This is a genomic window from Kribbella antiqua, assembly GCF_004345665.1.
Taxonomy (GTDB): Bacteria; Actinomycetota; Actinomycetes; order Propionibacteriales; family Kribbellaceae; genus Kribbella; species Kribbella antiqua.
Genome location: NZ_SLWR01000013.1, coordinates 165,873 through 221,551 on the forward strand (window position 1 = coordinate 165,873; position 55,679 = coordinate 221,551).

General features: G+C 67.3%; 36 protein-coding genes and 1 tRNA gene (1 of these 37 only partly in view). 23 read left to right on the forward strand and 14 right to left on the reverse strand.

Annotated elements, in window-relative coordinates:
* Positions 1-390 carry the 3' portion of a TetR/AcrR family transcriptional regulator gene (locus EV646_RS32565; RefSeq protein ID WP_132155468.1) on the forward strand. The gene continues 198 nt to the left of window position 1, outside the view, so only the last 390 of its 588 coding nucleotides appear in the window; the start codon falls outside the window, past its left edge; the stop codon is at positions 388-390.
* Here the strand turns inward: EV646_RS32565 and EV646_RS32570 are convergent.
* Both EV646_RS32570 and rox read right to left on the reverse strand, forming a co-directional pair.
* Positions 343-744, reverse strand: a complete 402-nt coding sequence (locus EV646_RS32570) for a hypothetical protein (protein WP_132155470.1) — start codon at positions 742-744, stop codon at positions 343-345. The two genes, EV646_RS32565 and EV646_RS32570, sit on opposite strands and share 48 nt — an antisense overlap.
* 47 nt (positions 745-791) lie before the next feature.
* A complete protein-coding gene (rox, locus tag EV646_RS32575; protein ID WP_132155472.1) occupies positions 792-2,219 on the reverse strand; it encodes a rifampin monooxygenase in 1,428 nt (475 codons plus the stop codon).
* A gap of 600 nt (positions 2,220-2,819) precedes the next feature.
* Between rox and EV646_RS32580 the strand changes: the two genes are divergently transcribed.
* Positions 2,820-3,161 (forward strand): hypothetical protein, encoded by a 342-nt coding sequence (locus tag EV646_RS32580; protein WP_132155474.1) that lies wholly within the window; start codon positions 2,820-2,822, stop codon positions 3,159-3,161.
* Here the strand turns inward: EV646_RS32580 and EV646_RS32585 are convergent.
* Together EV646_RS32585 and EV646_RS32590 are read right to left on the reverse strand one after the other, a co-directional pair.
* A complete protein-coding gene (locus EV646_RS32585; RefSeq protein WP_132155476.1) occupies positions 3,158-4,600 on the reverse strand; it encodes a S8 family peptidase in 1,443 nt (480 codons plus the stop codon). The two genes, EV646_RS32580 and EV646_RS32585, sit on opposite strands and share 4 nt — an antisense overlap.
* 24 nt (positions 4,601-4,624) lie before the next feature.
* Positions 4,625-6,097, reverse strand: coding sequence for an amidohydrolase family protein (locus EV646_RS32590; RefSeq protein ID WP_132155478.1), 1,473 nt, complete (start codon positions 6,095-6,097; stop codon positions 4,625-4,627).
* Positions 6,098-6,308: 211 nt separating this feature from the next.
* Here EV646_RS32590 and EV646_RS32595 point away from each other — a divergent pair, with 211 nt between their 5' ends.
* The 9 genes from EV646_RS32595 to EV646_RS32635 all read left to right on the forward strand — a co-directional run bounded on the left by EV646_RS32595 (position 6,309) and on the right by EV646_RS32635 (position 27,172).
* A complete protein-coding gene (locus tag EV646_RS32595; protein ID WP_132155480.1) occupies positions 6,309-7,694 on the forward strand; it encodes a hypothetical protein in 1,386 nt (461 codons plus the stop codon).
* On the forward strand, positions 7,691-9,070 hold the full coding sequence (locus tag EV646_RS32600) for a hypothetical protein (RefSeq protein WP_132155482.1): 1,380 nt from the start codon (positions 7,691-7,693) through the stop codon (positions 9,068-9,070). The genes EV646_RS32595 and EV646_RS32600 overlap by 4 nt, the downstream gene beginning before the upstream one ends.
* Before the next feature lie 6 nt (positions 9,071-9,076).
* On the forward strand, positions 9,077-12,475 hold the full coding sequence (locus tag EV646_RS32605; protein ID WP_132155484.1) for a DUF6603 domain-containing protein: 3,399 nt from the start codon (positions 9,077-9,079) through the stop codon (positions 12,473-12,475).
* Positions 12,472-15,780 carry a hypothetical protein gene (locus EV646_RS32610; protein WP_132155486.1) on the forward strand — a complete coding sequence of 1,103 codons (3,309 nt, stop codon included), beginning with the start codon at positions 12,472-12,474 and terminating at the stop codon, positions 15,778-15,780. Before EV646_RS32605 ends, EV646_RS32610 begins: the two co-directional genes overlap by 4 nt.
* On the forward strand, positions 15,777-21,290 hold the full coding sequence (locus tag EV646_RS32615) for a hypothetical protein (protein ID WP_132155488.1): 5,514 nt from the start codon (positions 15,777-15,779) through the stop codon (positions 21,288-21,290). Before EV646_RS32610 ends, EV646_RS32615 begins: the two co-directional genes overlap by 4 nt.
* Position 21,291: 1 nt before the next feature.
* Positions 21,292-23,160: a hypothetical protein gene (locus tag EV646_RS32620; RefSeq protein WP_132155490.1), complete on the forward strand. Its 1,869-nt coding sequence runs from the start codon at positions 21,292-21,294 to the stop codon at positions 23,158-23,160.
* An 81-nt stretch (positions 23,161-23,241) separates the two neighbouring features.
* Complete coding sequence (locus EV646_RS32625) at positions 23,242-24,696, forward strand: FAD-linked oxidase C-terminal domain-containing protein (RefSeq protein WP_241996468.1); 1,455 nt, start codon at positions 23,242-23,244, stop codon at positions 24,694-24,696.
* Positions 24,696-25,880 (forward strand): FAD-binding oxidoreductase, encoded by a 1,185-nt coding sequence (locus EV646_RS32630; RefSeq protein WP_132155492.1) that lies wholly within the window; start codon positions 24,696-24,698, stop codon positions 25,878-25,880. Before EV646_RS32625 ends, EV646_RS32630 begins: the two co-directional genes overlap by 1 nt.
* A complete protein-coding gene (locus EV646_RS32635; protein ID WP_132155494.1) occupies positions 25,880-27,172 on the forward strand; it encodes a (Fe-S)-binding protein in 1,293 nt (430 codons plus the stop codon). The genes EV646_RS32630 and EV646_RS32635 overlap by 1 nt, the downstream gene beginning before the upstream one ends.
* Positions 27,173-27,327: 155 nt before the next feature.
* Here EV646_RS32635 and EV646_RS32645 read toward each other — a convergent pair whose 3' ends face one another.
* Positions 27,328-28,881, reverse strand: a complete 1,554-nt coding sequence (locus tag EV646_RS32645; protein WP_132155570.1) for a phytoene desaturase family protein — start codon at positions 28,879-28,881, stop codon at positions 27,328-27,330.
* Positions 28,881-29,540, reverse strand: a complete 660-nt coding sequence (tenA, locus tag EV646_RS32650) for a thiaminase II (RefSeq protein WP_132155496.1) — start codon at positions 29,538-29,540, stop codon at positions 28,881-28,883. The genes EV646_RS32645 and tenA overlap by 1 nt, the downstream gene beginning before the upstream one ends.
* Positions 29,541-29,632: 92 nt before the next feature.
* On the opposite strand from tenA, the gene EV646_RS32655 reads away from it, so the two are divergent.
* Entirely contained in the window at positions 29,633-31,354 is a 1,722-nt protein-coding gene (locus tag EV646_RS32655; protein WP_241996469.1) for an aminotransferase class V-fold PLP-dependent enzyme, read from the forward strand.
* 9 nt (positions 31,355-31,363) lie between these two features.
* Here the strand turns inward: EV646_RS32655 and EV646_RS32660 are convergent, their stop codons facing one another.
* Genes EV646_RS32660 through EV646_RS32670 form a run of 3 tightly spaced genes read right to left on the reverse strand, consistent with a single transcriptional unit; the run spans position 31,364 to position 36,405 of the window.
* Positions 31,364-32,428: a type IV toxin-antitoxin system AbiEi family antitoxin domain-containing protein gene (locus tag EV646_RS32660; RefSeq protein ID WP_132155498.1), complete on the reverse strand. Its 1,065-nt coding sequence runs from the start codon at positions 32,426-32,428 to the stop codon at positions 31,364-31,366.
* Between the two features lie 60 nt (positions 32,429-32,488).
* Positions 32,489-34,321, reverse strand: coding sequence for a glycoside hydrolase family 127 protein (locus EV646_RS32665; RefSeq protein WP_132155500.1), 1,833 nt, complete (start codon positions 34,319-34,321; stop codon positions 32,489-32,491).
* Complete coding sequence (locus EV646_RS32670) at positions 34,318-36,405, reverse strand: golvesin C-terminal-like domain-containing protein (RefSeq protein ID WP_158291080.1); 2,088 nt, start codon at positions 36,403-36,405, stop codon at positions 34,318-34,320. Before EV646_RS32670 ends, EV646_RS32665 begins: the two co-directional genes overlap by 4 nt.
* 201 nt (positions 36,406-36,606) lie before the next feature.
* Between EV646_RS32670 and EV646_RS32675 the strand changes: the two genes are divergently transcribed.
* From EV646_RS32675 to EV646_RS32715, 9 genes are read left to right on the forward strand one after another with little or no spacing between them, the layout of a single operon-like run.
* Positions 36,607-37,617 carry a LacI family DNA-binding transcriptional regulator gene (locus EV646_RS32675; RefSeq protein WP_132155504.1) on the forward strand — a complete coding sequence of 337 codons (1,011 nt, stop codon included), beginning with the start codon at positions 36,607-36,609 and terminating at the stop codon, positions 37,615-37,617.
* On the forward strand, positions 37,575-38,543 hold the full coding sequence (locus EV646_RS32680) for an ABC transporter permease (RefSeq protein WP_132155506.1): 969 nt from the start codon (positions 37,575-37,577) through the stop codon (positions 38,541-38,543). Before EV646_RS32675 ends, EV646_RS32680 begins: the two co-directional genes overlap by 43 nt.
* Positions 38,540-39,346 (forward strand): ABC transporter permease, encoded by an 807-nt coding sequence (locus EV646_RS32685; RefSeq protein ID WP_132155508.1) that lies wholly within the window; start codon positions 38,540-38,542, stop codon positions 39,344-39,346. The genes EV646_RS32680 and EV646_RS32685 overlap by 4 nt, the downstream gene beginning before the upstream one ends.
* A 28-nt stretch (positions 39,347-39,374) precedes the next feature.
* The gene (locus EV646_RS32690; RefSeq protein ID WP_132155510.1) at positions 39,375-40,880 is read left to right on the forward strand and encodes an ABC transporter substrate-binding protein; all 1,506 of its coding nucleotides are present in this window, start codon (positions 39,375-39,377) and stop codon (positions 40,878-40,880) included.
* The gene (locus EV646_RS32695; RefSeq protein WP_132155512.1) at positions 40,877-41,839 is read left to right on the forward strand and encodes an ABC transporter ATP-binding protein; all 963 of its coding nucleotides are present in this window, start codon (positions 40,877-40,879) and stop codon (positions 41,837-41,839) included. The genes EV646_RS32690 and EV646_RS32695 overlap by 4 nt, the downstream gene beginning before the upstream one ends.
* Positions 41,839-42,594, forward strand: a complete 756-nt coding sequence (locus EV646_RS32700; RefSeq protein ID WP_132155514.1) for an ABC transporter ATP-binding protein — start codon at positions 41,839-41,841, stop codon at positions 42,592-42,594. Before EV646_RS32695 ends, EV646_RS32700 begins: the two co-directional genes overlap by 1 nt.
* Entirely contained in the window at positions 42,591-44,450 is a 1,860-nt protein-coding gene (locus tag EV646_RS32705) for an MGH1-like glycoside hydrolase domain-containing protein (protein ID WP_132155516.1), read from the forward strand. Before EV646_RS32700 ends, EV646_RS32705 begins: the two co-directional genes overlap by 4 nt.
* Positions 44,447-46,051, forward strand: coding sequence for an FAD-dependent oxidoreductase (locus EV646_RS32710; RefSeq protein ID WP_132155518.1), 1,605 nt, complete (start codon positions 44,447-44,449; stop codon positions 46,049-46,051). The genes EV646_RS32705 and EV646_RS32710 overlap by 4 nt, the downstream gene beginning before the upstream one ends.
* Complete coding sequence (locus EV646_RS32715) at positions 46,027-46,905, forward strand: dihydrodipicolinate synthase family protein (protein WP_132155520.1); 879 nt, start codon at positions 46,027-46,029, stop codon at positions 46,903-46,905. Before EV646_RS32710 ends, EV646_RS32715 begins: the two co-directional genes overlap by 25 nt.
* Positions 46,906-46,941: 36 nt before the next feature.
* Here the strand turns inward: EV646_RS32715 and EV646_RS32720 are convergent, their stop codons facing one another.
* The 5 genes from EV646_RS32720 to EV646_RS32740 all read right to left on the reverse strand — a co-directional run bounded on the left by EV646_RS32720 (position 46,942) and on the right by EV646_RS32740 (position 51,697).
* Positions 46,942-47,748: a hypothetical protein gene (locus EV646_RS32720; protein WP_132155522.1), complete on the reverse strand. Its 807-nt coding sequence runs from the start codon at positions 47,746-47,748 to the stop codon at positions 46,942-46,944.
* A 9-nt stretch (positions 47,749-47,757) separates the two neighbouring features.
* Positions 47,758-48,246 (reverse strand): SigE family RNA polymerase sigma factor, encoded by a 489-nt coding sequence (locus EV646_RS32725; protein ID WP_132155524.1) that lies wholly within the window; start codon positions 48,244-48,246, stop codon positions 47,758-47,760.
* A 1,637-nt stretch (positions 48,247-49,883) separates the two neighbouring features.
* Positions 49,884-49,956 (reverse strand) — tRNA-His (locus EV646_RS32730).
* Between the two features lie 31 nt (positions 49,957-49,987).
* Positions 49,988-50,635, reverse strand: coding sequence for an oligoribonuclease (gene orn / locus EV646_RS32735; protein WP_132155526.1), 648 nt, complete (start codon positions 50,633-50,635; stop codon positions 49,988-49,990).
* A gap of 171 nt (positions 50,636-50,806) precedes the next feature.
* Positions 50,807-51,697 (reverse strand): class I SAM-dependent methyltransferase, encoded by an 891-nt coding sequence (locus EV646_RS32740; RefSeq protein WP_132155528.1) that lies wholly within the window; start codon positions 51,695-51,697, stop codon positions 50,807-50,809.
* 237 nt (positions 51,698-51,934) lie between these two features.
* Here EV646_RS32740 and EV646_RS32745 point away from each other — a divergent pair, with 237 nt between their 5' ends.
* Positions 51,935-55,144: a tetratricopeptide repeat protein gene (locus EV646_RS32745; RefSeq protein ID WP_132155530.1), complete on the forward strand. Its 3,210-nt coding sequence runs from the start codon at positions 51,935-51,937 to the stop codon at positions 55,142-55,144.
* Positions 55,145-55,177: 33 nt separating this feature from the next.
* Positions 55,178-55,594 (forward strand): M23 family metallopeptidase, encoded by a 417-nt coding sequence (locus tag EV646_RS32750; RefSeq protein WP_132155532.1) that lies wholly within the window; start codon positions 55,178-55,180, stop codon positions 55,592-55,594.
* The last annotated feature ends 85 nt before the right edge of the window (positions 55,595-55,679 follow it).

Below are 55,679 nucleotides of genomic sequence, written 5' to 3' on the forward strand. Positions count from 1 at the left end.
CAGGCCATGGCGGCCGGCGGTGACCCGGCGGCGATCTGGGACGGCGTCATCGAGTCGGTGCGGTCCGACCGGGCGATGTGGACGGTCCAGTACGAGCTGGTCGGGCAGATCGACCGCGCGGAACAGCTCCGGACGTTTCTCACCGAATCCCAGCGGTACGCGCGCAGCGAACTGGGCGAGCTTTTCGGTTCCTCGGCCGAGGGGGAGGAGCAGCGGCTGCTGGCTGGGCTCTACCAGGCGATCCTTGGCGGGCTGGTGATGCAGTGGCTGATCGATCCCGAGAACGCGCCGAGTGGCGCTGACATCGTCGCCGCGCTCAGTCTTGCTGCCCGCCGCGGCGCGTCAGAAGTTGAAGGTGATGACCATGAAGGTGCCGACGGCCAGGGCTAGCGCGCAGAGGATTGCCCCGATTGCAGCCAAGGGCTTGGCGCCGCGGTGGCCGGTGAGGGCGGCGATTGCGAGGGCGATGCCGGGGAGGGCGAACGGGAAGGCGGCGTACTGGCGGAAGCCGTCCATGTTCATCGGGAGGAGCGGCGCCGCCAAGCCGGCCAGACCGAGGATCATGGCAGCGAGCCCCAGCAGCGCGCCGCCCTTCGGAGGAGCCGGAGGCCCTGCAGGCACGGGCTGTTGCGCATAGGGCGGCCAGAGGTGTTGCGGATAGTCGGGGCCTGGCTGTTGCGGATGCGGGTGCGGCTGAGGTGGTCCGGGGTGCGCGTTCTGTTCGGGCCGCGGGCCGTAATTCATGGGCACTCCAACTCGTGGCTTCTGCCCATGCTTACCAACTCGCGGGTTCAGCTGAAGGGTGCGCCGAACCACTTGGCTAGGTGCGTAAGCAGATCCTGCTGGTCCTCGCCGACCCACGCCACGTAGCCGTCGGGCCGTAGCAATGCCGCGGGGAAGTCCAGTTCGTCGCTGACATCGACGATGTGGTCGACCCGGTCCGCCCAGCCCACGACCGAGAGCTGGCCGGTCTGGTCGAGCAGTACGCCGCGGCCGTCGTACATCTGCTCGTAAAGGTGTCCCCGCTTCAGCTCCACGTCTCGCAGCCGCCGGCCGAGCAGTTCGTGGCCCTCGCCGAAGTCGTAGCGGATCCCGATCGCGGTGACCTTCTCGATGAGATACCGGTTGACGTTCTCGAAGTCCATGAGCTGCGTCAGCAGCCCGCGCACCGCCTGAGGCCCAGGCTCGATGGACATCAGCTCCATCTGCGCGCGAGTGTTCTCCAGTACGTCGGCTGCCACTGGATGCCGTTCGGTGTGATAGCTGTCGAGCAAGTCCTCAGGGGCCCAGCCGTTGATCTCGGCGGCCAGTTTCCAGCCGAGGTTGAACGCGTCCTGGACGCCGAGGTTGAGCCCCTGCCCGCCGACCGGCGGATGGATGTGCGCCGCGTCGCCGGCCAGCAGCACCCGGCCGGTCCGGTAGCGCTCGGCCAGGCGGGTGGCGTCGCCGAAACGCGAGAGCCAGCGCGCTGAGTGCACGCCGAAATCGGTCCCGGCGACCGCCAGCAGCTGCTGCTTGATTTCCTCGAGAGTCGGCGGCACGGCCCGGTCGTCGGCCACGCCCGCGGCAGGTACGCCGACGCGGTACACCCCGTCGCCAAGAGGTATGGCGCCAAACCGCAGCTGGGTTTTGCGTACCTCAGCCACGACGGCGGCGATCGTCTCTGGCGGAGCGTCCGCCTTCATCTCGCCCAGCAGCGTGTCGACCTTGCTTGGCTCACCGGGGAAGCCGACACCCAGCAGCTTGCGCACCGTACTGCGGCCGCCGTCGCAGCCGACGAGATAACGCGAACGCAGTTGCGTGCCGTCGGCCAGCTCAGTGGTCACCCCATCGTCGTCCTGGCGCAGCCCAACCAGCTCGCTGCCGCGCCTGATCTCGGCGCCGACCTCGGCGGCATGCTCGGCCAGCAGGCGGTCGGTGATGGTCTGTGGGATGCCGAGGATATAGCCGTGGGCGGTGTCCAGCCGCTCCGGCGAAGGCTTGCGAATACCGGCGAAGAAGCCGCCGAGCGGATACTGCGTGCCAAGCGGCAGGAACCGCTCCAGCAGACCGCGCTGCGCCATCACCTCGATGCTGCGCACGTGCAGTCCCATCGAGCGGACCACGGGCGTCGGCTCCGGCTCCTTCTCCACGACAAGCACCTGTGCGCCGTGCAGCCGCAACTCGCTCGCCAGCATCATCCCGGTCGGTCCGCCGCCGGCAACGATCACGTCAATCATGAAAACCCCGATTCGATAAGCCAATCCGGGATTCTCCAGCACGAAGCGGGGCTTGCGGCAAGTCCCCTACCGCGTTATATGTTGAAAGTGGCAGGGAGAGACGATTCTCCTTGCCTTTGTTTTTGCCGGCCGAAAGTCAGGCCCGGCCAAACACCAAGTCCAACCACCCACGCCACAACGTGAGCGACTCCCCGCGACTCTCATCTCGAGGTCTCCGTCAGGCGGCGTGCGGCGGTTGGGTCGTGGGCTGGGAGGATGACCAGGCCGGGGTTTTGGGCGGTGCCGCTCCTCAGGCGAACTCATTTAGACCCGGATCAGCCCATGGACGATCAGCATCGCCCGGGGCGCCGAACCTCCCGGTAGATCGTGCTCCCCGCCGGATAATCAGTACGCTCGCCGGCCGCCAGCAACCGACCGATCAGCCCAGCCGGCAACCCCACCAAGACAGCTCCCCGCCATCGCCGCCACGACGTCTTCATCGACCACCGCCCGGCATCTCCCACCCGAGCTCATTCCCGGCGACGGTACGACGACTTCCGCGCACTGCGGTCGGGACGGATCGAGCGGGTAGTGTCGGTGGGAGGAGACCGGAGGCAGTCGATGAGTGACGAGGCGGATCAGAAGGTCAGTCCGCGTTTGCGGGCGAAATTGGATGACGCCGGCTCGGAGCAGGACGTCGAGGTTGTGGTCGCGCTGGCGCCGCCCGAGCTGCCCACCGAGGGCAGCCGCGGACAGAAGATCGCTGTCGCCAAGCAGCGGTTCGAGCGTGACGTCGCATCGATGAGCGAACGGATCACCTCCTCCGGTGGCAAGATCATCGACACCGCGTGGATCAACTCGACCATTCACACCAGGCTCCGGGCCGAGCAGGTCGACGATCTGGCCACGGACGACCACGTTGTCGCTCTGGACCTCCCGGCGAAGCTGGAAGCCGAGGACTAAGCGAAGTGGGCTAGCCCCTTGCCCTTCGCCGACACCGTGCCGCGGGAGATCCGCTTGGCTTCGTTCACGAGCTTGTCGCGGAGCTGGCCTGGATCGAGGGTGGGATCCTTCTCCAACCAGAGAGCCAGCATGCCGGACACATGCGGAGCCGCGTAGCTGGTCCCGGCGCCTGCGTCTCCGAAGCCGCCCGCTATGAGACATGCCGCGATGTTGCCGCCGGCACCGCCGCCGGGAGCGACGACATCCGGTCCGGATCGCGGCCCAGCCGGTCCACGGCTGCTGTAGTCTTCGACCGCCTTGCCGTCGAGATCTGTCGCGCCGACGACGATGATGCCCTCGGCCTCGGCAGGGCGGGTCATCGTCGCGCGTCCTGGGCCTCGGTTGCCCGCACTCTTGACCACTACCATTCCCAGCGCCCAGGCAGCTTCCGCCGCGACGGCTTCCGGGCTCTTGGTGCTGGTGACTGGGCCGGCACCCCACGAGCAGTTCGCGATCGCTGCCCCATCCTCCAGTGCGTGCTGGATCGCGAGGCCGCCGCTGAAGCTGTCACCGTTGAGTAGGTGGCTTGTGGCGAGCACCTTGTAGTTGTAGATGGTCGCGCCGGGTGCGATGCCCCCGTTGTCGATGTCGTCCGCCGCGATGATCCCGGCGACCGCCGTACCGTGGCTGCTTGGGTTGCCCCACGGCTCAGCGGTGAAGTTCCGGCGTTGGACAACCCGGCCGCGGAGTGCGGGGTGCCTCAGCGCCACCTCCGTGTCGATGACCGCGACGGTGATGCCCTTGCCGGTGAGGTGCTCGGCGTCGAAGAACGCCGGGTAGCCGATCGCTGTGTGGTTGCGGGCAGTGGCGTCGGCTTCGAGTCGCCGGGGAACGTCGACCGAAGTGACGTTGTGGTCGGCGCAGACATCCGCCAGGACCTCGGGGCCCGCCCAGGTGCGCAAGGTGTGGTTCAGCCAGCAGATCTGGGTGACCAGGGTCGGGATCTGCGGGACTCCGACCATCTCGGGCGCCGGTCCCAGCGACGTACCGGAGAGCCTTTCGATCTCGTTGTAGACATCGCCAACCACCTGGTACGCCGATGTCCGGGCGGTGTGGACCAGTGCGCTGCGGAGCATCGTCGTGTTCGGGTAGGCGACCGTACTATCCGCGTGCGTCTCTGTGCCGATGGCCGACCAGTTCGACAGCTCCCGGGGAATCGGGACGCGCGGAGGCGTGGCCGGCGCGGCGAACTCGACCACGGTGGGAATGGCAGGCATACCAGTCGGCGCTGCGCGGGCGACGGCCTCCAGACCGAAGCCCGGCGCGACTGATCGGCGACTCAGACTGACGGTCAGGCAGAAGTCGTCAGTGGACTTCGCTTCAAGCTCGCTGCCATACAGGGAGCGGACCGTCGCGCGGGCGTCGGCGACGGCCGCGCGCCGCTCTTGTGCGGTTGCCATGTTTCCCCCAAAGTGTCGTGCACATCAAGCGAGCCAGTCGGGAATCCGATCCGGTGCGAGCAATTGGTACCGCTGCCGCAGGCGCATCGCGTTGCGGTTGCCGGGATCGTCGAAGCCCAGGAAACGTAGGGCATTGCGGCCGAGGAAGCGTTTCGTGGCGGCGACGCCGAAGGCCTTGCGGTACTGCGAGCGATAGCTGTCGAGGAACTGGTCGTGAGCCGGCAGGAGTGCCTGCATGAACCAATCCGAGCCGAACATCAACCGGTCGGTCATCGGTGCAGTTTTCGCGGTCGCGGCCATCATTTCGCCGAGCATCGCGAAGTAGGCGCGCGCGATGCCGGTGTCATCGATGCGATGGTTGCCGACATCGGCGTACACATGCTCGTTGGCCACTGCGAGCTTGGCCATCCGCCAGGGCCAGCCCGAGGCGGGCTCGTTCGCGCGGGCTCCGCCGAAGTGGCCGAGGTTGACGCGGAGGCCGGGAAACTCCCGCAGGGCCGCGGTCCAGCCGACCGGCCCGGCGAAGTCCTTGAAGGAGTCGTCCGCATAGTTCGACCGGTTCGCATGCGCGGTGATGGGCACCTGCTCGGTCTGGCACCAGTCGTAGAACTTCCGCAGTTCGGAGTCGACGAGCACGGCCTCGGTGGCGGTCATGTCGATGGTCGCTGTGTTGCCCAGTGGCAACCATCCCATCGGCGGATAGACCTTCACGCCGACGAACCCGTGCTCGAGGACCGCTGACTTGACCACGTCGAACGGCGTTTCGGCCAGCCCCGCGAGCACCGCGTTGACCTGGCGGCGCGGGTCGAAGCCGATGAAGGGATGCAGCCTCGCGTTGTCGACACCCGGCAGCCGGCCGAGCATGCTCAAGCTGCTGATGCCCTCGAACAGCTCGACCTGCTGACGAAGTGTCGTCTTTGCCCGATCACCCAGACCGGTGTCGAGATCGACGAGCAACGGGCAGAACAGGTCGACCTGGGCCGATGAGTTGCGCACAAGTTCGGCGGCGAGGTCGAGCCGCGACAGGCCGAACAGCTTGGCCCATCGAACGGCGCGGCGGGCATCGGCGAGGCGATCGGTCCACCCCTCGGCGGATGGCGCCCCAGCATCGGTACCGGTGCCAGTACGACGCAGTTCTGTCTCCAGCGAGCTACTGAGTCGCCGGACGAAGATGGGATCCTGTGCCAGCAGATCGTCGAAAGCAACATCTGTCTGACTCTCGAGTCCGCCGACGGACTCCAATCCGGCCGCGGCTCCGAAGGTCGCTGGACCGAGTACGTCGGCGACGGTCTCGCCACCTGTCGCGAGTAGACGCCGGATGCGCGCCATGTCTTCGGCATAGCCCGGCGCGGCGCCCTGCACGACCCGATCGATCAAGGTCGCCAGCAACGGACCCAGCGCGGGCGTGTGCAAGTGCAATCGCTGCACGAAGCCCCGCACCGGAAGGTCATCCGCATTGAACACGTGACAATGCACGTCCACCACGAAGTCTGCCATCGCACCCGCCCCTAGTGTCGAAGAATGGCACCGCCGCGAGGTGGAGTCCAGGCCACGGCGAGACCTATTCGGCGGACAAGTATTTGTTTTTCAACGATCGGGGGTTCTGTTGCGAGGGGTTGCTGAGATGTGCGGTGGTGCGCCACGATGAAAATCGCGTGTCCGCCGGGATCCCTCGGCGGAGTCGCATTCTCAAGGGGGAGGAGGATGCGTGGCCGGGGAGGAATGGGCGGCTGTTCAGGATCGCCTGATGGCCTCGTACGACGAGGTGCGCGACGAGCTGCTCGGAATCCCGGGCGTCGTCGAGGTCGGCGTCGGACTGCGCCGGCGCGCCGGCCGGATCGAGGACGAGGCCGTGTACGTCGTCTCGGTGCGAACGAAGCTGCCTGCAGCGGAAGTCCCCGCGGGTGAGCTGATCCCGGACTCGATCCGCGGTGTGCCGATCGACGTCGAGGAGTACACCGAGCCGATTCCCCTGCTGGGCTTCGGCGATGAGGACGACAAACGCAACTACGGCACGAAGGTCGGCGGAGTGTCGATCCGGGCCGAGGGCGCGGGCGGACATGGCACCCTCGGTTGCTTCTGCAAGCGGAACGACGACAACAGTGTGGTCCTGCTCAGCTGCCATCACGTGTTGTTCGACGGCAACGCCGAAGAAGATTCAGGTGTCGGTCAGCCCCGGTACGACGCGAGTTGCTGCTGCACCTGCAACGAGATGGGCAAGGTGCTCAAAGGCGACAAGAACGTCGATTGTGCAATCGCCTCGGTCAAGTCGGACGTCAAGTTCTTCCCGAAGATCCGGCGGATCAAGAGATCGGACGGAACGGTCGAGGAAGAAGGCCTGATTCTCGGCGTGGCTGCGCCCGTACTGGCGCAGATCGTCTGGAAGGTCGGCAAGACGACGGGCCTGACCCGGGGCAAGGTGACGAAATTCGCGCCCCGAATCGAGATCGAGGTCGAGCCGCCGTTCAGCACTTTCGCGAAACCCGGCGACTCGGGATCGGTCGTGGTCGAGAAGGCGACCGGCATGGTGGTCGGGCTGTTGCGCGCGATCACCACCAGCGACGGGAAGACCGGGATCATGCGGAGGATGGCCGACGTCCTGGCCGTGCTCAACATTTCACTCATTCCGAGCGATCCCAATGCGGTCTACACCGAGGCGTACGACGAGGACGGCGAAGAACTCTTCCCGTTGCCGGCGGCATCGCCGTTCGACAGCCTGGTGGGACGGTTGCGAGACGACGAGGCCGGCCGGACGCTCCTGAGAATTGCCGACCGGCATGTGCAGGAGTGCCTGGCGTTGGTCAATCGGCGGCGCGAGTTCACGGTGGCGTGGCATCGCAGCCGCGGTCCCGCCTGGCTCGCCAGCCTGGGCAGAAGTGCGCGGGATCCGATCTACCGGATCCCCGAGCAGATCGATGGGGTCGAGCGTGCAGAGGCGCTGCGGCGGATCGAGCTCGCACTTGCGGCTGAGGCGAGTGACGACCTTCGGGCCGACCTCGCCGAGTTCGGTCCGTCGTTGGCCGCCGCGTTCGGAGCCGGATCCAGCGTGGACGACATCCTCGGCCGTCTTCGGATCCCGGCGAGCGCGCGATGACGAGCTACGAGGAGAAGAAGGCAGAGACAGAGCGTCTGAAGGCGCTGCTTCCCGCGGTGCGCGAGGAGTTGATGCGGATTCCGGGCGTCTCCCGGGTGGCCGTTGGTGCACGGGAGCGCGCCGGCGAGATCGTCGAGGAGTTCGTCTTCCGCGTGCATGTGGACGAGAAACTGCCCGAGTCCGAACTGCCGCCCGACCAGCTCGTCCCGCGCGAGATCGCCGGAGTGCCGACCGACGTCGTGGTGAAGCGGCTGCCGGTCAACGAGATCGGGTTCAACGACGAGAACGACCACACCGACTACTCGCCCGAGGTCGGCGGGTCCCGGATCGGGGCGGAAGTGGCCGGAGGCACCGGAACCCTTGGCTGCTTCTGCCGCCGTACGGATGACGACAGAGTCGTCCTGCTCAGCAACTGGCATGTCCTGATCGACCCTGGCGGTGACATCGGGGACGGCGTCGGACAGCCGCGGTGGCGCGAGTCGTGCTGCTGTGCCTGCGGCAAGATCGGCGAAGTCCTCGACTACGACGAAGACCTGGACTGTGCGATCGCCGAACTCGACTCCGACATCGCCTATGCGCCCAAGATCCGGCGGATCCTGCGCGCCGACGGCGCCACCGAGCTCGAGGGCCGGATCGAGGGTTCGGCCGCGCCCGTCGTACTGGACGAGGTCTGGAAGGTTGGCGCGCGTACCGGGCTGACCAGAGGCATGATCACCGATGTCGACCCGGGCCGGGTGGAGATCTCTCCGCTGGATCCGTTCCCGCGGATGAGCAACAAAGGCGACTCGGGTTCGGTGTATGTCAGCCTCGCGACCGGCATGGTCTGCGTGCTGCACAACAAGGGCAACGGCAAGGAAGGCTTCGGCATCCCGTTCGACGAGGTGATGCTGCAGCTCCACATCGACGTGATCCCGACCGACCCCGACTCCGCCTACACCGTGCTGGACTGGATCGACTCCGACCGTCCGGTTCCGATCAGTACACCGTACGCCGACGTGGCCGAGCGACTCAGGCTGACGCCGGGTGGTCGCGAGCTGCTGAGGCTCGTGGCGCGGCAGCGGGACGAGTGCCTCGAACTCGTCGAGAACCACCGCCGCTTCACCATTGCCTGGCATCGGAGCGGCGGACCGGCGTACTTGGCCGCGCTGGCCCGCAGCGTGCGCGATCCAGACTTTCAGATCCCGCGGCGTTTGGCCGGCGTGGACCGAGCGGAGGCGGTACGACGCCTCACGTCAGCGCTGAGGGCGGTCGGCAGCCCAGAGCTCCTGGCCGATCTGGACCTCTTCGCGTCGTCTCTCGGGCAAGTGCTCGCTGAGGCCGACACAGCCGAACAGCTTCTGGAGAAGTGGGAGGAAGCCCGGCAGCTCGTCGGGTGACACGTCATGGCGGAGGACCCGGGAACACTTGCTGCGATCGCGGCCTCGCTTGCCCGGGTCGTCCAGCCGCTCGAGGACCGGCTTGCCGGTGGTGACCTGAGGCTGCTCCTGGCCGAACTCGGGCTCAACCTCCCGTCCAGCATCGACGCGGACGCGGCGCTCGGAGCGGCTGGGCAGTCGGCGATGCAACGACTCACCGATCTGCCGGCGATCATCACCGCGCTCGCAGAGGCCGTGTCGGACGAGGACACCGCCGCGATCGTCGGCAAAGCGCTGGAGCTGGCCAATGCTGTCGGCGGCGTGGTCAAAGACCTCACCTCACTGGCGAACACGATCAAGTCGCTGGCCGGGACCGACATCCCGGCGGCGGAACTCAATCAGTTCGCCGACCAACTCCCGGGCCGGCTGGTCGACTACCTCCTTGTCCGCAACCTCGAAGAGCTTCCTGGCGTCGCGGCCGCGCTCGATTTCGTCGGGTTCATCGAGCGGATCGACGCACCGGCTGCGGATGCTGCCCATCCCGCGTTTGTGCGGCGGGTCGTGCAGATAGGGCAGCTGACCGCGTTCCTCGCCGATCCGGCCGCGCAGCTCAAGGCCAAGTATCAGTGGGGCGATCCGGCTTTCACCGGCCTCCCGTTGCTGCAGAAGATCACGTCCCTGTTGACCGGTGCGGGCGTTCCGGCGGTGCTCGATCTCGCCGGGCCGACGCCCGTACTGGATGTGATGGTGCTGGAGGTCAGTCCGAAGCTGGATGCGCCAATGGGTCTGCGGGTGCGGATCGCCCATCCGCTCGTGATCGACCCGGCGCCATTCAGTCAGGACGACTGGGAGATCAGCATCAGCCTGAACACGCAGCTCGAGCCCGGGGTCGAGATCATCATCCAGCCCGATGACGGGGTCTCGCTCAAGCCGATCGGTACGACACCGGTTCAAGGCGACCTGACCGTGCGCTGGCAGGGCGGCAGCCCGACCGGGACGCCGTACGTCGTGATCGGCGAGCCCGGCGGGAGCCGGCTGGAGGTGCGGCAGTTCGGCGCGACGGCGAAGGTCGGGTTCGCCTGGAACTCCGCGCTGAGTCAGGGCGAGGGGACGTGGAAGATCGGCGGCGACGTGAAGGGCGGCAAGCTCGTCGTGTCGCTGGCTGGTGCCGACGGGTTCCTGGGCAGCATCCTCGGTGGGTTCGGCCTCGAATCCGACTTCGACCTGGGCATGGGGTTCTCCTCGGCCGAGGGACTGTTCTTCTCCGGCTCGGCCACGCTCGACATCCAGTTGCCACTGCACGTGCAACTCGGGCCGGTCGAGTTGAGTGCGCTGACCATCACCGTGGGACTCGGCGATTCCAGCTTCCCGATCGGCTTGCGCACCAACCTCAAGGCTGCCCTTGGTCCGCTGCAAGGTGTCATCGAGCAGGTTGGCGTCGGCGCGGAGGTGAGCCTGCCGGCGGACCGCCAGGGCAACGCGGGCCCGGTCGACTTCGAGCTGAAGTTCCTGCCACCCAAGGGCGTCGGGCTGTCACTGGACGTCGGTGTGGTCAAAGGCGGCGGCTACCTGTTCATCGATCCCGAGCGCGGTGAGTACGCCGGTGCCCTGGAGCTCGCACTGTTCGGAGTCGTCACGGTCAAGGCGATCGGCATCATCAGCACGAGGATGCCGGACGGGTCGACCGGGTTCTCGCTGCTGATCGCGATGTCGGTCGAGTTCGGCACCGGCATCCAGCTCGGTTTCGGGTTCACCTTGCTGGCGGTCGGCGGCATCGTCGGGCTGAACCGGACGATGAACCTGCAGGCGCTGGCCGACGGTGTGCGGACCGGCGCGATCGAGTCGGTGATGTTCCCGCGCGACATCATCGCCAACGCGCCGAAGATCATCAGCGACCTGCGCACCTTCTTCCCGCCGCGGAACGGCAAGTTCCTGATCGGCCCGATGCTCAAGCTCGGCTGGGGTACGCCGACGGTGGCCAGCATCTCGCTCGGGATCATCATCGAGATCCCCGGCAACCTCGCCGTCGTCGGGGTGGTCAAGGTCGCGATCCCGGCCGACGACGTGGCGCTGATCGTGTTGCAGGTCAGCTTCATCGGGGCGATCGAGCCGGACAAGAAGCGGGTCTGGTTCTTCGCGTCGCTGTTCGAGTCCCGGATAATGTTCCTCACCATCGAAGGCGAGATGGGCCTGCTGGTTGCCTTCGGCGACGACGCGAACTTCGTCCTCAGCGTCGGCGGCTTCCACCCGCGGTTCGCACCGCCCCCGCTGCCGTTCCCGAGCCCGCGACGGGTGGCGATCGACCTGATCAACACGCCGGTCGCCCGGGTGCGGATCGAGGGATACTTCGCCGTCACCACCAACACGGTCCAGTTCGGCGCCCGGATCGAGGTCTTCTTCGGGCTGAGTGCGCTGAACGTCCAGGGCCATCTCGCCATCGACGCACTGTTCCAGTTCTCGCCGTTCTACTTCGTCGTCGAGATCTCCGCCTCCTTCTCGGTGAAGGCTTTCGGAGTCGGGGTCTTCTCCGTCGGCATCCGTGGGACCTTGCAAGGACCGGCGCCGTGGAACATCAAGGGCCATGGGTCGATCTCGTTGCTGTTCTTCGACATCGGTGTCGACTTCGAGAAGACCTGGGGCGACGCCAGGAACACCGAGCTGCCGCCCGTCGCGGTGCTGCCGATCCTCGAGAGTGAGCTGAAGAAGGTCGAGAACTGGCGCGCGATCCTGCCGGCCGGAACCAACCTGCTGGTGTCGCTCCGGCCGATGCCGGCGGCGGAGGTCGCGCTGATCCTGCATCCCGTCGGTGTACTGCGAATCTCGCAGCGAGCGGTGCCACTCGACCTGAAGCTGGACAAGGTCGGCGCGCAGAAGCCGAGTGATGTGAGCAAGCTGTCCGTCGTGGTGACCGGCGGTGGTCTGGCCCGGAAGGACGATGCCTTCGAGCCGTTCGCGCCCGCGCAGTTCCAGAACTTCACCGACGCGGAGAAGCTGTCGAAGCCGGCCTTCGCACCAGAGCACTCCGGGGTCGACCTGTCGGCCGCCGGGGACGACGTCCGTTCGTCGGTGATGGTTCGCCGGGTGGTCCGGTACGAGGAGATCATCATCGACACCTTGTACAGACGGTTCGCCCGCAGGTTCCGCGGCTACTTCGGGGTGCTGTTCAGCTTCTTTCTCAACGGCGCGGCGGTCGCGCATTGCGAGTTGTCCAAAGCGGTCAAGACGAAGCTGCAGCCGTTCGAGGACAAGATCGACGTACGACCGGAGACGTTCACGGTCGCGATGCAGTCGACCAACCGCGCGTACTCGACTGCATCCTTCTACAGCGAGGCGAGTGCGCGGGAGTTCATGGCGAGTCAAGTCGCCGTGGATCCCGACCTGGCTGACGCCGTCCACGTGATTCCCAGCTTCGAGGTGGCGCTATGAGCCCGGCCCTCGGGACGTATTCCTTCCTGCCCTGGCTGCGGCAAGGGCTGGCGAATCAGATCCAGTCGCCGGACTTCGCCGACGTGAAGGTCCGGGCTCAGATCACCGTGGATCTCGAAGCCCGCGGGGAGAAGCTGGCCGGCGGCAGCCAGAGTGCTCCGGTCGGCCGACCGGTGTCCCTGTTCGGTCCCGGCGACATCGTCGGTATCGACCGGCGGGCCATCGTCCGGGTCGAGCCGCGGGACTGGATCACCAACTTCGAGCCGAATCACCTGCCACAGATCGAGTTCTACGACGAGGACTTCCCCTGGCGCTACACACCGGCCGCGCCCGATGTCGCCCGCGGTCGACTCCGGCCCTGGCTAGCACTCGTCGTACTGGCCGAAGGCGAGTTCACCGAAGGCACCGACACCAGGAGCAAGCCACTGCCGTACGTCGATGTGCCGGATCTCTCGGTGTTCCCGAAAGCGGAGGAGCTGTGGGCCTGGGCGCATGTCCACGTCAACCGGAGCCTCGCCGACAACGATGGCGAGTTCCGCTCGACCGACATGGGCAAGGTGATTCCGAAGCTGGTCGCGACCCTGGCGGAGAATCCGGACCTCGCCTACTCGCGGCTGCTGTGCCCACGGAAGCTGGCCGAGAACACGGCGTACCACGCCTTCCTGATGCCGACCTTCGAGTCCGGTCGCCGCGCAGGCCTCGGGCTCGAGCTGGCCGATGTCGTCGCGACCATGTCGGCGTGGGATCCGGCCGCCAGACCGCAGGGTCAGTCCTTTCCCTTCTACCATCGCTGGTTCTTCCGCACCGGTACGTCCGGCGACTTCGAGACCTTGGTGCGCCTGCTCGTTCCGAGGGTGGTCGATCCCCGGGTCGGCTTCCGCGAGCTGGACCTGCAGGAGCCGGGATCGACTGTCGACGGCGTCGACAACCCTGACCTCGGCGGCATCCTCAAGCTGGGCGGCGCACTCCAGCCACCGTCGAAGGTGCCGCCTGATCCGCCTGATGTCTTCGAGCTGTGGGACGACCCGTTCCCGCGTCCACTGCAGCTCGACCTGGCCCGGCTGCTGAACCTGCCCGACGAATACCAGCTCGCCGGCGATCCCGACCCGATCATCACCCCGCCGCTGTACGGAACCTGGCACGCCCTCACCAAGCGGGTCCTCACCGAGCACGACGGTACGCCGATCACCCCGAACGACAACTGGATCCACCGGCTCAACCTCGACCCCCGATTCCGGGCCGCGGCCGGGATCGGCACCAAGGTCATCCAGGATCAGCAAGAGAAGTTCATGGACGCCGCTTGGGAACAGATCGGCAAGGTCCTCGAGGCCCAGCGCCGCATCTGGCTCGGCCAGTTCGGTCTCCTCGTCTCGGATGTCTGGTACGACGCTCACCTCGTGCCGGCCGTCGGCGTCAGCCGGCAGCAGGGATTGTTGCTCTTGGCACCGTTGAACAAGCGGATCGTCGGCGACGGCGTCACGCTGCACCACACGTTCCGCGAGGCGTTCGTGCAGCCCACCATCACGTCCTCCGCGCTGCGCCGGGCGGTCCGGCCGCGCGGTCGATTGATCCAGTCACTCCCGTTCGACGCCACGCATGCTCCGGGCCAGTTGCTCGAGCGCGTGAACGACGAAGAAGTCAGTGCTGCGCCGCCCAAGGTCGCGCCGCCCGGCGTTCTGACCGGCGAGGAGGCGGCTGCTCAGGCGCAACCGGCCGGAGTGCCGCCCGTCGTACTGGAATGGTTGAGGCGTTACCCGTTCCTGCCGGTGCTGGTGTTCCTGGCTGCCGCCGTACTTGGGGCGTTGCTGTTCATCTTGCTGCCTTGGCTCATCGGTCTGATCCTGGCGCTGTTCGTTCTCGGCGCTGGGTTCCTGCTCTATCGACTGCTGACGCGGTGGGCGCGCGCAGGGCAAGCGGCCGACCTGGTGGATCTCACCGCGTTGACGCCGGAGCTGATCGACCGCCTGCCGGGCTTTTCGGACTTCACCATCAGCGAGCCTGGGGCAGGCGTGGTGCCACGTCGGCCGGGAGTCGACAGCGTCGAGGCCGTGCGGTTCAAGCAGGCGCTGCGGGACACGTTCGGCGGCGTGCAGGACAGCGTCGAGGCCGGGCGTCCACCGAAGCGTTTCAGGCTCGATCTTCAGGGTCTCGCGACGTCGGCGATCGAGGCCGTGAAGCCGGTCCGGACGATCCCGAAGCGAGTGCTGTCCGGGATCGTCCTGCCGCCCCGAATCACCGACGACCTGGTCGAACCCCCGCGGGAGACCTTCGTCGAACCGATGGCCTATCCCGTCATCGACCAGCCGATGTACGAGCCGCTGAAGAACCTGTCGTCGGAGTTGTTCCTGCCGAACATCAACCTGATCGAGCCGAACAGCATCACCTTGCTGCAGACCAATCAGCGCTTCATCGAGTCGTACCTGGTCGGCCTCAACCACGAGTTCGCTCGCGAGCTGCTCTGGCGCGAGTATCCGACCGATCAGCGCGGGTCGACCTTCCGGCAGTTCTGGGACGTCCGCGGTTTCTTCAACGCCGAGAACCTCGACGACGAAGCGCTGAAGGAGAAGCTGCGCGACATCCCGCCGCTGCATCTCTGGCCGAAGGCTTCACTGCTCGGTACGCACGACCATCGCGAGCTGCCGGGCGAGAACGAAGAGGAACTCGTCCTGGTGATCCGGGGCGAACTGCTGAAGCGCTATCCGAATGCGGTGATCTATGCGCATCGAGCCTGCTGGCAGCGCAAGAGCGTCACCCCGGCAGATGCGAATCGCGAGCCCTGCGCACGCTCCGGCGCGATCGACAACACCGTCGAGCGGCGGCTCGTCTCACTGACCGCGGCGGAGGAGGAACGGCCGCCGACCAGCAAGATCCTCACGCCGCTGTACGAGGCCAAGGTGGATCCGGACATCTACTTCTTCGGTTTCGACCTGACCTCGAAGGACGCCAAGGGTGAGTCGGGTGAGGAGCCGGACGACGACCCCGGCTGGTTCTTCGTCATCAAGCAGCGCCCCGGAGAGCCGCAGTTCGGCCTCGACAACGAGCAGAGTCCGGATCTCCAGGTGTGGAACGACCTGTCCTGGCCGTTGATCCAGCCGGCGGCGGCCGGAGCGCATATCGACATCGCGAGTGCGCCGGCGCAGCTGAGCGTCGCCAATCCGGGCAGCTCCGACGAGAAGTATCCGCAGTACCTCGACGACAGGAACATCCAGTGGAACCGGAACACGATGAGCTCAGCTGATCTGGCCTACATGACCTTCCAGGCGCCGGTGCTGGTCGCCGTACACGCGCACGAGATCCTGCCGTGACCGACTTCACCGACCTCCGCGTACAGCTCCGGCATGCCCGGGAGCAGGTCAGCGGTATCGCGAGCCAGTCGGCCGCACTCGTCGAGCGGCTGAAGCAGATCGACGTACGCACGGCTCAGTTGAACCGGGTCGCCTCGGCCGGCAACGAGGCGTACGACGCACAGCGGGCGGAGCTGGAGCGGGACCGGCGCGAGGTCGTCGCGGCTCTCGAGGAACTCCGGCGCAGTCGTCGCGAGGCGATCGCGGTCGAGGCGGAACTGGCCGGACAGTTCGGCGAATTCACTGACCCGCGGGAGGGGCTCGCCCGGCTGGACGACGGCATTCCGATCCTGATGATGCCGGTCCGGGTGGAGACGCGTTTCAAGAAGGATGAGCTGTGGGTCCGGGTGTTCCCGGACGACTGCTGGGTTGACGGATTCGACCCGGAGCTGTCCGAGACCGAGCTGACCAACGTACGCCGGTACTGGACCGGGATCTGGCAAGCCGGCGGCATCGAGGATCAGGAACGCGGCGCGTGGACCGTGCTGGTCGAGGCCCACGGGTCCGGGCGAGCAGGGTGGATCGTCGACGCCTACCAGCCGGCCAATCTCGCGGACAAGCCGGTGAAGGTGCGGGCCGAGGACGTCGTACTCACGGTGCCTGTGGAGAGCGCATTGGCCGACGCCGACGCGGTCGCCGGCTACTGGAGAGATCTGTGGCTCGCGGATGGATCGGCGGCTGGGTCCGCGGCCGCGGAGGCGGCGCTCGAGGCTGCGGTGGGAGCCGCTCGGGCGGACGAGATCCGGGCCGGCTTCGTTCCGGCGAACTTCACGGCGGCCGTTACCGGCGGGCTGACGAAGGCGGAGGTTGCCGTCTCGGTGGCGTTTGTCGAGCTGCCTGCGATCGCTACGAGGGAGAGCGCTTGGTCGAGTGCGCCGCGCGCCACGATCCTTCCGGACCGGTTCGTGTTCCTCGGGTACGAGCAGGCCGGCGGTCAGCCGTCGGTGATCCGAGTCGGTACGCCGGTTCCGTCGCCGCTGGTCGTCGGGCCCAACCCGTCCGCGCCGGCGGCGGAGCAGCTGCACCACGACGAGCACGGCAACCTGGTGATCCCGGACGAGCTCGCCTGGCTGGTGGACTTCGACGCGGCGGAGAAGGTCGGGATGGCGATGCGGATCTCGCTGACGCCGACGCAGGCTTCGCGCGGGTTCGATCGGGTGCTGGTGCTCGGCGTACGGCTCAGTGCCGACGAAGAAACCGCACAGACGGAACTGGAGACGTTGCTGCGGCACCACTCCTACAAGGGGAGCGGGCTCGCGGTGGTGCCGCAGGGGACCCCCACCAACAACACCGAGGCTGTCGGCACCGGCTTCGACCGGCAGGACGACGCGGACGAGAGCTTCGACGACCGCCGGCAGCCGTTGTTCCTGGCGCAGAGTGGCTGGCTCGACAAGGCCGACGGTCAGTGGCTCGCGGAGTACCTCGGTGTCGATCCCGGCTTGTTCTCCACCACCCACGCCGCGGATACGCAGGACCAGTTGACCGCGCGGGCGATGAACACCGCGCTCTGGCCGGCGACGATGGGCTATTGGATGGAAACGATGATGGCGCCGGTCTTCGACGACAGTGCGATCGAGACCACCCGCGAGTTCTTCACCCGGTTCGTGATCGGTGCCGGCGCGTGTCCCGCGATCCGGATCGGTCAGCAGCCGTACGGGATCTTGCCCGCGACGCCGCTGTCGCGGATGAACTGGCTCGAGCAACGGCCTGATCGGGTTCAGGACTTCGGCCAGTTGCAGCGGCTCTACCGAGTTCTTCTCGACCTCAAGACCGACTTCGACGGCATGGTCCCGAACCTGTCCAGGGTCGGCGCGAGCGGCGATCCCCATGCACTGTTGCTCGATGTTCTCGGCCTGCATCCCGGGTCGGTCGAGTGGTCGCAGCGGTACGCCGAAAGCCTCAAGACGCTGTTCAACCGGCTGAACCTGCTGGGCTTCGGCGGGCTGATCCAGAAGCTGCTGATCGCGGCGCAGCGTCAGGCCGCCCGGCAGAAGCTGACCGACCTGGGCGGGGTCGGAGAGGCGGATCCGAAGATCCTCGACCTCGTCTTCGCCGGGAAGCACAACGTGCTCAAGGGCGGCGTCATCGACGACGTACCGCTGTCGGAATCGGACCCGATCCGGCCGTCGACCGACGACGGCAGGAACTACCTCGAGTGGCTAATCGACGCGGCCAACACCTCACTCGACGCGCTGTATCAGCAGAAGGGATTCGTCGACAACAAGCGACCGGCCGCACTCCTCTATCTGCTCCTCCGGCATGCGCTCCAACTCGGCTACTCCGACGTCAGCATCCGGCTGCATCAGGACGCCGGTCTCTACACGGCCGCGCAAGCTGCGATCGCCCGCGCCGACGACCCGTTCCTGCATGTCCGGGACAACAAGCTGGTCAGCGAGAGCCGTTATCAGCCGTTGTACGTCGCGGCGACGGAGATCACCGGGACTCCGGACAAACCGGTGCACGAGTTCATCGGCGAGCGTTTGAGGGCCCTTCAACTGCACTTTCACCTCAGCGATCAGCTGGCCGCACTCGACCGGCTGAAGGACCAGCCGACCGCCGTACTGGAGCGAGCGTTGGCGGACCACGTCGATCTGTGTTCCTATCGGCTCGACGCCTGGCTGCTCGGGCTGGTGAACGTGCAGCTGGCCATGATGCGCGGCCTGCGCGACGGGTCGGAGACACCGGCCCGCCAAGGCATCCACCTCGGTGGGTACGCGTGGCTCGAGGACCTGCGGCCGGACCGGCGAGAGCTGATCCCGGTCGAGCTCGATGAGGAACTGGCGACCATCTTCGCCGGCGACTCGCCATTGCTTGCCGACAGCACCAATCAGGGCTACGTGCATGCTCCGTCGCTGAACCATGCGGTTGCGGCCGCCGTACTGCGCAATGGCTTCCTGTCGAACGCGAGTCAGGCGAATCGGCAGACGATGGCCGTCAACCTCACTTCGGAGCGGGTTCGTGTTGCCCTCGGCATCATCGAGGGCATCCGCACCGGGCAGAGCATGTCGAGCCTGCTCGGCTACCAGTTCGAGCGCGGTCTGCACGACCGGCACGGGCTCGCCGAGGTCGACAAGTTCATCTACAAGCTGCGCAAGGAGTTCCCGCTCCGGGCGGACCGGATCAAGTCGACGAAGTCCGAAGACGGCGATTCGATCCAAACCATCGAGGCCCGGAACGTGATCGACGGTCTTGCGCTCGTCGAGCACATGGCGAACACGCAGAAGCCCACCTATCCCTTTGGGAAGACGACGCTGCCGGACGCGAGCCCGGCCGAGGCCACCGCCCTGAACGCCGAGGCCGACCGGCTCCGCGAGACGCACGACGCTGTCGCGGACCTGGCCCTGTCCGAGGGTGTGTACCAAGCCGTGCTGGGCAACTACGACCGGGTCGCGTCGACCTACGACGCCTATGCCCGCGGCAACTTCCCGCCGGAGCCGGACGTGGTCCGCACGCCGCTCAACGGAACAGGTCTGACCCTGCGAGTCGGCCTGCACCTCGACCCGGCCGCGGATCCAGCGACGTCACCGATCGCCGGGACCTCGATGACTCCTCGGGCTGTTGGCGAGCCCGGTGTGAACGCTTGGCTGGCCGGTGTTCTGCCGCCACCGGATCAGATCGGTTGTGTCGCGTCGTACCGCTCGGCCGCGACAGGGACCACCGAGACGCTGGAGATCACGCTCGATCAGCTCGGCCTGCAACCCGCGGATCTGCTGGCCATCATCCGGGAGGACACCGAGTCGTCGATCAGCGAGCTCGACGACCGCATCGTGCAACGCGTGATCGCCGATGCGGATCCGCGGCCGGACGTGCTGGTGACGATCGAGTACCTCACGACGCAGACAGCGCCGTACAGCGTCTTCGAGTTGCTGCCGGGTCTTCGCGCCGTACGGCGATTGACGACCAAGTCGCGGCCTCTTCGGTCCAGTGATCTGACGCTGATGAACGAGTCGAGCAGCACGCAGGACGCTGCGCCTGAGTTCGACAAGGACCGGATCGACCGGGTGCGGAACGCGTTGCTGGACGTCCAGACCGACCTCGCGGCGTACGCCGCGAGCATCGATGGACCGCTCGCGGATCTGGACAACCGGCGCGACGAGCTCCTGACCGGGATCGACACGTTCATCGACGATCTGGCCGCCTTGCTGGCCAGGGTGGCTCTGTTCGGGATGCCGCAGGCCGGCTGGGCTTTCGCGTACGACTTCCGGCGGAGCTGTTTCGCGACGATGCTGGCGCAGGCGGCAGAGCTGGTGACGCGATGGGACGGGAAGCTTGCGGAGTTCGACGCTCGCGTGGCTGAGGCCGGGTTGGCGGCGACGGATGAGGAGAAGTTCGAGCTGCTCACGCAGGCCGAGCGGGCGATCTCGACGATCATCACCTCGCCGTTGCCGGCGTTACCGACGTACCTCAATGAGCTGGTCAACGTGAAGAGGCCCGCGTTCGTTGCGAAGCGGGCCGCCTTTGACGCGTTCAAGAACTCAACCCGTCGGGGTGTCGCGGCGCTTCTGGCGGATCTGCGGGCGGCGCTGCCGATCGCGGCCTTCGACTTCGTGCCGTTGGAGCTCGGCAAACGCGAGGACGAGATCATCCGATTCGCTCAGGACATCAGTGCTGTCGTCACCGTGATCAGCGCGGAGGTCGACCGGCGTCTCACCGAATCGCAGGACCTGTTCGACGAACACGACGCGACGGCCGACGCCACAGCCCGCGTCGATGCGCTGGATCGGGCCGCGAAGGTTCTGCTGGGGGACGACTTCCGCATCTTCCCGCGGTTCCGATTGTCGACAGCGCAAGGCGACGAGCTGACCAACGCGCATGTCGACTCGGCGTCGAACCACTTGTTCCGGCACCTCACCACGCCGACCGATCCGGCCGTCGACCCCGTCGATTTCCCGGTCGACGAATGGATGTACGGCGTCGCCCGGGTGCGCGAGAAGCTGAACGCCTGGGAGCAAACGGTGATGTTCACCGGAGCCCTCGGCCGTCCGGAGCCGGAGCTGACCGCGATCCAGTTGCCGTACGTCCCCGACGATCACTGGCTCGGGCTCGACTTCCCGGCGGACAAGACGCTGGACAGTGATCGGCTCCTGTACACCGCCCACTACTCCACGCCGTTCGACAAGACGAAGCCGCAGTGCGGGATGCTGCTCGACGAGTGGACCGAGACCATCCCTGACCAGAGCATCGACACCGGCATCGCCTTCCACTACGACCGGCCAAACTCGGAAGCGCCGCAGACGATGTTGCTGGTGACGCCGTCGGAGTTCCGCGGCGCGTGGCAGTGGAACGACCTGGTTGACGCCCTGAACGAGACGCTGGACTTGGCCAAGAGCCGGGCCGTGGAGCCCAAGCATCTGGACGCTTCGCCGTACGCGCCCTTCTTGCCCGCGACAGTGCTCGCCACCCAGGTCAGCCAGCTTACGATCGCGATAGATCTTGCCCTCAACAACAAGATCGCCCTGCTGGAGGACTGACATGCCGTTCAGCATCACGCGCAATCTCGGCTCGGTCATCGCGAAGAAGTCGCGGCCGGCGATCACCATCTGGAACCGGCTCGAGGGCCGGCCGCGAGCGGAGAACTTCGACCGCGCACTGCGGGCCGAGGTCCGGGACGCGTTGTGGATGCTGACCCGGCAGTGGCAGATGGGCGAGTTCCAGGGCGACGACGCGGGCTCGCCGATCGACGTGAGGGTCCATCTGGAGACGACGAAGCTGCAGAAGTACCAGGCGGTGCTGGGTCCGGTCGAACCGTTCGACGACCAGATCCCGCTCGAGGCACATGTCGAGCGGATGGCGGTACCGATCGAACAGGGTGGCCATGAGATCGCGCTCGACCTCCGGCTGCTGCTCGGGCGGCAATGGCTGAAACTGATCCGCACTGTGTCGCCGGCTCCGCTGGTTGCCGAGCAGTTCATCGGCCGGTATCCGATTCACCTGCCGGATCCGAGGGATCTCGATGATGCTTCGACGTGTGCCCATCCTGAGGCGTGGTCGAGTTTTACTGCCGTGGCGACGCGGCGGATGGACGGGGTCAAGCTGCTCGACCACCTCGCCTCGGCGGCGAATCATGCGTACGACGGGATCCCGGCGCTGGTGGGGATGGAGGGCCAGGTCGACGTCGTCGCGGAGCGGTTCGTCCGCTGGTTCCGTCGTGTCTTTCACCAGCCCGAAGGACCGGGTGCCTGGCAGAAGGAGCGACTCGAGTATCAGTTCGCGGTATCGGCGCCGTACGGCGAAGTGGAGAAGGTGCTGGTCGCGGAGGAGTACTACCAGGGTCATCTCGACTGGTACAACTTCGACGTCGACCCGGCTCGGAGCACGCTCGGAGACGTCGACCCGGCTGCTGTTCCGCCTAAGCCGCACACTTTGTCGATGCTGCCGACGCAGGCGACGTTCAACGGGATGCCGAACACCCGCTGGTGGCGGTTCGAGGACTCCCGGACCAACTTCGGCGATATCAAGCCGGACACGACCGACCTGGCGAAACTGTTGCTGATCGAGTTCGGGCTCGTGTTCGCGAACGACTGGTTCGTCGTACCGTTCACCGTTCCGGCCGCGACCATCGCGGAGATCCAGGGCATGGCGGTCACGAACGTGTTCGGCGAGCGGACCTGGGTCGAAGCGGCCGGGCGTGGCGACGACGATGACTGGCAGCGCTGGGCGATGTTCCTGGTCTCGATTCGCGGCAAGGGTCATGAGCCCGCCGACCGCAGCCTGGTGCTGCCGCCGGCGGCACGTCAGGTCCTCGAAGGACGGCCGCTCGAGCAGGTCATGCTCGGCCGCGACGAGATGGCCAACATGGTCTGGGGAATCGAGCAGACGATCGCTCTCCCGTCCGGTGACCCCGCGAACGGGCGGGAGGCGGCGGAGCAGACTCGCGTGTTCTACGAGGCCGACTTGGAACGCCGCCTCGGCGCACCACCCGAGCCGCTTCCGCCGGCCGAAGGTGCGAAGATCCGCTACAAGGTGATGAGCTCGGTCCCGGAGAACTGGATCCCGCTGATCCCGGTCCATGTCGCGGGCAACAACAGGGAGGTCCAGCTCCAGCGGGCAGCGATGCTCCGGATCATGGAAGGCGACACCGCCCCCACGCCGGATCCCGTCCGCCCGCGCACCTCCCTGCTCCGGCCCGGCCTCGAAGACACTCCCCAAACCGGCTACCTCCTCCACGAGGAGGAGGTGCCCCGCGCCGGAACCGTCGTATCGACCAGTTTCCAGCGAACCCGCTGGAACGCCGGCCGTACGTTCGTCTGGCTCGGCGTCCGCAAACAGACCGGCCGCGGCGAAGGCTCGAGCGGCCTGGCCTTCGACTACCTGGCCGACGTACCGCCTCCCAAGGACTGACACGCCTGTCGTTGACCCCTGCGAACGTGCCTCATAGACTGCCGAATCGTAGAAAAGTTTTTCCGCTATGCAGAATTCGAGGTGCTGGTGGAGATCGAGGCGCTCGCTGCTCGGCTGCGCGCACAACTGGGTGACGCCGCCGTCATCACGGATCGCGCGCAACGACGTACGTACGAATGCGACGGCCTGACCCACCATCGGGTGGTTCCCGCGCTGGTGGTCCTCGCCGACACTACGGCCGCGGTGGCTGCGACGGTCAAGGAGTGCGCCGCGCTAGGTGTCCCGTTCGTCGCCCGAGGCTCCGGTACGGGATTGTCCGGGGGAGCGTTGCCGCACGCCGACGGCGTGCTGATCGTCATGAGCCGGATGCGCCGGATTCTCGAACTCGACATCGAGGGGCAGCGCGCCGTGGTCGAGCCGGGCGTCATCAACATGCAGCTGACGAACGCCGCGATGCCGATGGGGTACTACTTCGCCCCGGACCCGTCGAGTCAGCAGGTGTGTTCGATCGGCGGCAACGTCGCGGAGAACTCGGGCGGAGCGCACTGCCTCAAGTACGGCTTCACGACCAACCACGTCACCGGCCTGGAACTGGTCACGCCCGAAGGAGACATCGTCGAGCTCGGCGGCAAAGCGCCCGACACACCGGGCTACGACTTGGTGGGCGCCTTGGTCGGCTCCGAAGGCACGCTGGGAGTCGTCACGGGTGTGACCGTGCGCCTGACCCGTGCCCCGGAGGACGTCCGAACCTTGCTGGCGGCGTTCGACAGCACCGACAGCGCCGGTACGGCGGTATCCGCGATCATCGGCGCCGGAGTCATCCCGGCCGCGATCGAAATGATGGACGCGCTTGCCATCGAAGCGGCCGAGGCTGCCGTGCATTGTGGCTACCCGCCCGGCGCTGGCGCCGTACTGATCGTCGAGATCGACGGACCACGCTCGGACGTCCAGCACGTGTTCGATCAGGTCACTGGTCTCTGCCAGGCCGCGGGAGCGTTCGAGATCCGCATCGCCCGCGACGACGAGGAACGGGCTCTGATCTGGAGAGGTCGCAAGTCGGCCTTCGCCGCGGTCGGCCGCATCAGCCCGGACTACATCGTCCAAGACGGAGTCGTCCCACGTACGTCGCTGCCGCGCGTACTGCGCAGCATCGCCGAACTGTCGGAGCGATCCGGCGTCCGGGTGGCCAACGTGTTCCACGCGGGCGACGGCAACCTGCATCCGCTCGTGCTCTTCGACGAGCGGCGCGAGGGCGAGGCCGAGCGGGCGGAGGAAGTGTCGGGGGCGATCCTCGACCTCTGCATCCAGCACGGCGGTTCGATCACGGGCGAGCACGGTGTCGGGTCGGACAAGGCGCAGTACATGCCGCGGATGTTCACCGACGAGGATCTGGACACCATGCAACTGCTGCGCTGTGCCTTCGATCCGGACTCGCTTTCGAATCCTGGGAAGGTCTTTCCGACTCCACGGCTGTGTGGCGAGCGTCCTCGAAAGCAGCAAGGGGTTCCGGCGGACGGCGTGGCGGAGGTGTTCTGATGCCGGACGTGCAGTCGGAGCTCGAGCGTGCCTGCGAGCTGGAGCCCGCGAAAGACGCCGACGCGGTGGTCGGCGAGCTGCCTCAGTGGGTGGTGCGTCCTACTACTACCGCGCAAGTCGCCGACATCATGCGGGTCGCGTCAGCGCACGATCTTGCTGTCGTGGCACGCGGAGCGGGGACCAAGCTGCGCTGGGGAAATCGGCCGCAGCGAGTGGATGTGGTGCTCGACACCACGGGCCTGGATGCGCTGGTCGAGCATGCTGAGGGCGATCTCATCCTCGTCACCGGTGCTGGTCGGCGGTTGGAGACGATTCAGCAAGACATCTCCGCTTCGGGACAGCAGTTGGGGATCGACCCGGCGCGGAAGGGCACGGTGGGTGGAGCCGTGGCCACCGCCTCGACGGGACCGCTGCGGTTGCGGCATGGCGCCGTACGGGATCTCGTGATCGGGATGACCTTTGTGCGGGCCGATGGTGTGGTGGCCCACAGCGGCGGCAAAGTGGTGAAGAACGTCGCTGGTTATGACCTTGCCAAGATCATGACCGGCTCGTACGGGACGTTGGGCGTGATCACCGAGGTCGCCTTTCGGCTGCACCCGATCCCGCAGGGCCGTCGTTGGGTGAGCGTCGAGGTCGACAGTGCCCAGCAGGCGCATGAAGCCGTGCAGGCGCTGGTGCACAGTCAGGTGATGGCTGCGGCGATTGAGCTGGACTGGAGCGACGGTCGTGGTCAGGTCGCCGTACAGATTGTTGGTCATGCTGACGGCGTCGACGCGATCTGTGAGGAGGTGATTCGCTTGCTGGCAAGGGATGCCGAGTCGTCGACGGAGCCACCGTCGTGGTGGGGTGGGGAGCCGGCCGGGGCGCTGCTCAAGGTGACTTATGAGATCGGCGCTTTGACTCAGTTGCTTGAGGCAATTGGGTCCTTACGTTTCCGTGGCTCACCAGGTGTCGGCACAGGGCTGCTCGGGGTGAGCGACGCCGTCGTTGATGTCGTGGCGAACCTACGGCGCGAGTCGGCCCGGTTCGGCGGGTCGGTCGTCGTACTCGATGCTCCGGAGGAGGCGCGTGGCGAGCTTGATCTGTGGGGCCCGGTGCGTGGGCTCGAGCTCATGCGTTCGGTCAAGCAACGGTTCGATCCCGGACGTTTGCTGTCGCCGGGACGCTTCGTGGGAGGCATTTGATGAGCTTCGATGATCACCGGCCGCCGTCGGCGGAGTTGCTGGCGGACTGCGTACACTGCGGGTTCTGTCTGCCGACGTGTCCGACGTACGTGCTCTGGGGCGAGGAGATGGACAGCCCACGCGGCCGCATCCACCTGATGGATCAGGTGCGGCAGGGTGAGCCGTTGAGCCCGTCCACAGTGCAGCACTTCGATGCGTGCCTCGGTTGCCTGGCATGCGTGACCGCGTGCCCGTCGGGTGTCCAGTACGACGTACTGATCTCGGCCACTCGCGCACAGGTCGAGCGCAACCACGAGCGGCCGACGGGCCAGCGGGCGCTGCGTACGGCGATCTTCCAGCTGTTTCCTTATCCACGCAGGCTGCGGGCATTGCGTGGACCGCTGCGTCTCCACCAGCGATCCGGACTGTCCCGGCTGTTGCGCAGATCGCGTTTGCTGCAGCGGATCTCGCCGAGTCTGGCCGCGATGGAATCGTTGGCCCCGCCGTTGTCGCGAGCCGAACGCGTCCCTGAGCGAGTCGCCGCGGCAGGCGAGCGGCGCGGGGTTGTCGGCATGCTGCTCGGGTGCGTTCAACGTGAGTTCTTCCCTGGCGTGAATGCTGCGACGGCGCGCGTACTCGCGGCTGAGGGTTTCGACGTCATCGCTCCGGCTTCGCAAGGCTGCTGCGGCGCGCTCTCTGCCCATAGTGGGCGGGAGCCTGAGGCTCAGCGGTTTGCCCGGAAGCTGATCGACACGTTCGAGCAGGCTGGTGTCGACGCTGTCGTGGTGAACTCCGCGGGATGCGGCTCGAGCATGAAGGAGTACGCAGAGCTGCTCGCGGACGATCCTTCGTATTCGGACCGCGCGGCGGCCTTCGTCGACCGCGTCCGCGACATCAGCGAGTTCCTCGTCGAGGTCGGCACCGTCGCCCCACGGCATCCACTGGAAGTGACAGTCGCCTACCACGACGCCTGTCACCTGGCCCACGCCCAGGGAGTCCGCAGCCAACCGCGAGAACTGCTGCGCGCCATCCCAGGCCTGGAATTACGCGAGATCAAGGACTCGGCAATCTGCTGCGGCAGCGCCGGAATCTACAACCTCCTCAACCCCGAACCAGCCCAAGAACTAGGCGACGCCAAAGCCAAGAACGTCCTAGCCACCGGCGCCGCCCTCCTGGTCACCGCAAACCCCGGCTGCCTCATGCAAGTCACCTCATCCCTGGAACGCCAAGGCAAATCCATGGCAACAGCCCACACAGTCGAAGTCCTCGACGCGTCAATCCGCGGGCAATCCTTGCCAGCAGCTTCTGAGTAACAGTGCGCACCAGCAGGTCGGCATCACCATGGGCACCCCGATCATGTCCGCGTTCCTCACCGCGGATCTCGTGGGCAGCCTCACCACCGCGATCGCTGTCAACGCCGCTCTGACTCTTGCGGCCGCAGGAACGGTCAGACTCGCGCTGCCAAGGGTCAGGACTGGGCAGTGAGGATGGTCATGGCGGCGTTGTGGCCGCCGAGGCCGCTGACGGCGCCGCCGCGGCGGGCGCCGGAGCCGCAGATCAGCAGGTTGGCGACGTCGGTCTCGGTGCCCCAGCGGCCGGCGCCGGCATCGTCGGTTGCCCACGGCCACTGGAGGTCGCCGTGGAAGATGTGACCGCCGGGCATGCCGACCGATGCTTCGATGTCGTACGGCGTCTTGGCCTCGACACATAGGTTGCCATCGGCATCACGGGCGATGCAGTCCGCCAGCGGCTCGGCCAGGTAGGACTCGAGCCCGGCCAGCACCCGGCGGACCGACTCGGCCCGCGCGGCCTCGTTGTCGTCGGCAAACAACCGCGCGGGGAAGTGGACGCCGAAGATGGTCAACGTGTGGTAGCCGGAGGCAACCAGTGACGGGCTGAGGATGGACGGGTCGGTGAGCGAGTGACAGTAGACCTCGGACGGCGGTACGGCGGGCAGCACCCCATCGGCCGCGGACACGTAGGCGGACTCCAGCTGGCTGTAGTCCTCGTCGATGTGGAAGGTGCCGGCGAAGGCGTGCGCCGGGTCGTCACCGGACTTGAGCCGAGGAAGCCGGGAGAGCAGCAGATTGACCTTCAGCTGCGAACCCTCAGGCTTCTGACCGCCAACACGACCGCGGAGAGCATCGAGAGTGGCCGGCGCGACATTCGCCAGTACGTACGAGCAGTCGACCGAGCGTTCTCCGTCGCCGCCCATCCAGGTGACCGAGGCGCTGACGCCATCGGCTTCCACCGAGGCCACCGAAGCGTTCGTGACCAGTGACGCACCGGCGAGCCGGGCCGCGTGAGCCAGCGCATCGGTCACCGCGCCCATCCCACCGACAGGCACCCGCCACTCGCCGGTGCCGTTGCCGATCAGGTGGTAGAGGAAGCATCGGTTCTGGATCAGCGACTCGTCATGCATCCCAGCGAACGTCCCGATCAGGGCGTCGGTCGCGACGACTCCGCGCACGGTGTCGTCGGCGAAGCGTCGCTCGATCGCCTCGCCGAGCGGCCGCTCGATCAACTCCTCCCACAGAGCGGAGTCCACTCGAGCCTTCAACGACGAGCCGGTCACGAGCGGCTCGAGCAGCGTCGGAGCGATCACCTCCGCCAGCGAACCGACGGCGCCGTAGAACGACGTCCACGCCTCGTACTCGGCGTCGCTACCGGTCAAGGCCCGGAACGACTCGCGCGTGGCCGCATTCTCGGGCCGGTCGACGAGAAGGCCGAGGTCGCGACCATCACGTCGTACGGGCGTGTACGACGCGACTGAGCGCGAGCGGAGCTCCAGGGCGAGGCCGAGGTCCGCGACGATCTTGTCGGGGAGAAGGCTGACCAGGTAGGAGTACCGCGACAGCCGCGCGTCGATTCCTGGGAACACCTGCTGGCTGACCGCGGCGCCGCCGGTGTGGGCCTGCTGCTCCAGCACCAGCGTCGACAGCCCGGCCTGGGCGAGGTAAGCCGCGGCGGTGAGGCCGTTGTGGCCACCGCCGACGATCACGACGTCGTAGAAGTCCTTCATCAGACCGGCCACTCCAGCTTGTTGTAGGCGGCGTCCCAGAACATCCATTCGTAACGGCAGGTGGTCGCGAAGTGCCTATGGCAACGTTCTCGCTCCGAGGCGCTGACGTCCAGTCCGTTCGTGACCGCGAGTACCGACTCGACCACCGCGTCGAACTCGTCCGAGCCGTAGGTCTCGATCCACCGCCGGTAGAGCGGGTCAGGCGACGACCGCTTGAGCAGCTCGCGGCCGACGTCGCGGTAGATCCAGTAACAGGGCAGTACGGCGGCAACCGCCTCGGCGTACGTGCCGGTCGCGCAGACAGCCGTCAGATAGGACATGTACGCCGTAGTCGTCGGGCCGGAGCCGGTTGCGTCGACATCCGCTGACGTGAGGCCCAGTGAGCCCAGCAGCGACGCGTGCAGCTCCCGCTCGACCGCGATCGCGTTGGCCGCGTGCAGGGCGAACATGCTGACCGCGTCCTCGTCGGTCGCGCGGCCGGCGATCAGCGTCAGCGCACGCGAGTACGAACGCAGGTAGTGACTGTCCTGAACGATGAAGTAACGGAACGCGTCGTGGTCCAGGGAGCCGTCGGTGAGCCCGGTGATGAACGGATGCCGGACGATCTCGTCGTACATGGCCGCGCCACCGCGGTCCCACAGCTCGCCGGAAAACGTCATCCGTAAAGCTCCTTTCGCTCCGGTCTGCACCTTATCCACAACGCGACGCGGCAGTACGAGACGTAGGTCACTCGTCCGCTTTACTCTGAGGCATGAGCATCGTGGGGGAGCGGGCGGAGACGCGGCAGGAAATGCCGCCGGATACCGCCCTGTTGCGGCGGATCCGGGCGTCGGTGATCGGCGACGACCAGGTGATGCACGGGCCGTACGGTCCGCGCCGGGTGACGTACGCCGATTACACCGCCTCCGGGCGGGCGCTGACCTTCCTCGAGGACTTCATCCGCGCGGAAGTGCTGCCGCGATACGCGAACACGCACACCGAGTCCAGCGGCACCGGCCTGCAGACCACCCGGCTGCGCGAGGACGCCCGCCGGATCATCCACCAGAGCGTCGGCGGCGACGACCAGACCGCGGTGATCTTCTGCGGCTCCGGTGCGACCGGTGCGATCGACAAGCTGATCGGCATCATGGGCCTGCGCATCCCGGCCGAGCTCGACGACACCTACCACCTCACCGACCAGATCCCGCGCGACCAGCGCCCGGTTGTCTTCATCGGCCCGTACGAGCATCACTCCAACGAGCTGCCCTGGCGCGAGTCGATCGCCGACGTGGTCGTGATCAGTCAGGACCACGACGGCCACATCGACATCGACCAGCTCGAGTCCAGACTGATCGAGTACGCCGATCGCCCGCTGAAGATCGGCTCGTTCTCCGCGGCCAGCAACGTCACCGGCATCGTCAGCAACACCCAGCTCTTGTCAGCCCTGCTGCATCGGCACGGCGCCTTGTCGTTCTGGGATTGCGCGGCCGCGGCGCCGTACGTGGAGATCGACATGTACGGCGACGACCCGTTGGAGTACAAGGACGCCATCTTCCTCAGTCCGCACAAGCTGATCGGCGGTCCGGGGACTCCCGGCGTACTCGTGGCCCGGCGTGAGCTGCTCCGCAACCGGGTGCCCGACGTACCGGGCGGTGGGACGGTCGCGTACGTGAACCCGCTGGAGCACCGCTACCTCGACGACCCCGTGCATCGGGAGGAGGGCGGGACGCCCGCGATCGTGGGGTCGATCCGGGCCGGGCTCGTGTTCCAGCTGAAGCAGGCGGTCGGAATCGACGTGATCCGCGCGCATGAGGACGCCTACCTGCGCCGCGCGGTCGAGGCGTGGCGGCAGGAACCGAACATCCAGATCCTCGGCAACCTCGACGCCGAGCGGCTGTCAATCGTGTCGTTCGTGGTGAAGGCGCCGTCCGGCCGGTACCTGCACCACAACTTCGTTGTTGCCCTGCTCAACGACCTCTTCGGGATCCAGTCCCGCGGCGGGTGTTCGTGCGCGGGTCCGTACGGGCACACGTTGCTCGGGATCGACCTGGAGCGGTCGCATGAGTTCGCCGAAGAGATCCTGCATGGGTGCGAGGGGATCAAGCCCGGCTGGGTCCGGGTGAACTTCAACTACTTCATCTCCGAGGCGGTCTTCTCGTACGTCGTCGAGGCGGTGAAGCTGGTCGCGCGAGACGGCTGGCGGCTGCTCGCCGACTACCGCTTCGACCCGACGAACGGCCTGTGGCGGCATCACCGCGGCCCGGTCGAGCCGCCGCTGCGACTGTCCCAGGTCGGGTACGACGCCGACGGCAAACTCAGGTACCCACGCCACGACCACACCGCCCCCGAGTCAGCCCTCCAGGACTACCTGGCCGAAGCCCGCGACATGCTGTCCACGTGTCCAGGTGCCGACGAGACCGAGGGCCACGTCAACACCGACTTCGACCACCTCCGCTGGTTCGACCTCCCCGCCCGCTGCCTGACCTCGCCCTGAGCTCTTGGATCAGTGGAGGGTTTTGTGAAATAGCGCAAGAAACCCGCCATTGAGTCGTTCAAAACCCTCCAGTGATGCGGCAGGTGGGGGAGCAGGTGGTGGGGGTGCCGGGCCAGCCGCGGAGCGCCAGTGCTGCGCCGACCTGGGCAGCGGCGGCGCATGGGTTTTGACCAGCTGATACCCGAAGCGCAGCGTGATCTTGCCTCGGAGTGTGGCCGAGTTGTCCCGCTGCATGTCCCGCCAACTGGAGGTTGTGTCGGCATGGCCGGCGCGGCCGTCGAGTTCGACGATCAGGTCGTACGGTAGGTACTCGATGTCGCGGTACCTCACCGTCTTGCCGTCGGTCACGCGGAGCTGGCGGGTGCCGACGGGTAGGCCGTGCGGGCGTTCTACACGTCTCAGGTAGGTCTGCTCGAGGAAAGACTGCACGCCGGTTGCGGCGTCCGAGAGGATCTGATGCAGCTGGTCCCGGCCGCGGAGTCGAGGGAGTCGGTTCAGCTCGGCCAGCAATCGCTCGGGCGTCGTACGGCGTTGACGGCACGCGTCGAGCACAAGCGCCGCCCGCTGGTCTGGAGCGGCGTACCCGGCTGCCGCGGTCAACACGGCGACCTCCAGCCGGACAATTCCTGGCTCGCGTCCTTCGAGCAACCACGACGAGAAGTCTTTCCGGCGGCTGATCCGGATGCCGGCTCGGCGCTCCATCCTGCGGTTCTGCGGCACTGCGAGATGGACCGTGTGATCGTCCCAGTCACCGTTGAGCCCGTGCCAGCGCAGAGCGGTCTCGCCGGTCAGCGCCGCTTCGGGTCCGCAAGCCAACCACGCCGCCCAGACTCGGGTGCCCCACGGGAGCGGTCCGGTGAAGTCCGCGTACACGCCTTGGTGGATTCGCTGGATCTGCCGATTCCGGGATCGCCGTACCAGGACGTAGTCGTCGATTCCGCTCGACTGAGCCTGGGCGCGGCTGAAGGCGCCCTGCTGTCGCTCGCGCAGCTCGACGAACCGTCGTACTCGCCCGTCGTCCGCCGGAAGCTTCGATGCCGTTGATCCCTCCACATCGACAACATGCCCTGACATGGCCCTCCACCGAGCCCTGACTTTGCTCCTGTGGACAAAGTCGCGCTTGGACCCTTGAGGCTAGGTTGTGGGGATCCAGACGCGCATGGCGTGGGGGCCGCGGTTTGACCAGGTGTAGTAGGGGATGAGGGTGATGGGGACTGGGCGGGTGGAGGGCTGGGCGCCGTAGGTGGGGTAGGGGGAGTCGGAGGGGGCGACTGCGAGGCCGGTGGTGTGGAGGAGCGTGACGCCGTCGAGTAGGTCGGGGCGTGGGGTTGCGTGGACCTCGGCTGTGGGGTCGAGGCGGAGGTCTTCGATGGTGGCTGTCTGGTCCGGCTGCTCGATGGCGTAGATGAGTGGGCCTCGTGCGACGGTGACACAGCCACGGGTCGCATCCACTCGGTCGCCCGAGACGAGCAAGCGTGGTGCGAGTGACAGGTCTAGTACGACTTGTTCACCGACCCGGAACACCCTGCGGAGCTTGGCATATCCCGCAACGGCTGGTTGGCCGTCGACTGTGGCTTCGGCTGCCCACTCGGGGATTCGCAATGCCAGCTCGACCTCATGCGTGGGAGCCTCCGCGATCGTCAGGGTGACGCGGCCGTCCCACGGATAGTTGGTGTCGACGTCCACAGCAAAGGCGCCGGCGCGTAGCGAGCTGACGGCGTACTGATGGATCTGCAGACCCTCGTCCGTGCCAGTGGCTAGATACGCGGGCAGGCTGGCCAGCGTGCGCATCACGTTCGGTGGGCAGCAGGCGCAGTTGAACCACGGCCGTCGTCCGTACGCCGGTGAGCGCTGCACGTCACCTCGAGCGCCCGTACGGCGATGCAGGGTGTTCACGTAGAAGTAGTCCGCTTCAGTCAGCGACACCCCCGGCAGGATCGCGTTGTAGAGGATCAGCTCGATCTGGTCGGCGTACAAGGGATCGCCGGTCGCCAGCAGCAGTCTCCATGCCCACTGCAGCGCCCCGATCGCCGCACACGTTTCGGCGTACGCGCGGTCCGGTGGCAGCTCGTCGACGTCGCCGAACGCCTCACCGTCCCACCGCGACCCGACCGCGCCGGTGACGTGCTGCTTCCGCCGCCGCATCGCGTCGTACTGCCTCCGGACAGCCTCAAGCAGCTCCGTGTCGCCGGTCTCGATGGCGACGTCCGTGGCGCCGGCGGCGAAGTAGACAGCACGGACCGCATGGCCCTCCACTGTCTCCGCCTTGCGCACCGGAACGCGGTCGGCATAGTGCGCCGGGTCGCCGTAGTGCGACGGGTCGAAGCCTGGCTTGGTGGCCCGGCCGTAGCCGCGTGCGTCGACGAAGTAGCGCGCCAGGTCGAGATACTCGCGTGAGCCTGTCTGCCGGTAGAGCTCGACGAGACCCAGCTCCACCGCCGGATGACCGTCGAGCTCGGTCCGTCCGTCCGGGCCGAATGTCGTCACGAGATGGTCCGCGAAGCGCGTTGCAACGTCGAGCAGTTCCGTGTTGCCGGTTCGTGCGCCCGCTACCGCGGCCTGGAACAGATGACCGGCGCAGTAGAGCTCGTGGCTCATCCACAGCCGGTCGTACCGCTCCTCGCCGCGCACCTGGATGGCCGAGTTGAGGTAGCCGTCGTCGCGCTGAGCGGCAGCGATCGTACGACGAAGCTCGCGCGCGTCGTAGCCATCCCAAGCCGCGGCCTCCAGCCACTTGTACACATCGGAATCGCGAAAGCTCCCGCCCTCCGCCATACCAGAAGCCTGACCTGCCGCGATCTCCAGATTCCGAATGTTGCCTGCATCAACCAACCGCTGATACCCGACCGGAATCGCATCCCGATTGGCCGACATCCGTCGCTGCCAGAACCCACCCGTCACCCGGCTGTCCGGCAGCGGCCGCAGTACGATGGCCGCCGCCGGACCGGGAAGCACCGGCGCGATCATGCCGGCTGCCGGCGGAAGCGCACGGCGTCGGCGATCACGACATTGTTCGCCGCATCGCTGAGCTCGACGTACCCGTCGATACCGGCCGCGAACCGGAAGGTCCCGAGCGAGACCCACTCGCCGGTCCGGACCTCCGGTACGCCGTGCTGCGTCTGGTCGACCGTGACCGGCGTGACCCCGTCGGCGTGATGGACGACGTACGTCGCGTCGGTCGCCCGGTTGGTGCCGGCGGAGTACGACACCAGCACCTCATAGCTGTCGTCGCCGGGCAGCGCCGGGCGCCAGGTAGCGACGTTGGCTCCGGTGCCTTTGGCGTGTGACGCGTAGTTGAAGCCGTAGTACCCGGGCACGCCGCGGCTGCTCGGCCAAGCGCCCACGACTGAGAACCCGAGGTCGCCACCGTTGTCCACGGTCACCTCCTCGCGTACGTCGGCCGGGCGGGCCGCTGCGACGATGCTCAGTTCGTCGAGGGACATCGTCGTACCGCCGCCACGGCCTGCGCCGGCCAGGGTGAAGCGGATGGTGTGCCGGCCCGGCTGCAATCGAAGCTTGCCGAGGAGCGAGACGGCGTACCCGTCCATGCGGTACGTCGTGAAGTCGAAGGTCGAGTTGCGGAGAGTCTGACCGTCCACCGTGACGGTCACCAGGCCGCCGGTGGACGAGCGGTAGTAGCGCAGCCAGAGTTCGTAGTCGCCGTCCGGCCCAGCTGTGAAGGGGTATTCGATGAAGTCGCCCACGGCCGCGGGGGTGTAGACCGCGCGGGCGCCGTGACGTGCCGTGGCCTCGCGGACCACCGACACTGTGCCGCCCGAACGTCGTACGCCCGGCGCGCCGTTGCCGAGGTCCTGCGTACGCTCGGTCAGGCAAGGACCGGTCGCGAGGCTGTCACGGCCCTGCGTCAGCCACTCCAGGTTGAAGCGGGCAACGGACACCCGCTGGGGACTGCCGTCGAGGTCGCCGTCGCAGCCGTAGAGCAGGACGATCGTGCCGTCGGACAGGTGAGCCAGGTCCGAGTAGAACGACCGGCCTGGATGGACAGAGCGGCTGTAGCGGAACGAGTAGCCCTCGTCGTAGCTGACTGAGACGGTCATGTTCCAGCGCATCGGTGCGTCGGGGCGGCTGAACACCATGCGCCCGCCGGGATACTTGATCAGGCTGTGGTCGCAACCGTTGAAGACCCCGGCGTTGAAGTCGAGCACCGAGCGGGACCAGGTCAGCCCACCGTCCGAGCTGACCGCGATGCCCCGCGGCCAGTCCTGACCGGAGCCCGGCCGGCTGTTCATCAGGACGGTGCCGTCCGCGCGTTCGACCAGCCTGGCCTCGCCCAGAGTCGGCAGCCCCGCGATCATCGGCACTTCGCCACCGGCCTGCCAGGTCTGGCCGTGGTCGTCGCTGTAGATGGTCGAGACGCCGTAGTTGCGCTGATCGGCCGGTACGCCGGTGATGATCGTGCGATGCGAGACGCTGAGCACCAGGCGGCCTGACGCGAGCTGGATGCCGTGGCCCGGACCGGGACCGTGCATCGCCCAGTTGTACGGGAAGTGGTCGAAGAGGCCGGCCAGGCTGCGACGCTCGCTCCAGGTCACGCCGCCGTCCGTACTGGAGATGAAGTAGACCGTGCTCGAGTCGGCCGAGCAACTGGTGTTCTCGGGTAGCCGGACGCACATGTTGTGGAACAGGAACACCTCGCCGGTGGTCCGGTCGACCACGAAGGTCGGGTTCGCCCACGTCTGCCCGTCGACGGACAGCTCCACCACCTGGGTAGGCGTCCAGGTCTGGCCGCCGTCGGTGCTGCGGCGGATCAGCAGGTCGTGCGGGCCGGCGTCACAGGTCTCATGCCTACCTTCGGTGCAGGCGATGATCGTGTCGTCCGGCAGTACGACGAGGCCGTAGACGAAGTAGCTGGCGAGTGGATCGACGGCCGAGTCCCACAGCGTGGTCTCGGCGAAGTACGGCGTACTGCTGCCCCCAACGGCGCTGTCAGCTGAAGCGTGGAGTGCGCTGGCGAAGGCGGGGGCGGGGAGAGCGGCCGCGGCGGTGCCGGCGGCGAGGCCAAGAGTGAAGTTCCGGCGGCTGATGGACATGCAGTGCTCCTTGCACATGGCGGGGCAACGGAAGACCGGGTTGGCCGGACGTTAGACCATGATCGACGCGGGACGCCAGACGCTAATGGGTATTAGCTTTAACAACTGCTGATTCGGGCATGAGCTATTGACACGACGGAGATCACGAGGCGAAACTCGGCGATCAGAAATTGCTAGCCCGTATTAGCAGGAGGCCATCGGATGAATCCCGGACCGGCGCGCCGGCCGACGCAGGCCGACATCGCCCGGCTGGCCGGTGTCAGTCAGGCGACCGTGTCGCTGGTGCTGAACGAGCGCGACTCCGGCGTCCGGATCAGCCCATCGACGCGGGACCGCGTGCTCGCGGTGATGCGCGAGTGGGGGTACGTCGCGAACGCCTCGGCGCGCTCGCTGGCCGGCGGCCGGAACAAGATCCTCGGCGTCTACACGTTCGAAGCGGTGTTCCCGACCACGAGCGGGAACTTCTACTTCCCGTTCCTGCTCGGCATGGAGCAGGAAGCCGCCGAGCTCGGGTACGACCTACTGCTGTTCACCAGCACCGAAGGCGAGCGGCAGATCTTCCGCGACGGCTCGACCCGGCTCTCCCTCGCGGACGGCGCCCTGCTGCTCGGCCGGAACCCGGACACCGAGGAGGTCGAGCAGCTCCGCGACTCCGGCTATCCCTTCGTGTACGTGGGCCACCAGGAGGTCACCGGCGCGCCGGTGTCGTACGTCGCGGCGGACTACGCCGGCGCGACCCAACAGCTCACCGAGCGGCTGTACGAGCTCGGGCACGAACGTGTCGCGTACGCGCGACTCGGCGACGGCGACGCGCAACCGAGCCGTGATCGCGAACGGGGCTTCCGGCAGGGGCGCCGGCAGATGGCGCCGGTCTGGACACTCGAGTCCGTCGACGAGGTCGAAGGGCTGGTGGCCGAGATTCGGCACGGCGGAATTACCGCCCTGGTGGCTGAGCAGGTCCTGCTCGCCGAGGAGATCGAGCGGGCGGGTGTGTCGATCCCGGGTGAGCTGAGCGTCGTCGTACTCGGTGACTCGATCGGAGCGCGCCGCGAGGACACGCAGTGGACCGGTCTGGTGGTTCCGCGCGAGGAGATGGGCCGGCGTGCGACGCGCTTGCTGGTGAGCCAGTTGGAGACCCCAGAGGCAGAGGCCAAGAGCGAGAGCGTGGAGTGCCCGCTGACGGACGGTACGACGGTCGGGCCGCCGTCGTGACGCGCGTCGTCGTGAAGCGGCTGCTCGTCGGCGTACTGGTGATGTGGGGCGCGGCCTCGCTCATCTTCGTCATCGTCCGTGCCGCTCCGGGCGATCCGGCCACGCTGTTGCTCGGGCCGGACGCGGCCCCGGACCAGATCCGCGAGCTGACCGCGAAGCTCGGTCTCGATCGGCCGTTGCCGGTGCAGTACGTGAGCTATCTCGGCGACGTCGTACGGCTGCGCTTCGGCGACTCGTATCTGTTCAACCGGCCCGCGATGGCCGAGGTGTTCGAACGGATGCCGGCGACCGCCGAGCTGATGCTCGCCTCCACCGCGATCGCGGTGATCGCCGGTCTGACGCTCGGCCTGATCGCGGGTGGACGTCCGGGCAAGGTCGTCGACCGGGTGGTGTCCGCGGGCACCATCGCACTGCAGTCGTTCCCGACGTTCTGGTCGGGCATCATGCTGATCCTGATCTTCGCGCTCGCGCTGCGGCTGCTGCCCAGCGCCGGCTCCGGGACGCCCGCACATTTGGTGCTGCCGGCAATCACCTTGGCGCTCCCGTTCACCGCGACAGTCGCCCGGCTGACCCGGACCAGCGTCGCGGAGACGATGCGCGAGCAGTACATCAACACGGCCCGATCCAAAGGCCTCACCGAACGGCAGGTGCTGCTCGGCCACGCACTGCGCAACTCGCTGATCCCGGTCGTCACGATCATCGGCCTGCACATGGGCGGCCTGATGGGCGGCGCGGTCGTGGTCGAGAACGTCTTCGCCTGGCCCGGCGTCGGCACGCTGGTCGTGGACGCTGTCGCCAACCGCGACTACACCGTCGTCCAGGCGGCCACCTTCCTCGTCGCCGGCATCGTGATGATCTTCAACCTCGCCGCCGACCTGGTCTACTCGCAGCTCGACCCGCGCATCCGGCTGGAGAGTGCGGCATGAAGACGTGGCTGAGCCGGATCCCGTACGTCGTGCTCACGTTCTACGCTGCCGTCGCCGTCATCGGCCCACTGCTGATCGACTACAACCCGGTGCGCACCGATCTCGGCCACCGGCTGCTCAAGCCCGGCGCGACCGCGTGGTTCGGCACCGACGGTCTCGGCCGCGACGTCTTCGCCCAGGTCGTGTATGGCGCGCGTACATCAGTGCTGATCGGTGTCTCGACGGTCGTCGTCTCCGCCGTCGTGGGTACGTCGATCGGCACGGTGGCCGGCTACTTCCGCGGCTGGCTGGACACCGTGTTGTCCCGCGGCATCGACATTCTCCTCGCGTTTCCCGCGATCCTGCTGGCGATCGTGATCGCGGGCTCGTTCCAGCGCAGTGTCGTCGTGGTGGTCGGTGCGTTGTCGGCGACCGCATGGATCTCGTTCGCCCGCGTCACCCGCGGTACGGCGCTCTCGGTCCGCGAACGAGCCTGGGTCGACGCGGCCCGGGTGCTCGGCGTACGTCGTAGGTTCATCCTCGTCCGGCATGTGTTGCCGTTCACGGCCGGGCCGGTGGTCGCGTTGGCCACGCTGGAGTTCGCCCTCGTCGTACTGGCCGAGGCTGGCCTCAGCTTCCTCGGCATCGGCCTGCCCAACTCGGCCGTGTCCTGGGGCCAGACCATTGCCAACGGCAAGCAATACCTCGCCACCGCCTGGTGGATCTCCGCCCTGCCAGGCATCGCACTGTCGCTGCTGATCGTCAACATCGGGATCCTCGGCGACCAGCTCACCGCCCGCTTCGGCCGCGGTCAACTCAGGTGATCCCGTTCCAGACAGAAGGAAGACGCGCATGACCAGATCACGACTACTGGGCCTCGTGCTGGCGACCGCACTTGCGCTGACCGGCTGCGGCGCCACCAGCGGTGGCAGTGACAGCGGCAAGAGTGAAATCACCGTCGCCGGGACCTACCCGATCCAGAACCTCGACCCGGCCAGCCCGGCGGGCGGTGGCAACACCGGCACGAACCTGGTCGCGCAGGAGATCTTCAGCCGGCTGGTGCGGCCGAAGCAGGACGGCAGCGTCGAAGGCGACCTCGCCACCGACTGGAAGTCGAACAGCACCGCAACGGAGTGGACGTTCAACCTGCGCTCAGGCACGAAGTTCAGCCACGGCTCGGCACTCACCGCCAACGACGTGGCCGCATCGTTCAAGCGGCTGCTCGACCTCCAGAGTACGAACGCGAAGAACTTCTCCGGCTACACGATGACCGCTCCGTCGGACACCCAGGTGGTGCTCAAGGCGCCCAAGCCGGACGCCTCGATCCCGCACAAGCTGGTCATCTTCTACGTCGTGCCGGCCAAGGTCACTGGTGAGGACCCTGACTTCTTCAAGAGCCCGGTCGGCTCGGGACCGTTCAAGCTGCAGAAGTTCGACCCGTCCGGCACGGTCGACCTGGTGCCGAACCCGAACTACTACGGTGGCGCGCCCAAGCTCGACAAGGTGACGTTCAAGACGATGCCGGAGCTCGCAGCCCGGATGACCGCCCTGCGCACCGGCGAAGCGGACCTGATCTGGGGCATCCCGGACGATCAGCTGCCGCAGTTGCAGAGCGAGTCCAACCTGTCCGTCGAGACGGTGCAAAGCACTGCAGTCTTCACCATGTGGTTCAACTCCGGCGAGCCGGCGTTGCGTGACGCCAAGGTACGGCGAGCACTGTGGCAGGCCGTCGACTTCCCGACCATCATCAAGCAGCTGTACCCGCAGACCGGCACCTTGGCCGATTCCCCGATCTCGCCGGTCACCCTCGGATACGTCAAGCAGGAGCCGGTCAAGTACGACCCGGCCGCGGCGAAGGCGGCGCTGACCGCGGCCGGCTTCGACTTCTCCAAGAAGCTCCGGCTGCAGTTCGCCAACGCCGAGTTCCGTCCGTTCAACCAGGCGGTCGTCTCCGACCTGCAGAAGATCGGCGTCCAGGTCGACCCGCTGGAGAAGGAACAGGCCGTCTTCACCAAGGACCTGCTGGCGATGAACTGGGACGTCAACTTCCAGCAGCTGTCCAACCCGACGTACGACGCCGCGAACACGCTCGGCCGGTTGTACACCTGCGAGGCCAAGCGCAACGGCTACTGCAACCCTTCGTTGGACAAGCTTCTCGCGGCAGCGGTCGCGACGCCGGATGAAGCAGAGCGGACGCGGCTGTACGGCGAGGCGGGCAAGATCATCTGGGACGACGCGGTCGGCATGTTCCCGATGGCGGTGAAGTACGCCTACGCGTTCAACAAGCGCCTCACCGGCTTCACCCCCGACCCGAACGGCCTCCCCGACTTCGCCAAGGTCCAGGTCTCCGGCTCATGACGGACGCTCTGGAGGTGGCCGGGCTGGTCGTCGACCTGCCCGGCCGCGGGGGTCCGGTGCGGGTTGTCGATGACGTGTCGTTCGACATCCCGGCTGCGACCACGGTCGGGCTGATCGGGGAGTCCGGCAGTGGCAAGACGATGACGGCGAACGCGGTGATCGATCTGCTGCCCTCCGGCGCAACAACTGGCGGCTCGCTGCGGTGGCGGGGCGAGGAGCTGTTGCGGGCGTCGCGGGCGCGGCGGAGGCAGGTGCGCGGGCATGAGATCGCGATGATCTTCCAGGATCCGCTCGCCGCGCTGAACCCGACCCAGACCGTCGGCCGTCAGGTCGGGGAGATCTTGCGGCGGGCCGGACAGTCACCTCAGCAGGTCCGCAGCCGGGTGATCGAGCTGCTCGACCGCGCCGGAATCCCGGAGCCGGCCGCGCGGCTCCGCAGTTATCCGCACGAGTTCTCCGGCGGGATGAGACAGCGCGCGATGATCGCGCTGGCCTTGGCCGGCAGCCCGGCGCTGCTCCTGGCCGATGAGCCCACGACCGCACTGGACGTCACTGTGCAGGCGCGCATCCTGCGGCTGCTTCGGGACATCCAGGAGGACGAGGGACTCGCGATGCTCCTGGTCAGCCACGATCTCCGCGTCGTTGCCCACGTCGCCCATCAGGTCGTGGTCATGTACGCCGGTCGTGTCGCCGAGCGTGGGCCGACGAGCGCCGTACTTCGTGAGCCGGCGCATCCTTACACCCGGGCTTTGGTGGACAGCGTGCCTGCGGTGCGGACTCGTACTGCGCTCGCGCATCCGTTGCCTGGGACACCGGCGACGCCGGCGAATCGGCCGTCTGGGTGTGCGTTTCATCCGCGTTGTCCGATCGCGCGCGAGGTTTGCAGGGTTGAGCAGCCTTCGGTCAGGTCCGTCGGATCCGGTCGCTGGGCCGCGTGTCACTTCGCTGAGGAGGCTTGATGCTGGAAGTGCGCGACCTTCGGGTCCGGTTCGGTCGGTTCACGGCTGTTGATGGAGTCAGCCTGAGTGTGGGGCCGGACGAGACTGTTGGGTTGGTCGGGGAGTCCGGCTCGGGCAAGACGACTGTGGCCCGGGCTGTCGTTGGGCTGGTCCGGCCGGAGTCCGGTTCGGTGTTGTTCGACGGCGCTCCGCTGGGGCCGGTCGGTCGTCGGCCCGCGTCGTTGCAGCGCGCCGTACAGATGGTGTTTCAGGATCCGCGATCCTCGCTCAACCCGCGGATGAGTGTGTCGGCGATCATCGACGAGGCGTGGCGGACGCATCCGTCGTCGGCTCCGTCGGGCGACCGTACGACGGCATTGCACAGCGTGCTGGACGATGTCGGACTGGATTCGAGCGTTGCCCGGCATCGCGCGGGCGAGCTGTCTGGCGGGCAGTGTCAGCGGGTCAGCATCGCGCGTGCGCTCGCCGTGAAGCCGCGGCTGCTGGTGTGTGACGAGGCCGTGTCCGCGCTGGACGTCTCGGTCCAGGCGCAGATCCTCCGGCTGCTGGTCGATCTGCAGCAGCGGCATCACCTGGCCATGTTGTTCATCTCCCACGACCTCGGGGTCGTCCACCAGATCGCGGACCGGATCGCTGTGATGCGCCGCGGCGTCCTGGTCGAGGAGGGTCCGGCGACCGACGTACTGGGCGCTCCGCAGCACGAGTACACCCGCAGTCTCCTCGACGCCGCCCTCGAACTGACCAGGGAATCATGACTGCATACGAAGATATCCAGTGGGAGCTCGCGCGCGGATGGAACACCTGGGACACGCGGAGTGTGCTCACCCAGGTGCTGTTGCCTGATGCGTTGGGGCTGTCGTTCGGCCTGAAGGAGTACTACCGCGGTACGTCGTTGCGTACGGCCCAGATCGGGCGTCGTACCGAAGGCGCCGAGGTCGTCACTCTGGGGCCGCACGCGTATGACGGCAGCTATACCGAGACGACCGTGTCGTGGGCAGGCGTCACGATCCGCGTGCAGACGGCTCATGTAGACGGCGATCTCGTGGTGCTGGTGACACCGACGGCCAACCAGCAGAAGAGCGCACTCCTGACCATTGCCGTCGGCTACTTGTGGAACCGCCCAGGAACCGTCAGCCGCACCGGCGACGTGACGACGGCGGCCGCGCCCGGCCGCACCGGCGATCGGATCACAGCCGTCGGCCCGGCCGGCACGATCGAGGTCTACGCGACCGCCCCTCAGGTCGACGATCCTTATGTCGACATCGATGGGCCATACCTTGCGCTCGAGCTGACGGGCGCCGTCGGGGTCAGCACCGGACGCGCGCGGGACCTGCGCGAGATCGCGTCGATTGTCGACAATGCTTCTTTAGACAGTGGAGACCCGCACGCTGAGATCGTCCGCGACGCTATCTCGTGGAACACGATCTATGAGCCGTCGAAGTCCCGGGTGATCACCACCGTCAGCCGATTGTGGAATGTCGGCAAACGCGGCGGCTACGCACTCTTCTGCTGGGACGCGTTCTTCAACGCGCTACTCGCGGCCGTGTCGAGCAAAGAGCTTGCCTACGTCAACACGATCGAGATGCTCCGCGCCCGGACGCCGGAGGGTTTCGTCCCGAACGTCGAGCAAGGCACCGGCCGCAAGACGTACGACGGCTCACAGCCGCCGGTCGGTTCACTGGTGGTGCTCGAACTTCATCGCCGATTCGGTGATCGCTGGTTCCTGGCGGAGACGTTCGACACGCTGCTGAGCTGGAACCGCTGGTGGTGGCGGGTTCGCCGGGACGGCGACCTGCTCTGTGCCGGGTCGACGTACTTCGATCCGGAATTCCCTTCGCCGCAAGACATTCCACGGATCCATCAGCACTTCGGTGCGACCTGCGAGACGGGCTGGGATGGTCATCCGGTCTTCGAGGACGTGCCGTTCGACCAGACCAAGAGCCTGCTGGCCGCGCACGACGTCGGGATGAACAGCCTGTACGCCGCCGACTGCGAGGCACTGGCCGAGATCGCGGACCTCCTGGGCTTCGGTGAGACGGCGGCGGAGTTGCGCGAGCGGCACGAGGTCGTCGTACGGGCTCTCGAGTCGTTGTGGGACGAGACGCGGGGGATGTACCGCAGCCGTCGTACGGACACCGGATTGTTGACCGAGCGATTGTCGACAATGAGCTTCTATCCGTTGCTCGCCGGAGTCGGAGTAGGCGAGCGGTCGGCCCGGATGATCGCCGAGCATCTGCTGCCGGACGACGGGTTCGGCGGCGAGTGGATCCTGCCGACGTCGCCGCGGTACGAACCGATCGAACTGAAGGAGACCAGCTATTGGGAAGGCCGGGCCTGGCCGCCGGTCAACTTCCTTGTCTACCTGGGTTTGCTGCGGGCAGGTGAGAAGGACGCGGCCGCGTGGCTGGCCGACGGTAGCTCGCGACTCGTTCTGAAGGAGTGGAACGAGCACCGGCATGTGCACGAGAACTACTCCAGCGTCCACGGCGGTGCGTGCGACAAACCGAACAGCGAGCCGTTCCAGACGTGGGGTGCGCTGCTCAGCCTGATCGCGCTGATGGAACGCGGCGAAGTGCCGTTCTTCAACAATGACGGAGGGAATGCGGTATGACGACTGCCGAGGCCGAGGTTCTGATCGTCGGGGGCGGGATGGGCGGCGTCGCGGCGGCGTTGGCCGCGTTGCGGCGTGGCCGTACCGTCCTGCTCACCGAGGAGACCGATTGGCTCGGCGGGCAGTTGACCAGCCAGGGGGTGCCGCCGGACGAGCACGCGTGGATCGAGCAGTTCGGGTCGACACGCTCGTACCGCAAGCTGCGCGAGGCGATCCGCGACCACTACCGCAGGTGGTACCCGCTGACCGCGGAGGCGATGGAGGCGACTGACCTGAACCCGGGGCAGGGGACGGTGAGCCGGCTGTGCCACGAGCCGCGGGTGGCGGCCGCGGTGCTGTCGGCGATGGTGGGGCCGTACGTCGCCGCGGGCCGGTTGACGATCCACTATCTGCATCGGCCGGTGGCGGCCGAGGTGGATGGTGATCGGGTGACCGCGGTGACGTTCGCCGGCCCTGACGACTCGGTGCTCCATGCCAGCGCGCCGTACGTGCTGGACGCGACGGAGTTGGGGGACCTGCTCGAGTTGGCCGGAATCGAGCACGTCACCGGGTTCGAGTCGGCCGCGGAAACCGGTGAGCCGAGCGCGCCCGCGGAGGCGCAGCCGGACAACATGCAGGCGTTCTCCTGGGTACTCGCGGTCGAGCATCGCGAGGGTGAGGACCACACGATCGACCGCCCGGATCAGTACGGGTTCTGGCGCGACTTCCGACCGCCCTTCTGGCCGGACCGCCTGCTCAGCCTGGTCGCTCCGGATCCGCGCACGTTGGAGCCGGTACGACGTACGTTCGTGCCGCACGCGTCGTCGGGGTGGGTGGTCGCTGATCAGAGTCTCAGCCCTGGTGACAAGGACCTGTGGTTGTTCAGGCGGATCGTGTGCCGCGAGATGTTCCAGCCCGGGTTCGCGACGAGCGACGTGACGATTGTCAACTGGCCGATGATCGACTATCTGCCCGGTCCGCTGATCGGGGTGTCCGACGACGAGCGGGCCAAGCATCTCGACGGCGCCCGGAATCAGTCGCTCAGCATGTTGTACTGGCTGCAGACCGAGGCGCCGCGGCCCGACGGCGGCACGGGCTGGCCCGGGCTGCGACTGCGGCCGGACGTGATGGGGACTACCGACGGCTTGGCGAAGGCGCCGTACATCCGGGAGTCCCGGCGGATCCGGGCCCGCCGTACGGTCGTCGAGCATGATCTGTCGCTGGCGGTCCGCGGTGATCGCGGTGCGGTGGAGTATCCGGACAGCGTGGGGGTCGGGATGTACCGGATCGACCTGCACCCGTCGACAGGTGGAGACAACTACATCGACGTGGCGAGCTGTCCGTTCCAGATTCCGCTGGGTGCGTTGCTGCCGGTCCGGGTCCGGAATGTGGTTGCTGCGGGCAAGAACCTTGGGACGACGCACATCACCAATGGCTGCTATCGGCTGCACCCGGTCGAGTGGAACGTCGGCGAGGCCGCTGGTGCGCTGGCGGCGTACTGTCTGGAGAACAAGCTCGAGCCGTCCCAGGTGTACGACGATTCCGCCGTACTGGAAAGGTTTCAGGCTTCGCTTGTTGCCGACGGCTTCGAGTTGGCATGGCCGCAGGTTCGGGGGTACTGATGCTCGACGGGGTCGTCGTACCGCTGGTGACGCCGATGTCATCGCCTGGTGTGCCTTCGGCTTCGGAGGCCGAGCCGTTGCTGGGGGCAATGGCTGGGGCGGGCGTACGACGGTTGATGGTGCTCGGGAGCAACGGTGAAGGGCCGTTGATTCCGTACGACGTGGCCGGCGAGTTCGTCGGCGGGGTGGTGAAGCGGTGGCGTGAGCTGGTGCCGGACGGCGTGATCATGGTGAACGTGACCGCTGCCGGGACGATGGAGGCCTGTCGCCGTGCATCCGATGCTGCGGCGGCAGGTGCCGACGCGGTGGTGTCGAGTCCACCGACCTTCTTCCGGCATCGTGACGACGAGGTGGTCGCACACTTCGAGGCGCTCGTTGCATGTGGGTTGCCGGTGGTGGCTTACAACTCGCCGCGCTCGACGCCGTTGAGCCGCTCGACCGTGGATGCGCTGGCCGGGATCGTTGCCGGTATCAAGGATTCGTCGGGCGATCTGGAGTTGCTCAGCTACATGGTGTCCCGTTTGCCGGTGAGCCAGGGAGACGAGTGGCACCTCGCCGATGCGCTGCGGGCCGGGGCGGTCGGCCTCACCCCGGGAATCGCCAACCTGGCGCCTCGGCTCGCACTGGATTTGGTTGCCGGTGACAGTGATCTCGACCAGTTGCAGTCGGCCTGCTCCAAACTGATGGCGATCCATCGGGTGAGGTCCGGCGTACCGACCGTGAAGGCCGTTCTGCACAGCCGTGGCCTGTGCCCGCCGCATTCGGCGCCGCCGCTGGCTCCTTGCACACCTGACGAACTCTGTCGAATCCTCCAGGTCCTCGAGCCACTGGAGGACTACCTCATCTCGGCCTGAGGCCCGGCTGCCTTTCCCGCAGCCGGGCCGCCAAGGTCACTTGGTGGTCTTGCCGAGCTTCTTCTCCTCGAGCGCTTTCGAGCCCTCGAATCCCTTGCTGACGCTGGCCGGCGGGAACTTCCAGGCCTTGTTCTCCGCCAGGGCCGCCAGCTGGGCGACGGTGAAGAGCGGCTTCGGCCGCGTGTGCTGCGCGTCCTTCTCCGCCGGTCCGTTGTAGCTGGTCAGGCTGATCTGCCGGCCGTCCTTGTAGGTCAGTACGACGTAGTTGTTCACGACGCCGTACTCGTCCTGGCGGCCATCGGTGTACTCCGGCTGCTCGGTCGCTGTGAAGAGCTTCGAACCGTCCGAGCGGACCGTGCACTTGGCGCCCGGCTCCGCGCAGGGGTCCTGCATGTTGCCGCCGGCCACGAATACCTCGACGCGTGAGGCTCCCTTGCCGTCGTCAACGACGTACGCCGCGGCGGCAAAGTCGGTCTCACCCCAGGACTCCGGCTTGGACAGCGTGCGCCCGGGGCCTGCGACGAGCGACTTCAGCGTGGCCAGGGTCTGCTTCGGCGTGACCGGCTTCGCGGTTGGCTTCGCGGCTGATGCTTTGGCCGACGGCGACGTCGTACCGGCAACTGCCGCACCGGACGGGCTACCGAACAGCTGCGTGCCGCCGACGATCAGACCAGCCGTCGCCAGTACGGCGCTCGCTCCGGTGATGCTGAGGATCGTCGTACGGCGGCGGCGCAGGCGAATGCCCTGCTGGAGGCTGCGTTCGAGCAGGTCGGTGGAGACGGGCTCGAGGTTCTCGGTGGCTCGGTGCATCAGGCCGGGCAGGGTGTCGTTCAGGTTGTTCATGGTTCTCCTTCAGTGAGCGATCAGCTGGGCGGCGCCGTCGCCGAGGACCGCGCGAAGGCGGTCGAGGGCGCGAGACGTCCGGGTGGTGATCGCGCTGGCGTTCTTGCCAAGATCGAGCGCGACCTGCTCGACGCTGCGATCTTCGAAGAACCGCAGCACCAGCACGGCGCGATCCAGCGGCGCCAGTTCGGCCAGGGCGCTCTGCAGGGACAGCCGGAGCTCGGGATCACCCGCCCGCTCGGCCCGCTCCGGCAACTCCGCGGTCGGCCGCTCGGACCAGCTCTTCCGCCGCCGCTGCGAGATGAACGTCCGCGCCAGCGCGGCCCGCGCGTACGCCGACGGGTTGTCGATCCGCTGCCACGTCTTGAGCATGTTCGCGAGGGTGTCCTGGACCAGGTCCTCGGTGTGATGCCGGTCACCCGTCAGCAACCAGGCGGTCCGGTACAAATGCGGTATCCGCGCCCGCGCGAACTCCTCGAAATCCTCAGTCGGTCTCATCGCACCCTTTCGGTCGAGCCTCTGCCCTTGAAGACGCATCGACTTGCCGGGGAGATCACACGTCGGCTCAGAAAACCTTCGACAACACCCAGACCGCAAACGCCAGAAACCCCACCCCGAACGTCACGACAACCACCACGCCATACCCAAACCACGCACTCCCAGAAAGCTTCACACCCCACATCCTGTCAGCCCGCCCACCCCAACCCCGGCCCGGGAAGATGTCGCGAGCGCTCGGTCTGGGTAGGTGGGTGAGGCCGGGGCGGCGTGGTTCCGGGTGGATGAGGTGGTGGGGTCAGGGGCGGATCCCGGGGAGGGGGAGGTGCGGCCGGGGGTGCGGCTCTGGGAGGGGGAGGCGCAGCCGGGCCGCGGCTCCAGGGAGCCGGAGGTGCAGTCGTGGGTGCGGCTCCGGGAGGGGGAGGTGCAGCCGGGGCCGCGGTCTGGGGAGGGGGAGGTGCTGTCGGGGGTGCGGCTCTGGGAGGGGGAGGGGCAGCCGGGGCCGCGGCTCCGGGACGGGGAGGTGCAGTCGAGGGCGCGGCTCCGGGCTGCGTGATGGTGCTAGTCCGGGTGGTGCGGCCGTGAGCGTGCGGACCGGGTCGTGCGGCACCGGAGGTGGCTGTCGGGCCGGGCCCGATAGCGGGTTATGTGATGGCTGGCGGCTTACTTGCCGCTATCGATCAAACAACCCGCTATCGAGCCGGCGAATCAGCCCTGATGCCCGGGATGTGGCCGGTTTTGTCCGGATGCCGGGATCCCGGGGCTCGTGCCGGGGACTGCGGACACCGGCATAGGAAAACACCCTGTCTCAGGTCCCGAGTTGGTGTCCGCAGCCCGACAAACAACCCCAGCCCAGCCGGAAATCAGCAGTGGGATGGAACCTCGTACACCTTCTGGGGACCTGGCACAGGAAATAGCCCTGTCCGCAGTCCCGAGTAGTTGTCCCCACCTCCCAACAAGCGGTACCAACCCGCCGGGAACCAGCAGGCCAACCTCAACCGAAGCCGGGTGCTGGGTCAGAACCTCGTACACCTTCTGGGGGCCTGGCACAGGAAATGGCCCTGTCCGCAGTCCCGAGTTGTTGTGCCCACCCCCCACAAGCGGTACCAGCCCCGCCGGGAACCAGCAGGCCAACGTCAGCCGAAGCTGGGTGCTGGGTCAGAACCTCGTACACCTTCTGGGGGCCTGACACAGGAAATAGCGTGTTCACAGTCCCCAGTTGTTGGTCCCACCCCCCACAAGTAACCCAGTCAGAGCCGGGAAGCCGACCAGCAACCTCAGCCGGAGCCGGGAAGCCGATAGGCGAGGTCAGCCAGAGCCGGAGAGTCGACAAGTGACCTCAGCCGGAGCCGGGAAGCCGATAGGCGAGGTCAGCCAGAGCCGGAGAGTCGACAAGTGACCTCAGCCGGAGCCGGGAAGCCGATAGGCGAGGTCAGCCGGAGCCGGAGAGTCGACAAGTGACGTCAGCCAGAGCGGGGAAGCCGAAAGGCGACGCCTGCCGCGGGAGCCGAGCGGAGCGAAGGCGCAGGGGGTGCGGGTGGCGGAGCCCCCTGTTCGCGGCAAGCGAAGCGCAGCCGCACGAGATGGAGAAGGCGACCTGGTCCGCGCTCTCCGCGGACACAGATCGCCCATCGCCTTCGGGTGAGTGACGGGACTCGAACCCGCGACCACCTGGACCACAACCAGGTGCTCTACCAGCTGAGCTACACCCACCATTGCCGCCCTGACTGCGACGGCTGAGCAATCATAGCGACGATGGGCGATTACCAGAAATCGGGTCGGCGGCGGCGCCGTTCGGCCCGTCGGTGATGAGGCTGGCGGCGGCGCGGGCGGTGTCGGAGTCGGGGCCGGGCTGGGGTACGAAGACCGTTTGGCGGTAGTAGCGGAGCTCGGCGATGCTCTCGGTGATGTCGGCCAGGGCGCGGTGGTTGCCGGTCTTGGCCGGGGTGGCGTAGTACACCCGCGGGTACCAGCGGCGGACCAGTTCCTTGATCGAGCTGACGTCGACGTTGCGGTAGTGCAGGTGCGCCTCGACCCGCGGCATGTCCCGGACCAGGAAGGTCCGGTCGGTGCCGACCGAGTTGCCGGCCAGGGCGGCCTTGCGCGGCTCTTTCACGTACCCGGAGATGAAGTCGAGCACCTGCTGCTCGGCGTCGGCGAGCGGGATGCCGTTGGCGAGTTCCGCGAGCAGGCCGGAGCCGGTGTGCATGTCGCGGACGAAGTCGCCCATTTGCTCGAGTGCGGCCGGTGGCGGCGCGATCACCAGGTCGATCCCGTCACCGAGCACGTTCAGTTCGTAATCGGTGACGAGAACGGCGACCTCGATCAAGGCGTCCGCCGCCAGATCGAGGCCGGTCATCTCGCAGTCGATCCACACCAGCCGGTCGTTCATGGGCACCCACCTTACGGCGACCCGCCGACACCGTCGCGCTCCCCACCTCCGAAGAGGCCGCGTGGCGCGGACTTGCGCCACTCACCAAGCCCCCGCGGACAGCGGGTTGCGACCGTTAGCTGAGCGTGAGGCGCCCGAACTGCCGTGGTTGGTGAGTGGCACAGGTCCGTGTCAGCCGGGCGCGTGTCCGATGTGGATGCTTCGAACCGACAGTACGGCGAGGTCCGTCCGGCGCCCGAGATAGTGCTCATCGTCCGGGTCCAGCAGCTGGGCCCACACGGCCAGGTCCTCCGGCGAAAGCCACTCCTGCACCTCGACATGGCCGTGCCCATGGCCGTGGGTCGGTTCAGAGTCGGGATTCAGGCGGTCTACTCGGTGCTGGAATTGGGTAATCAGCCGGTCACGCTGCTCCGGCGACAGCGGCGCCGGCGACTCGGTCAGGATGCTGCGGGTGGTGACGTCGGTGAGCCCAGCCCGGGTCAGCGCATCGGTCCACCCGTACGGCATCCGCACCGAGCCCGGCAGCGAGGTTCGCATCGCCGCAAACCACCGGTCCTGCGCCAGATCCAGCCGCAGCTCCAGCCCTGGCTCGCCGATGCCCAGATCCCACGACAGGCTCCGTGCCGGCAGACCGCTCTCGGCGAGCGCCAGCCGCCCACCGGGTGCCAGCAGTGACGCAAGCGCGTCGATCGCCGCCTGCTGATCGCCGGCGTGGTGGACCGACGCCGACGCCCAGATCAGGTCCGCCGGCGCATCGATTGCCTTGCGCAACGGTTCGGCCCCGTCGTCCATCGACGCCAGTTCACACCGTACGGCGCCCGCCGTGTGCTCGCGCGCTTGCTCCAGTACGTCGGGATCCGCGTCGATCGCCACCACGGTCGACCCCGGCGGCATCGTCGCGGCGAGCGCCTTCGCCATCCCGCCGCCACCGCATCCGACGTCCACGGCGACCTTGTCACCGGCCCGGACGAGCCCGGCGGCCACGGTCGAGTTCCACTCCGCCTCGCCTTCCGCCGAGGCCCGAAGATGATCTGCCCACTCAGCCCATTCGATCTCCACCATGCCGCCAGTTTCCGCCCGCTCTGGCCCAAACGCCGCACCGCGTTGCCATTCCGGCAAGACACCCCTGATGCAGTCCCGGAGGCCCAGGCACAAGGGGCTGGGATCACCGAACTTTTGGGAGGCCGCCCGGCCCATTCGGGAGATTTTCACGTTCAACACCGGGATCAGGGTTAGCACGGTTGCCGGGTGGACTTGTGGGGTGCTGTCCTATTCAGGGATCTGGGGATGAGGTGAGGTATGGCGGTCGAATCGGTGGCGGGGACGGTGGGTCGGCCTCGTCTGCTGGCGTTGCTGGACGAGGGCGTGCAGCGGCGGCTGTTGACGGTGGTCGCGGATGCCGGCTTCGGCAAGTCGACGCTGCTCGGCTCGTGGGCCGCCGGGCGTCCGTGTGCCTGGCACACCGTGCGTGCCGAGGACAGCTCGCTCGCCGCCATGGTGTCCGCTCTGGTCGGCTCTCTCCGTCGGCAGGTGCCCGCACTCGAGGCGATCCCGGCCGAGCTGCAGAGCCCTCGTGGTCCGGATGCCGATGCCGAGCAGCAGACCCGCGCCCTCGCGTACGCCGCTCTCCTGGCTGACGCACTGGAGCAGAACCTCAATGACGACCTGGTCCTCGTCCTCGACGATCTGCACGAGCTGACGCCAGACGCGCCGGCCATCACACTCATCGACGGCCTGGTCCGCACTGCCCCGCCGAACCTCCACCTGATCGTTGCCTCGCGCACCGCCATGCCGTTCGGCATCGACCGGCTCCGCGGCCGTGGCCAGGTGCTGGAGATCGACGCGACCGCTCTCGCCTTCACAGTCCCCGAGACTGTCGCCGTACTGGAGAAGGTGCTCGGCAAAGGTAGTGAGGACCTGGCCGAACCGCTGCAAGCCGCCGTACAGGGATGGCCGGCCGCCGTACGTCTGGCAGTGGAGGCTCTGCGCACAGCGCCGCCCGAGCAACGTGCCAGCCGCCTACGCCGCGCTCTGCGCTCAGACGGTCCGCTCTACGACTACCTGGCCGAGGAGGTCTTCGCCGCCGAGCCTCCGTCCGTACGACGCTTGGTCGCCAGCGTGGCTGTACTCCCGCGCTTCGGGTCCGAGCTCTGCAAGGCCATAGGACTCACGGACAGCGCTGAGACCCTCCAGCAACTCCGCACTCGCGGACTGCTCGTCTCTGCAGGAGAGGCCGACGGCTACGAGCTCAATCCGCTGGTGAAGAACTTTGCCAACGACATGCTGTCCGTGGACGCGCAGGAGCTTGCTGAGCTGTCGCTGCAAGCTGGCAGGTGGTTCGAGTCCGTGGGCGAGCATCGGGACGCGCTGGCCTGCTACCAGTCCGTCGACCCGGCAGTGGCTGCTCGCATGCTGGCCGAGCGCGGGCACGCCATGGTCAGCGGCGGTCTAGCCGAGATTGTGATCTCTGCTGTCTCCGCACTGCCCAGTGAGCTCCGCGACCCAGCGATGGACCAGTTGGAGGGTGAAGCCCGGCAGGTGCTTGGCGACTGGCAGGGCGCGGTGGACTGCTTCGACCGGATCATCGAGCCCGAGGGTGAGATCCCCGTCGCGATCGCGTGGCGACTGGGCCTGATCCACCATCTGCGTGGCCAGACGGATGTGGCGATCGCGACGTACCAGCGTGGGCGGATCGATGGGCAACATCCTGCGGACGAGGCACTGCTGCAGGCGTGGTGGGCGGGTGCGCATTGGTTGCGCGGAGAGTTCGAGGAGTGCCGTGCACTGGTGACTGCGGCGTACGAGATCGCCAAGGTCTCCGGCGATGACAGAGCACTGGCCATCTCGCACACGGTCCTTGCGATGCTCGCCGCGGTCGACAGTGACCCACGCGGCAACTCCTCGCACTACCTGCGTGCGCTGGAGCATGCAGAGCGTGGAGGCGACCTATTGCAGGCGATCCGCATCCGGGTGAACCGCTCTTCGCATCACATCGCCGAAGGCGACTACGCACTCGGTCTGAAAGAGCTGGACGTCGCATTGGAGCTCGCGGACCGCGCAGGCTTCGCGGTGTTCCGCGCCTTGGCCCTCAACAACCGTGGGGAGGCTCTGTTGAAGCTGGGACGGTTGGACGAGGCCATCGGCGAGTTGGAGGCGTCGCGGTCGCTCTACCAGAAGCTGGAGTCGAAGCGGGTCGCCCAGCCGCTCTCTGTTCTCGGCGAGGTCTACCGCGAGCGCGGCGACCGGGCGATGGCTCGAGCCTGTTTTGAAGAAGCCATTGCGATGGCTGAAGAGACCAAGGACATGCAGTCGTTGGTGCCGTCGCTGGCGGGTCTGGCTCGAGTTCTGGCTGTCGAGGAGCCGCAGCGTGCGGCAGAGCTGGCCGAGATGGCTCGCCAGGCGGTTGCCTACGGCCCTGTTCTCGGTCTCTCCGGTGCACTCGTCGCACTCGGCTGGGTGACGCTGCACGCCGGCAACAAGACTGAGGCCGCAGCCACCGCAGAAGAGGCAGCCGCGCTCTGCCGCAAGCGACGCGACCGAGCCGGTCTGGCTGACGCACTGGAGCTGTATGCCGCGGCCGACGGCGGCGAGGTCCTACACGAAGTCCTGAACATCCGCAGCGAGCTAGGTGACCAGCTGGGTGAGGCACGCGCCGAACTGATGCTTGCCAACCGCACCCGCGGTCCTGAAGGACGTGAGCTGGCACTGCGCGCCCGCCAGCGGTTCCTGGCCGCAGGTGCGACCCGCTACGCCGCAGCCGCCTTGCAAGCCACTGAAGAGACAGGCCCGGCCGCTGTCCGCATCGAGTGCCTTGGCGGCTTCCGCGTCCTTCGCGACGGCAAGGCGGTCCAGCTGGGGGAGTGGCCGTCGAAGAAGGCGCGCGACCTCTTGAAGATCCTGGTCGCCCGCCGCTGCCGCCCGGTCGCTCGGGTGCAGTTGCTGGACCTGCTCTGGCCGGACCAGGAGGAGTCGGTTGCCTCACCAAGGCTGTCCGTGGCGCTGTCGACCGTGCGTGCCGTGCTCGACCCAGGGAAGAAGTACCCGGCGGACCGCTTCGTAGGGGCCGACCGCGCCACTATCTGGCTCGATGGCGACCAGACCGCTGTGGACGTGGAACTGTTCCTCCACGACGCGCGGGAGGGACTCACCACGAGCGACCTCCGGTTGCTGCGGACGGCCGAGGCGTCGTACAGCGGGGACTTTCTGGAGGAGGACGTGTACGCCGACTGGGCGGCGGGGATGCGTGAGGAGGCTCGGGCGCTCTACGTCCGGGTGGCGCGCGTACTGGCCGAGCGCGGCCGGCGGGACCCGGACGCGGCGGCTGGGTACCTGCTCCGGATCTTGCAGCGGGATCAGTACGACGAACGTGCGCATCTGGGGCTGGTGTCGGCCTTCCAGGCGAGTGGTGCGCACGGGGAGGCCCGCCGGGCCTACCGCACCTACGTGCAGCGGATGGGCGAGCTCGAGGTCGAGCCAGCGCCCTACCCAGCCGTGCCGGCCCGGCTTTAAGGCTGGCTGAAGGTGGCGCCGCACCATCTGATCATGGCAGCGCCGGTGCACAACCCTGTGGTGGTCCACGAGTACGGCGTGACGGGTCACTCCGGGCGTGACTACCGCACCGAACCTGGCGCACCGGTCCGGGCAACCCTGGCCGGTGTGGTGGTCCAGGTCGACTCCGGTGGCGTGGTGATCGAGTCGAACGCGATCTGGCACATCTACGACCACCTGTCCGGGCTCACGGTCAGCCAGGGCGAGACCGTGGAGACGGGGGACCTGCTCGGTGTAGCGGCTGGTTCACGCCTGCACTACGAGGAGCGGGTCGCGCCGTACGGCGTGAGTGATCAGCGGAGTCCGCAGTTCGACCTGCACACGAACGCGCGGATGCGGATGGTGGCGCCGGACGGGTCGGCCGAGGAGGGAGCGGCCGAGCCGTCCGGAGCTACCGTGGAGTCAGTGTGAGGGTGGTGCTGCCGCTTCGTGCGGTGGTTGGATCCCGATCACCTGATGCCTGGCTCTTACCGTGGCTGCCGTCCTTGGATTGGCG

Bases quoted from the DNA above. Each gene is read 5' to 3' on its own strand.
- EV646_RS32570 (WP_132155470.1), bottom strand. From the start codon at position 744: ATGAATTACGGCCCGCGGCCCGAACAGAACGCGCACCCCGGACCACCT.
- rox (WP_132155472.1), bottom strand. From the start codon at position 2,219: ATGATTGACGTGATCGTTGCCGGCGGCGGACCGACCGGGATGATGCTG.
- EV646_RS32580 (WP_132155474.1), top strand. From the start codon at position 2,820: ATGAGTGACGAGGCGGATCAGAAGGTCAGTCCGCGTTTGCGGGCGAAA.
- EV646_RS32585 (WP_132155476.1), bottom strand. From the start codon at position 4,600: ATGGCAACCGCACAAGAGCGGCGCGCGGCCGTCGCCGACGCCCGCGCG.
- EV646_RS32590 (WP_132155478.1), bottom strand. From the start codon at position 6,097: ATGGCAGACTTCGTGGTGGACGTGCATTGTCACGTGTTCAATGCGGAT.
- EV646_RS32600 (WP_132155482.1), top strand. From the start codon at position 7,691: ATGACGAGCTACGAGGAGAAGAAGGCAGAGACAGAGCGTCTGAAGGCG.
- EV646_RS32605 (WP_132155484.1), top strand. From the start codon at position 9,077: ATGGCGGAGGACCCGGGAACACTTGCTGCGATCGCGGCCTCGCTTGCC.
- EV646_RS32610 (WP_132155486.1), top strand. From the start codon at position 12,472: ATGAGCCCGGCCCTCGGGACGTATTCCTTCCTGCCCTGGCTGCGGCAA.
- EV646_RS32620 (WP_132155490.1), top strand. From the start codon at position 21,292: ATGCCGTTCAGCATCACGCGCAATCTCGGCTCGGTCATCGCGAAGAAG.
- EV646_RS32630 (WP_132155492.1), top strand. From the start codon at position 24,696: ATGCCGGACGTGCAGTCGGAGCTCGAGCGTGCCTGCGAGCTGGAGCCC.
- EV646_RS32635 (WP_132155494.1), top strand. From the start codon at position 25,880: ATGAGCTTCGATGATCACCGGCCGCCGTCGGCGGAGTTGCTGGCGGAC.
- EV646_RS32645 (WP_132155570.1), bottom strand. From the start codon at position 28,881: ATGAAGGACTTCTACGACGTCGTGATCGTCGGCGGTGGCCACAACGGC.
- tenA (WP_132155496.1), bottom strand. From the start codon at position 29,540: ATGACGTTTTCCGGCGAGCTGTGGGACCGCGGTGGCGCGGCCATGTAC.
- EV646_RS32655 (WP_241996469.1), top strand. From the start codon at position 29,633: ATGAGCATCGTGGGGGAGCGGGCGGAGACGCGGCAGGAAATGCCGCCG.
- EV646_RS32660 (WP_132155498.1), bottom strand. From the start codon at position 32,428: ATGTCAGGGCATGTTGTCGATGTGGAGGGATCAACGGCATCGAAGCTT.
- EV646_RS32665 (WP_132155500.1), bottom strand. From the start codon at position 34,321: ATGATCGCGCCGGTGCTTCCCGGTCCGGCGGCGGCCATCGTACTGCGG.
- EV646_RS32670 (WP_158291080.1), bottom strand. From the start codon at position 36,405: ATGTCCATCAGCCGCCGGAACTTCACTCTTGGCCTCGCCGCCGGCACC.
- EV646_RS32675 (WP_132155504.1), top strand. From the start codon at position 36,607: ATGAATCCCGGACCGGCGCGCCGGCCGACGCAGGCCGACATCGCCCGG.
- EV646_RS32685 (WP_132155508.1), top strand. From the start codon at position 38,540: ATGAAGACGTGGCTGAGCCGGATCCCGTACGTCGTGCTCACGTTCTAC.
- EV646_RS32690 (WP_132155510.1), top strand. From the start codon at position 39,375: ATGACCAGATCACGACTACTGGGCCTCGTGCTGGCGACCGCACTTGCG.
- EV646_RS32695 (WP_132155512.1), top strand. From the start codon at position 40,877: ATGACGGACGCTCTGGAGGTGGCCGGGCTGGTCGTCGACCTGCCCGGC.
- EV646_RS32700 (WP_132155514.1), top strand. From the start codon at position 41,839: ATGCTGGAAGTGCGCGACCTTCGGGTCCGGTTCGGTCGGTTCACGGCT.
- EV646_RS32705 (WP_132155516.1), top strand. From the start codon at position 42,591: ATGACTGCATACGAAGATATCCAGTGGGAGCTCGCGCGCGGATGGAAC.
- EV646_RS32710 (WP_132155518.1), top strand. From the start codon at position 44,447: ATGACGACTGCCGAGGCCGAGGTTCTGATCGTCGGGGGCGGGATGGGC.
- EV646_RS32715 (WP_132155520.1), top strand. From the start codon at position 46,027: ATGGCCGCAGGTTCGGGGGTACTGATGCTCGACGGGGTCGTCGTACCG.
- EV646_RS32720 (WP_132155522.1), bottom strand. From the start codon at position 47,748: ATGAACAACCTGAACGACACCCTGCCCGGCCTGATGCACCGAGCCACC.
- EV646_RS32725 (WP_132155524.1), bottom strand. From the start codon at position 48,246: ATGAGACCGACTGAGGATTTCGAGGAGTTCGCGCGGGCGCGGATACCG.
- orn (WP_132155526.1), bottom strand. From the start codon at position 50,635: ATGAACGACCGGCTGGTGTGGATCGACTGCGAGATGACCGGCCTCGAT.
- EV646_RS32740 (WP_132155528.1), bottom strand. From the start codon at position 51,697: ATGGTGGAGATCGAATGGGCTGAGTGGGCAGATCATCTTCGGGCCTCG.
- EV646_RS32745 (WP_132155530.1), top strand. From the start codon at position 51,935: ATGGCGGTCGAATCGGTGGCGGGGACGGTGGGTCGGCCTCGTCTGCTG.
- EV646_RS32750 (WP_132155532.1), top strand. From the start codon at position 55,178: ATGGCAGCGCCGGTGCACAACCCTGTGGTGGTCCACGAGTACGGCGTG.